Source organism: Caenimonas koreensis DSM 17982, from assembly GCF_009646335.1.
Taxonomy (GTDB): domain Bacteria; phylum Pseudomonadota; class Gammaproteobacteria; order Burkholderiales; family Burkholderiaceae_C; genus Ramlibacter; species Ramlibacter koreensis.
Window position 1 is genome coordinate 111,582 of record NZ_WJBU01000004.1, and the last position, 55,060, is coordinate 166,641.

Annotated in this window: 58 protein-coding genes (2 of these 58 only partly in view); 33 read left to right on the forward strand and 25 right to left on the reverse strand. The window is 62.8% G+C overall.

Annotated elements, in window-relative coordinates; translation table 11 throughout:
* The 7 genes from GHT07_RS04850 to GHT07_RS04880 form a co-directional block, all read left to right on the forward strand.
* Positions 1-1,258, forward strand: the 3' portion of a protein-coding gene (locus GHT07_RS04850; RefSeq protein WP_153583938.1) for a hypothetical protein. It extends 203 nt beyond the left edge of the window; only the last 1,258 of its 1,461 coding nucleotides appear in the window; the start codon falls outside the window, past its left edge; its stop codon occupies positions 1,256-1,258.
* A 155-nt stretch (positions 1,259-1,413) separates the two neighbouring features.
* Complete coding sequence (locus GHT07_RS04855) at positions 1,414-2,457, forward strand: hypothetical protein (protein WP_153583939.1); 1,044 nt, start codon at positions 1,414-1,416, stop codon at positions 2,455-2,457.
* 16 nt (positions 2,458-2,473) lie between these two features.
* Positions 2,474-3,622: a hypothetical protein gene (locus tag GHT07_RS04860; RefSeq protein ID WP_153583940.1), complete on the forward strand. Its 1,149-nt coding sequence runs from the start codon at positions 2,474-2,476 to the stop codon at positions 3,620-3,622.
* A gap of 12 nt (positions 3,623-3,634) precedes the next feature.
* Positions 3,635-4,657, forward strand: coding sequence for a hypothetical protein (locus GHT07_RS04865; RefSeq protein ID WP_153583941.1), 1,023 nt, complete (start codon positions 3,635-3,637; stop codon positions 4,655-4,657).
* Between the two features lie 55 nt (positions 4,658-4,712).
* Positions 4,713-6,044, forward strand: coding sequence for an SPFH domain-containing protein (locus GHT07_RS04870; RefSeq protein WP_228488188.1), 1,332 nt, complete (start codon positions 4,713-4,715; stop codon positions 6,042-6,044).
* 14 nt (positions 6,045-6,058) lie between these two features.
* Positions 6,059-6,421, forward strand: coding sequence for a DUF4339 domain-containing protein (locus GHT07_RS04875; RefSeq protein WP_194792824.1), 363 nt, complete (start codon positions 6,059-6,061; stop codon positions 6,419-6,421).
* Positions 6,418-6,759: a hypothetical protein gene (locus GHT07_RS04880; protein WP_153583944.1), complete on the forward strand. Its 342-nt coding sequence runs from the start codon at positions 6,418-6,420 to the stop codon at positions 6,757-6,759. The genes GHT07_RS04875 and GHT07_RS04880 overlap by 4 nt, the downstream gene beginning before the upstream one ends.
* Positions 6,760-6,838: 79 nt before the next feature.
* Here the strand turns inward: GHT07_RS04880 and GHT07_RS04885 are convergent, their stop codons facing one another.
* Genes GHT07_RS04885 through GHT07_RS04895 form a run of 3 tightly spaced genes read right to left on the reverse strand, consistent with a single transcriptional unit; the run spans position 6,839 to position 9,430 of the window.
* On the reverse strand, positions 6,839-7,768 hold the full coding sequence (locus tag GHT07_RS04885) for a hydroxyacid dehydrogenase (protein ID WP_153583945.1): 930 nt from the start codon (positions 7,766-7,768) through the stop codon (positions 6,839-6,841).
* On the reverse strand, positions 7,765-8,448 hold the full coding sequence (locus GHT07_RS04890) for an RraA family protein (protein WP_153583946.1): 684 nt from the start codon (positions 8,446-8,448) through the stop codon (positions 7,765-7,767). The genes GHT07_RS04885 and GHT07_RS04890 overlap by 4 nt, the downstream gene beginning before the upstream one ends.
* Before the next feature lie 10 nt (positions 8,449-8,458).
* The gene (locus GHT07_RS04895) at positions 8,459-9,430 is read right to left on the reverse strand and encodes a Bug family tripartite tricarboxylate transporter substrate binding protein (RefSeq protein WP_323740801.1); all 972 of its coding nucleotides are present in this window, start codon (positions 9,428-9,430) and stop codon (positions 8,459-8,461) included.
* 102 nt (positions 9,431-9,532) lie between these two features.
* Between GHT07_RS04895 and GHT07_RS04900 the strand changes: the two genes are divergently transcribed.
* Complete coding sequence (locus tag GHT07_RS04900) at positions 9,533-10,300, forward strand: IclR family transcriptional regulator (protein ID WP_153583947.1); 768 nt, start codon at positions 9,533-9,535, stop codon at positions 10,298-10,300.
* A gap of 3 nt (positions 10,301-10,303) precedes the next feature.
* Here GHT07_RS04900 and GHT07_RS04905 read toward each other — a convergent pair whose 3' ends face one another.
* The 3 genes from GHT07_RS04905 to GHT07_RS04915 are packed head-to-tail and all read right to left on the reverse strand — an operon-like array spanning position 10,304 to position 11,637.
* Positions 10,304-10,531, reverse strand: coding sequence for a DUF2798 domain-containing protein (locus GHT07_RS04905; RefSeq protein WP_153583948.1), 228 nt, complete (start codon positions 10,529-10,531; stop codon positions 10,304-10,306).
* A complete protein-coding gene (locus GHT07_RS04910; protein ID WP_153583949.1) occupies positions 10,528-11,109 on the reverse strand; it encodes a flavodoxin family protein in 582 nt (193 codons plus the stop codon). Before GHT07_RS04910 ends, GHT07_RS04905 begins: the two co-directional genes overlap by 4 nt.
* 15 nt (positions 11,110-11,124) lie before the next feature.
* Positions 11,125-11,637, reverse strand: a complete 513-nt coding sequence (locus tag GHT07_RS04915; RefSeq protein WP_153583950.1) for a DUF2938 domain-containing protein — start codon at positions 11,635-11,637, stop codon at positions 11,125-11,127.
* A 79-nt stretch (positions 11,638-11,716) separates the two neighbouring features.
* On the opposite strand from GHT07_RS04915, the gene GHT07_RS04920 reads away from it, so the two are divergent.
* The 5 genes from GHT07_RS04920 (at position 11,717) to GHT07_RS04940 (ending at position 15,226) form a co-directional block, all read left to right on the forward strand.
* Positions 11,717-12,175: a helix-turn-helix domain-containing protein gene (locus GHT07_RS04920; protein WP_153583951.1), complete on the forward strand. Its 459-nt coding sequence runs from the start codon at positions 11,717-11,719 to the stop codon at positions 12,173-12,175.
* Between the two features lie 126 nt (positions 12,176-12,301).
* A complete protein-coding gene (locus GHT07_RS04925) occupies positions 12,302-12,934 on the forward strand; it encodes a CHASE3 domain-containing protein (RefSeq protein ID WP_194792825.1) in 633 nt (210 codons plus the stop codon).
* A gap of 24 nt (positions 12,935-12,958) precedes the next feature.
* Positions 12,959-13,642: a sensor histidine kinase gene (locus GHT07_RS04930; RefSeq protein WP_153583953.1), complete on the forward strand. Its 684-nt coding sequence runs from the start codon at positions 12,959-12,961 to the stop codon at positions 13,640-13,642.
* Between the two features lie 11 nt (positions 13,643-13,653).
* On the forward strand, positions 13,654-14,802 hold the full coding sequence (locus GHT07_RS04935; protein WP_228488189.1) for a sugar ABC transporter substrate-binding protein: 1,149 nt from the start codon (positions 13,654-13,656) through the stop codon (positions 14,800-14,802).
* Positions 14,803-14,863: 61 nt separating this feature from the next.
* Positions 14,864-15,226: a response regulator gene (locus GHT07_RS04940; RefSeq protein ID WP_153583954.1), complete on the forward strand. Its 363-nt coding sequence runs from the start codon at positions 14,864-14,866 to the stop codon at positions 15,224-15,226.
* A gap of 30 nt (positions 15,227-15,256) precedes the next feature.
* Here GHT07_RS04940 and GHT07_RS04945 read toward each other — a convergent pair whose 3' ends face one another.
* Complete coding sequence (locus GHT07_RS04945) at positions 15,257-16,330, reverse strand: hypothetical protein (RefSeq protein WP_153583955.1); 1,074 nt, start codon at positions 16,328-16,330, stop codon at positions 15,257-15,259.
* A gap of 222 nt (positions 16,331-16,552) precedes the next feature.
* A complete protein-coding gene (locus GHT07_RS04950) occupies positions 16,553-17,311 on the reverse strand; it encodes a hypothetical protein (protein WP_153583956.1) in 759 nt (252 codons plus the stop codon).
* A gap of 75 nt (positions 17,312-17,386) precedes the next feature.
* Here GHT07_RS04950 and GHT07_RS04955 point away from each other — a divergent pair, with 75 nt between their 5' ends.
* Positions 17,387-17,791 (forward strand): phage holin family protein, encoded by a 405-nt coding sequence (locus tag GHT07_RS04955; RefSeq protein WP_153583957.1) that lies wholly within the window; start codon positions 17,387-17,389, stop codon positions 17,789-17,791.
* 88 nt (positions 17,792-17,879) lie between these two features.
* On the forward strand, positions 17,880-18,593 hold the full coding sequence (locus GHT07_RS04960; RefSeq protein ID WP_153583958.1) for an NYN domain-containing protein: 714 nt from the start codon (positions 17,880-17,882) through the stop codon (positions 18,591-18,593).
* Between the two features lie 64 nt (positions 18,594-18,657).
* Here the strand turns inward: GHT07_RS04960 and GHT07_RS04965 are convergent, their stop codons facing one another.
* On the reverse strand, positions 18,658-19,305 hold the full coding sequence (locus GHT07_RS04965; RefSeq protein ID WP_153583959.1) for a hypothetical protein: 648 nt from the start codon (positions 19,303-19,305) through the stop codon (positions 18,658-18,660).
* 119 nt (positions 19,306-19,424) lie between these two features.
* Here GHT07_RS04965 and GHT07_RS04970 point away from each other — a divergent pair, with 119 nt between their 5' ends.
* Both GHT07_RS04970 and GHT07_RS04975 read left to right on the forward strand, forming a co-directional pair.
* Positions 19,425-20,141 carry a haloacid dehalogenase type II gene (locus GHT07_RS04970; protein WP_153583960.1) on the forward strand — a complete coding sequence of 239 codons (717 nt, stop codon included), beginning with the start codon at positions 19,425-19,427 and terminating at the stop codon, positions 20,139-20,141.
* 160 nt (positions 20,142-20,301) lie between these two features.
* On the forward strand, positions 20,302-21,207 hold the full coding sequence (locus GHT07_RS04975) for a gluzincin family metallopeptidase (RefSeq protein WP_153583961.1): 906 nt from the start codon (positions 20,302-20,304) through the stop codon (positions 21,205-21,207).
* Between the two features lie 14 nt (positions 21,208-21,221).
* Here the strand turns inward: GHT07_RS04975 and GHT07_RS04980 are convergent, their stop codons facing one another.
* From GHT07_RS04980 to GHT07_RS05005, 6 genes are all read right to left on the reverse strand, one after another.
* The gene (locus GHT07_RS04980) at positions 21,222-22,271 is read right to left on the reverse strand and encodes a serine hydrolase domain-containing protein (RefSeq protein ID WP_153583962.1); all 1,050 of its coding nucleotides are present in this window, start codon (positions 22,269-22,271) and stop codon (positions 21,222-21,224) included.
* A gap of 64 nt (positions 22,272-22,335) precedes the next feature.
* Positions 22,336-22,647 (reverse strand): hypothetical protein, encoded by a 312-nt coding sequence (locus GHT07_RS04985; RefSeq protein WP_153583963.1) that lies wholly within the window; start codon positions 22,645-22,647, stop codon positions 22,336-22,338.
* A 184-nt stretch (positions 22,648-22,831) separates the two neighbouring features.
* Positions 22,832-23,101 (reverse strand): hypothetical protein, encoded by a 270-nt coding sequence (locus GHT07_RS04990; protein ID WP_153583964.1) that lies wholly within the window; start codon positions 23,099-23,101, stop codon positions 22,832-22,834.
* Between the two features lie 569 nt (positions 23,102-23,670).
* Positions 23,671-24,951, reverse strand: a complete 1,281-nt coding sequence (locus GHT07_RS04995; protein ID WP_153583965.1) for an RHS repeat-associated core domain-containing protein — start codon at positions 24,949-24,951, stop codon at positions 23,671-23,673.
* A gap of 151 nt (positions 24,952-25,102) precedes the next feature.
* On the reverse strand, positions 25,103-25,414 hold the full coding sequence (locus GHT07_RS05000; protein WP_153583966.1) for a hypothetical protein: 312 nt from the start codon (positions 25,412-25,414) through the stop codon (positions 25,103-25,105).
* 1 nt (position 25,415) lies between these two features.
* Complete coding sequence (locus GHT07_RS05005) at positions 25,416-30,305, reverse strand: RHS repeat-associated core domain-containing protein (protein WP_153583967.1); 4,890 nt, start codon at positions 30,303-30,305, stop codon at positions 25,416-25,418.
* Positions 30,306-30,457: 152 nt separating this feature from the next.
* Between GHT07_RS05005 and GHT07_RS05010 the strand changes: the two genes are divergently transcribed.
* The 3 genes from GHT07_RS05010 to nthB are packed head-to-tail and all read left to right on the forward strand — an operon-like array spanning position 30,458 to position 32,720.
* Positions 30,458-31,426 (forward strand): alpha/beta fold hydrolase, encoded by a 969-nt coding sequence (locus GHT07_RS05010; protein WP_153583968.1) that lies wholly within the window; start codon positions 30,458-30,460, stop codon positions 31,424-31,426.
* Positions 31,427-31,469: 43 nt separating this feature from the next.
* Positions 31,470-32,078 carry a nitrile hydratase subunit alpha gene (locus GHT07_RS05015; RefSeq protein ID WP_153583969.1) on the forward strand — a complete coding sequence of 203 codons (609 nt, stop codon included), beginning with the start codon at positions 31,470-31,472 and terminating at the stop codon, positions 32,076-32,078.
* A 27-nt stretch (positions 32,079-32,105) separates the two neighbouring features.
* Positions 32,106-32,720, forward strand: coding sequence for a nitrile hydratase subunit beta (nthB, locus tag GHT07_RS05020; protein ID WP_153583970.1), 615 nt, complete (start codon positions 32,106-32,108; stop codon positions 32,718-32,720).
* Between the two features lie 10 nt (positions 32,721-32,730).
* Here nthB and GHT07_RS05025 read toward each other — a convergent pair whose 3' ends face one another.
* From GHT07_RS05025 to GHT07_RS05040, 4 genes are all read right to left on the reverse strand, one after another.
* The gene (locus GHT07_RS05025) at positions 32,731-34,731 is read right to left on the reverse strand and encodes a WD40 repeat domain-containing protein (protein ID WP_153583971.1); all 2,001 of its coding nucleotides are present in this window, start codon (positions 34,729-34,731) and stop codon (positions 32,731-32,733) included.
* Between the two features lie 77 nt (positions 34,732-34,808).
* A complete protein-coding gene (locus GHT07_RS05030) occupies positions 34,809-35,186 on the reverse strand; it encodes a hypothetical protein (RefSeq protein ID WP_153583972.1) in 378 nt (125 codons plus the stop codon).
* Between the two features lie 81 nt (positions 35,187-35,267).
* A complete protein-coding gene (locus tag GHT07_RS05035; protein WP_153583973.1) occupies positions 35,268-36,560 on the reverse strand; it encodes a flavin-containing monooxygenase in 1,293 nt (430 codons plus the stop codon).
* Positions 36,557-37,420: an intradiol ring-cleavage dioxygenase gene (locus tag GHT07_RS05040; RefSeq protein WP_153583974.1), complete on the reverse strand. Its 864-nt coding sequence runs from the start codon at positions 37,418-37,420 to the stop codon at positions 36,557-36,559. Before GHT07_RS05040 ends, GHT07_RS05035 begins: the two co-directional genes overlap by 4 nt.
* Positions 37,421-37,452: 32 nt before the next feature.
* Between GHT07_RS05040 and GHT07_RS05045 the strand changes: the two genes are divergently transcribed.
* The 9 genes from GHT07_RS05045 (at position 37,453) to xrtE (ending at position 45,758) form a co-directional block, all read left to right on the forward strand.
* Positions 37,453-38,412, forward strand: a complete 960-nt coding sequence (locus tag GHT07_RS05045; protein ID WP_153583975.1) for a M14 family metallopeptidase — start codon at positions 37,453-37,455, stop codon at positions 38,410-38,412.
* 89 nt (positions 38,413-38,501) lie between these two features.
* A complete protein-coding gene (locus GHT07_RS05050; RefSeq protein WP_153583976.1) occupies positions 38,502-39,701 on the forward strand; it encodes an MFS transporter in 1,200 nt (399 codons plus the stop codon).
* A 79-nt stretch (positions 39,702-39,780) separates the two neighbouring features.
* Positions 39,781-40,329 carry a hemerythrin domain-containing protein gene (locus GHT07_RS05055; protein ID WP_153583977.1) on the forward strand — a complete coding sequence of 183 codons (549 nt, stop codon included), beginning with the start codon at positions 39,781-39,783 and terminating at the stop codon, positions 40,327-40,329.
* Between the two features lie 153 nt (positions 40,330-40,482).
* Entirely contained in the window at positions 40,483-41,424 is a 942-nt protein-coding gene (locus GHT07_RS05060; RefSeq protein ID WP_153584030.1) for a Bug family tripartite tricarboxylate transporter substrate binding protein, read from the forward strand.
* A gap of 12 nt (positions 41,425-41,436) precedes the next feature.
* Positions 41,437-41,961 (forward strand): carboxymuconolactone decarboxylase family protein, encoded by a 525-nt coding sequence (locus GHT07_RS05065; RefSeq protein WP_153583978.1) that lies wholly within the window; start codon positions 41,437-41,439, stop codon positions 41,959-41,961.
* A gap of 72 nt (positions 41,962-42,033) precedes the next feature.
* Positions 42,034-42,702: a DUF1345 domain-containing protein gene (locus tag GHT07_RS05070; RefSeq protein ID WP_153583979.1), complete on the forward strand. Its 669-nt coding sequence runs from the start codon at positions 42,034-42,036 to the stop codon at positions 42,700-42,702.
* Positions 42,703-43,821 carry a UDP-galactopyranose mutase gene (gene glf / locus GHT07_RS05075; RefSeq protein ID WP_153583980.1) on the forward strand — a complete coding sequence of 373 codons (1,119 nt, stop codon included), beginning with the start codon at positions 42,703-42,705 and terminating at the stop codon, positions 43,819-43,821.
* Positions 43,822-43,919: 98 nt separating this feature from the next.
* Entirely contained in the window at positions 43,920-44,084 is a 165-nt protein-coding gene (locus tag GHT07_RS05080) for a hypothetical protein (RefSeq protein ID WP_153583981.1), read from the forward strand.
* Positions 44,085-44,087: 3 nt separating this feature from the next.
* Positions 44,088-45,758, forward strand: coding sequence for an exosortase E/protease, VPEID-CTERM system (xrtE, locus tag GHT07_RS05085; protein ID WP_153583982.1), 1,671 nt, complete (start codon positions 44,088-44,090; stop codon positions 45,756-45,758).
* On the opposite strand, the gene GHT07_RS05090 is transcribed toward xrtE, so the two are convergent.
* The gene (locus tag GHT07_RS05090) at positions 45,747-46,658 is read right to left on the reverse strand and encodes a LysR family transcriptional regulator (RefSeq protein WP_153583983.1); all 912 of its coding nucleotides are present in this window, start codon (positions 46,656-46,658) and stop codon (positions 45,747-45,749) included. The genes xrtE and GHT07_RS05090 overlap by 12 nt on opposite strands.
* A gap of 119 nt (positions 46,659-46,777) precedes the next feature.
* Between GHT07_RS05090 and GHT07_RS05095 the strand changes: the two genes are divergently transcribed.
* The 4 genes from GHT07_RS05095 to GHT07_RS05110 all read left to right on the forward strand — a co-directional run bounded on the left by GHT07_RS05095 (position 46,778) and on the right by GHT07_RS05110 (position 50,162).
* Entirely contained in the window at positions 46,778-47,407 is a 630-nt protein-coding gene (locus tag GHT07_RS05095; RefSeq protein ID WP_153583984.1) for an NADPH-dependent F420 reductase, read from the forward strand.
* A 36-nt stretch (positions 47,408-47,443) separates the two neighbouring features.
* Complete coding sequence (locus GHT07_RS05100) at positions 47,444-48,256, forward strand: DODA-type extradiol aromatic ring-opening family dioxygenase (RefSeq protein ID WP_153583985.1); 813 nt, start codon at positions 47,444-47,446, stop codon at positions 48,254-48,256.
* A complete protein-coding gene (gene ypfH / locus GHT07_RS05105) occupies positions 48,253-48,873 on the forward strand; it encodes an esterase (RefSeq protein ID WP_153583986.1) in 621 nt (206 codons plus the stop codon). The genes GHT07_RS05100 and ypfH overlap by 4 nt, the downstream gene beginning before the upstream one ends.
* 215 nt (positions 48,874-49,088) lie before the next feature.
* Complete coding sequence (locus tag GHT07_RS05110) at positions 49,089-50,162, forward strand: SMP-30/gluconolactonase/LRE family protein (RefSeq protein ID WP_153583987.1); 1,074 nt, start codon at positions 49,089-49,091, stop codon at positions 50,160-50,162.
* A 9-nt stretch (positions 50,163-50,171) separates the two neighbouring features.
* Here GHT07_RS05110 and GHT07_RS05115 read toward each other — a convergent pair whose 3' ends face one another.
* The 5 genes from GHT07_RS05115 to GHT07_RS05135 form a co-directional block, all read right to left on the reverse strand.
* The gene (locus GHT07_RS05115) at positions 50,172-50,762 is read right to left on the reverse strand and encodes a carboxymuconolactone decarboxylase family protein (RefSeq protein WP_153583988.1); all 591 of its coding nucleotides are present in this window, start codon (positions 50,760-50,762) and stop codon (positions 50,172-50,174) included.
* 172 nt (positions 50,763-50,934) lie between these two features.
* Positions 50,935-52,050 carry an FAD-dependent oxidoreductase gene (locus GHT07_RS05120; protein ID WP_194792826.1) on the reverse strand — a complete coding sequence of 372 codons (1,116 nt, stop codon included), beginning with the start codon at positions 52,048-52,050 and terminating at the stop codon, positions 50,935-50,937.
* A gap of 13 nt (positions 52,051-52,063) precedes the next feature.
* The gene (locus GHT07_RS05125; protein WP_153583990.1) at positions 52,064-54,211 is read right to left on the reverse strand and encodes an FAD-dependent oxidoreductase; all 2,148 of its coding nucleotides are present in this window, start codon (positions 54,209-54,211) and stop codon (positions 52,064-52,066) included.
* Positions 54,208-54,840: a CDP-alcohol phosphatidyltransferase family protein gene (locus tag GHT07_RS05130; RefSeq protein WP_153583991.1), complete on the reverse strand. Its 633-nt coding sequence runs from the start codon at positions 54,838-54,840 to the stop codon at positions 54,208-54,210. The genes GHT07_RS05125 and GHT07_RS05130 overlap by 4 nt, the downstream gene beginning before the upstream one ends.
* 47 nt (positions 54,841-54,887) lie before the next feature.
* On the reverse strand, positions 54,888-55,060 hold the 3' portion of the coding sequence (locus GHT07_RS05135) for an NrsF family protein (RefSeq protein ID WP_194792827.1). 469 nt of this gene lie beyond the right edge of the window; only the last 173 of its 642 coding nucleotides appear in the window; the start codon falls outside the window, past its right edge; it ends in the stop codon at positions 54,888-54,890.

Below are 55,060 nucleotides of genomic sequence, written 5' to 3' on the forward strand. Positions count from 1 at the left end.
CTTGACCGAGCGCTATTGCCGTCAGCTGTATTCGGTTGCGGGCTTGCAAGGCAAAGCGCCGGTCGATGAAGCGTTGATAAGCGACGAATTTAACCTCGGGGCGCGCGACTTTGCGGATGCTGCACTGGAGGCGTTCGGTCCCTCGGGGCGCTTCCGCAGCAAGCCGATTCCAAGCCCGCAGTTCTTCGCGAACGAGTTCGAGACGGACAAGGTCAACGTCCTGTACAACCTTATTCGTCAATATCCGGCGCCGCAATACGTGGCGGCACTGATCGCGGCCAGCCGCGTTCCTGCTGGTGCCCCGCGTTCCGATCCGCAGGCCGCGCGTGACGCAACTGTCGCACTGGCGTTGCTGCACTTTTTCATGCAGGACAAGTCGCAGAAGCCGGGCCGCTGGCGCGAGCTGATCGCATCCATGCAAGGCGAAGAACACTACCTTTCGCAGGTGATCCTCGCCCGCCTGATCGAAAGCGGCGAGTGGGGTCCCAAGGACGCAAGCAAGGCTCTCTTCATGGCGCGAAGCGCGGCGGGCCTGCCGCAGAAATACCGCATGGACGATATGCACCAGAAGACCATCAGCCCGCGGCACTACGTCGTGACCGCGTCAGTGACACAGTACGAAATCCTCTCCGAGTTTCCAAATCTGCCGCAGCGGCGTGAGTTTGAGCAGTTCCTGCAGCAATACCGCAATGCGCAGATGCTCCAGCAAAGGCCCGACGCCTTTCCCGAGCTGAAGAACCAGCTTGGCCCTGGTCTTGCGGCAATCGAACGCGCGGCGGTGTCAGCAGACGAACGTGCGGCGCAGGCGCTCAGTGTTGCTGTGGCTGCGAGCACGTACACAGCCCAAAAAATCAGCCTTGATAGCGCTACGCGCACACGCACCGGCGACGTGCAAAGCAACCTCAATGTTGATGGGAATGCGATGGCTGCCTTGGTCCGCGAACTCGAAAAGGGCAGGGCACTCGATGCACGGCAAGAACAACTTTTCGTCGGGGCACTTCGCGATGCCCGGGAAAGTGGCGATCGCGCCGTAGCGATGATGCCCACCATGATGAGCACCATGCTGAACTTCAGCATGCAGCGCGGCATGGGCGCGATGCCAGCCATCATTCCGTACTCCAGAAAGTTGCAGGACTATTCGGATCGTGCCTGCGCGGTGGTGGCGCGCGCGGACCAGGCTGCAATGGTCAAAAAACTCACCGTGGGGCCCGACGATTCGAGCCGCAACAACCTGGCCGCGATGGTCGCGGACAAATAGAGGTGAAACGTCGCGCGTTCTCGATGCTTGTTGGCGGTGCTGCGTTCTGCGCGGCTAGCCGCGCTCAGCCCGCTGCGCGCGTTCATCCAATTTGGCTGGGATTTGGCCTCAACGCCGGCGCGGACGCGGAGAGGCGATTCCCCCTCGCGCAGGCAATGCTTCGTCAGCGCTCTGGCGGTGCGATGCCGCAGCAGATCGTCTCCGATGCCATTCGCAGGCAGGTCGACAGGGCGGGCGTAGCCGAGACGGGCAGGGAGGCGCAAATCAGTGAAGGCTTGATGCTTGGCGCCGCGCTTGACTATGAGAACGTGCTGCAAGCGCGCCTGGGCAGCGCGACGTTCACCGTCTTGCACCTCGTCGGGCACGGCATGCTCGTCACTTTCGATCGCGCGAGGGGCTGGAAGCTCGAATCGAGCTTTCCGTTTCCGGTGATCCTGCTTCGCGAGAGCACCAGTGCGTCGCCTGATGCAAGCCAGCACTTGCTCGAAGCATTCGCATCCGCGGATCGCGCATCATTTGCGTCGAGCTTCGCGCGCTCTGCGATACAGCAGGCGCCTCACTGGAAGGAATCGTCACAGCGCGGGTTCAACATTCGCGTGACGAGCAGCACAATCCATCCCGCCGCGGCCGAAAAGCTCGCGGCCTGGGGCATCGCGCAGAACATTTCGAGCGCCTGGCTCGGGCACCTGACTGGCGCGGCTGCCTGCGAATCCCTCGGTGTACCCGTGGTGCCCTACGGTGAGACTCGGGCACTGGGCAATTTCACTTACGCGTTTTCCGAGCGGCTCGTTGCGCAGAACGTGAGACTTCCTACGGACGAGGACATCGATTTGCGCGTCCAGGTCACTTTGCGCAATGTGGCGCGGGATATCAAGTACCGCAGCCAGCTGCAGCGGTGGGAAGCCATGCGGCAGGTCGTTCTCGACATGCGGGTGCTGGACGACCGGGACGATGAAGTTGTCGCGTTCCGAACGGGCTACCAGGACGACCTGCCCGATGCGCTGGCCCAGCAAGGCGACAACACGCCCGCGCGCGACGCGCATTTCTTCGATATGGCCATCTACCGGTGCCTCCAGACCTTGTTCTCAGGCATCGCAAAAAGCGACGACGCGCTGCTCGCCAAAGTATTCGTCAAGCCGGACGCACGCATGCGCCAGCAGATCGATCTATTCCGCAAAAAATATTCGAGGGCTGCCTAAGCGGCGGAGGGAACCAATGAAACTGAAACTTGCAGCATGGCTTGCCATTGGGGTCATGGCGATCTCGGGTGCGGCACTGGCGCAGTCGAAAATCGTGCGCGGGGAGGGCAGTATCACCGTACCGACGGGGGCCTTCTCTAGTGGCCTTAAGCCCGCCGATCGTGCGGCTGCGTTGCAGGCCGCCAAGATGAGCGCATGGCGCAGCTATCTCGCCTTGCCAGGGCAGAACGAAACCGTCGACCAGGTCCGTGCAAACGAGGGACAGTTCCTCGGCAAGCTCGATGACTTGCTGGTCGATATCGTGACGACAGACGAGTCGTTCGACCGGGACTCGGGCCGCTACACGCTGCGCATCAAGGCAACTGTGGCCGAGAGCGTCCTCAACTCGATGCTGAGAGGAATAGCGCGCAGCGGCGCACCGAACCAGACAGTCGCCAACGCAGGCGCCCAGGGCGGGTCCGCGGTAAGTGGGGCACCCATCATCGTTCTCGCGCTTGCGCGCGAGGCTGACGCGATCAGGAGCTTTCGCGACAAGGTCACCGACGTCACCGAACGGTCTCGCGACGCCGAGTTCGCGGGCGTGCGCTCTTCTGCAGGCGGCGCCAACAACAAGGTGGTCAAGGAGACCACGATATCCACAGAGCGCACCAAGGATGTCTCCGGCGGCAATACCGAGCGCAAGCGTGACGCTGTCACTTACAAGATGGGCAACGCAAGCGTGCTCAATGGCAAACTTCCGCGAATTCTGCTGCAGAACGGGATCAAGGCGTCGCCCTACGCATTCATGATGCGCCCGTGCAACTTGCCCAATCCGGACAGCTTTTCCAGGCAATACGCCGATTCGGGCTCCGGTGAGCTGCCATCCAGCGTGATGGCGGACATCCAGGAAAAGCTTCTTGCGTGCGGCCGTGCAAAGTACTGGGTGTTCGCTTCGATGGACGTTGGCGGTTATGGCCGAGACCCCAATACGGGCTTGACCCTGGCGACGGTCTCCGTGAACGTGCAGGTCTATGAAGTGGAGACAGGGGCGCCAGTCGCGTCCGCTTCAAAGGACGTGTCAGGCCGTTCGGCTGACCAGTCCGATGCAATCCGTATCGCCACCGATAACGCTGTGCAGGCCGTGGGCGACATCATCACGGCGCAGATCGCGGGTGTACCGCGCTGATGAGGTAATTTCATGCAGGAGATCGATGTGGCAGCAGAACTGGGCAACGCCGTCAACCAGAAGCAGGGGACCGTCATGAAGTGCCCCAACTGTGGCGGCAACCTCAAGGCCTTCGCTTCGTCATGCGAGCTGTGCGGGCATGAGCTCGCCGGCGTGTCCGCAAACCGCACGATTGCAGAAATCGTCGCGCGGTTCGAGGCTATCGAAAGCGAGCTCGACCGCGCGGGCGTGAGCGGCGCCAGTCGAGAGCGCGAGCTCGTCACCCGGCGCGCACGAATCATCCGCGACTTCCCCATCCCGAATTCGCGGGGAGACCTGCAAAGCCTCATTTACTTCATTCACCCGAAGCTCCAGAGCAACCTGAAGCCGGACGCGAACGCGGAAGACTGGCGCGTGAAATTCAACGAAGTGATGACGCTCGCCAAGAACGCTTACAAGGGTGATGCAAAGACTAGGGGCGAGTTCGAAGAAATTGAAAAGAGCCTGCGCACCTCGATTGCGGGGGAACTCAAGACGAAGGCGCGAAGGTCTCCCGTTTTGGCCCTGGCGGTGGGGCTGATCGTTCTCGGCGTGGTCGTCGGACTGGGCATGACGCAATACGACAGATGGAAAGGCGAGCAGTGCGATGCACGCTACGCGTCCGGTGCGCAAGCAGAGCGCCTGCGGCTCGATGGCATTTTGGATTCAGCAAACGTCAAAGTGCGTGAAAAGAAATACGACGACGCGCGGGCCATACTCGCCGGGCTGCGCTGGCAATTCAAGGAGCCGTGCAAGGTGCAGGAAACGACGGCCGAGCAGTCGGTGTGGGACGGCAAGCGCCAGGCCGCACTTGCGGATATCGACAAGACGCGTGAGCAGGATGCTGCGGCAGTACGCGACGCCGCTGGCCGCGATCAGGCCGAGCGGCAGGCCGCGCTCGACCGCGAACAGGCGATCAAGCGCGAAGAGGCCGAGAGAATACGCACGCGCCAGTTGACTGAAAAAGTGAACGCTACTGCCGCGGAGCGCAAGGCGACGACCAACAAGGAATGGTGACTTCGGAGGGACGTGCGACATGGGACTCTTTGGCAAGAAAAATGAAGGTGGGTGGATGGACGTCATCCGCTGCGACGAACCCGACTACCTCGTGTGGAAGTGGCGCCCGGGTGATGGCGCGCCCACGAACAAGGAAAACTCGATTCGCTGGGGTAGCAGCTTGCGCGTCAAGGACGGCGAGGCTGCGGTCTTTATTTACAAGCAGGAGTCGGGGCCAGCGCAGGATTTCATAGAAGGCCCATACGACGAAACCCTGAAGACGGCGAACTTCCCGGTGCTCGCGAGCATCATGGGCCTTGCGTTCGACGGCAAGTCGCCGTTTCAGGCCGAGGTTTATTTCATCAACCTCGCGGGCATCATCAGGCGGCCCTTTCGCTCGCCATGGTTCAGTGCTTTCGATCCGCGCTTCAACGATTTCATGGTGCCCGTCGCAGCGGAGGGCTCCTATGCTTTTCGCATCAAAGACTACAAGTCCTTTATCAAGCTGCACCGGCTGATCGAATTTGACCTGGAACGGTTTTCCCTTCAGGTGCGCGACGCGGTTGTCAAGTACGTGAAGGCAGTAATCGCCAACGCGCCAGCTGACGCCGGCATTCCTGTGCTCCAACTGGAGCGCCGCATTCTCGAGGTTGGTGATCTCGTCGAGCAGCGCGTGCGCAGGGCATTCGAACAGGATTTCGGCGTGGAACTTGTCCGCTTCGACCTTTCGACCATCGCGTTCGACACCGATGCCCCGGGCTACAAGGAACTGCGCGCGGTGACCGCAGACCTTCACAAGGTAACGCTGGAGCAGCAAACGGTCAGTAATGTGCAGAACATCCAGGACATGCAGGCCATCAACGCGCAGAACATGGCTGAGTCGATGCGTATCCAGCGCGATCGGGCCGAGCGATTCGCCGCCCTTCAGACGGAGCAACAATTCATTGGCGCTCACCAGATCAACCAGCAGACCAAGGTGTTGGAGGCCGCGGCCAACAACCTGGGCGAGATGGGCCAGATGAATACATCGGGCGGTGGCCCGGGTGGGTTCAACCCCATCGGGGTCATGACGGGCCTGGCCGTCGGCGGCATGATGGGTAGCCAAATGGCGTCAATGATGGGAGCAGCCGGACAGGGTATGCAAAACGGCATGAACATGCCTCCCCCCATTCCTCAGCTCGCCTTCTTTGTGGCCGTGAACGGTCAGAACACGGGGCCGTTCAACATGCAACAGCTTCAGGGGCTGGCCTTGCAGGGCCAGCTCTTGCCCACGTCTTACGTGTGGCGCCAGGGGATGCCGAACTGGGAGCTTGCAGGCAGCGTGGCGGACTTGTTGGGCCTATTCGCCCAGCAGACGCAACCGCCTCCCGTGCCGCCCATGCCGCCGACACCAGGCGGGGCTTTATGACAAAGGAGCCAATCATGCATAGCGACAACTTCTATTCCGTCGATCGCCTCGTTGAATTCGGGATGGGCGTCGGCATCGCGCAGCAAATGGTCAAGTCGATGAACCACGTGATCGCGAATACCATTGTGCCTGGTGCTATGAACCCAATGGGATCGCCTTCTGCGCGCGCTGCCTTTCACGTCATCCTGGACGGGAAACCCGCCGGCCCATTTCCTGAATTGGAGGTAATGAGGCTGATCACTCAGGGGAAAGTATCCGCGGCCACCTACGTCTGGACGCCGGGCATGGCGAATTGGGCAAGGGGCGATGCTGTGCCCGAGCTCCTGCGTCTCGTAGCCTTGTGCCCCCCGCCTTTCAAACCGGGTGAGCCAACATGAGCCTCCACCCTTTGAATGCAGTCATCGCGCTGGCGGTGAGCGCGCTCATCGCTTTTGGGTTCTGCAGCTTTGCCGGATCCCTGAAGTACTACGTGCTCGTCGGAGCATTCCTTTCCTGCGCCACAACGCTCGTTGCGATGATCGGCGTTGTTCATGAACACGAGCGGCGCGGTGTGAACGTTCGCGTTCTGGGCGGTCTGTTCCTCGTCTTCTTTTTGTTGCTCAATGCGATCTTCGCTTTCGTCGATCTTTCGCCTACGGCCTACATCGTTCTCTCCGGGCTTGGCCTTCTTGTATTCGTCTTTGTCGCGAATTTGATCGGATCCGTGCAGCAGTAGGGGCTTACCAATAGCTGCGACTGCATCGACGCCGTCTAGGTAGGAGCGGATGCTCCTAGTGGCGTCACCCGATGCGGCGTCAGGCCGCTGCAGGCACCCTGGCCAGAGCCGACAAAATATTCTTTGCCGCAGCGACGCCCATGTTCACATACGCATCGCTGGTCACCCCGCCAATATGCGGGCTGAGTACCAGGCGCGGGTTGCCAAAGAAGGCGTGGTCCTTCGGCGGCGGCTCCTGCGCAAACGCATCCAGCCCTGCCATGGCAACCTGGCCGCTTGCAATGGCCGCAAGCAGTGCCTGCTCGTCAATCAGGCCGCCCCGGCCCGTGTTCACCAGCATCACACCTGGCTTGCAAAGCGCGAGCGTGGCCTCGTTCACCATGTGGCGGTTGTCCGGCGTGAGCGGGCAGTGCAGCGAGATGGCATCAGACTGGCGCCAGATGTCATTGAGCGCCACAGGCTCCACATACGCAGGCAGCGCCTTCGCGAAGGGGTCGAACCCGATCACGCGCATGTCCATCGCATCGGCCATGCGCGCGAAGCGCAGCCCGATCGCGCCCAAACCGACAACGCCCACCGTGCGCCCTGAAAGCTCGACGCTCTTGTGCGTGGCCTTGTCCCAATGGCCGGCATGCATGCGCTCATTGAGCTGCACCACTGATTTGGCGCATGCCAGCAGCAGTGCCATGGCCTGCTCGGCAACGGCCGCCGCGTTGGCGCCTGCCGCTGCCACCACCGCAATACTCCTGGCTTGCGCGGCCTCGCGCGCGATCGTGTCCGTGCCACTGCCGTGCTTTGAAATCACGCGCAACGACGGCGCGGCTTCGATGATGCGCGGCGTGATGTGCCCGTAGCGCACGATGATCGCGACCGGATCATGCTGCTGGCACAGCGCCACCAGGTCGTCTTCCTGCGGCGTCTTGCCGGCATAGACGACCTCAAAGCCGGTGAGCAGCGCGAGCGCCTGCGGCGCCAGGTCGGCGCCGGTCACAAGAATCTTGCTGCTCAAAGCGCTTCGCCCGGTTGGAGCACGCCTGCATTCACCAGCGCCGCGGCCAGCCACGTCGCGCCGGTCTTGCCTTCGGCGATCGCAGCGATGCGCGCGTTCTCGTCAGCCACCTTCTTCGCGGCCAGGGGCAGCAGCGATTCGAGCCGCTCGCGTTCGACCACCATCACGCCGTCTGCATCGGCGATCACGAAGTCACCGGAGTGAACGACGACACCGCCCACAGTCACCGGGTGCCCGATGCGCCCTGCGACCTGCTTGGTCGGCCCGTTGGGGTTCGTGCCAACAGAGAACACCGGAAAGTCCATCTCGTCGAGCTCAAGGCTGTCGCGCACGGCGCCGTCAATCACCACGCCTGCAATGCCGAGCTTGCGGCATGCCGTCATCATGATCGTGCCCATCAACGCAGCAGTCTGGTCGGCCTTGCCGTCGATCACCAGGATGTCGCCGGGTTGTGCAAGCGCCATCGCGGCGTGGATCATCAGGTTGTCGCCGGGGCGCACGTCAATGGTGAGTGCGGGGCCTGCCAGCTTCATGCGCGGGCGCAGCGCCTGGATGCGGCCGTGCATCGCACCGCGGCGGCCATTGACGTCCGCGAGGATCGCGGCCTGGTACTTCGACGCCTGCTCAACGAGTGAAGGCGAGACGCGCGCAAAGTCGCGAACGATATCGGTGTTGCTCATGGTGAAAGCTTCAGTCGATCTTGGCGCCGGAATCGCGAACGACCTGGCCCCAGCGGGCGATGTCTTTCTTCAGCAATGCCGAGAACTGCTCAGGCGTGCCGCCCATCACGTCACCGCCTTCGCTCTCGAGCTTGGCTGCAACGTCCTTGTTGGCAAGCGCCTTGTTGATCTCGGTATTCAGCGTCTTGATGATGGCGGCCGGTGTACCTGCCGGGGCCACAAAACCAAACCACGTGACTGCTTCAAAACCCTTGAAGCCTGACTCTGCAATCGTGGGCGTCTGCGGAATTTCCTGCGTGCGCTTGGGCGACGTCACTGCGATGGCGCGCAGCTTGCCATTCTTCACGTGGCCGATCAGCGTCGGCACCGAGCCCACATAGATGTTGACCTGGCCGCTCATCACGTCGGTCAGTGCCTGTGCAGCGCCTTTGTAGGGAATGTGCTGGAACTGCACGCCGGCGGCCTTCTGGAGCATCTCGCCTGCGAGGTGCGAAGCCGTGCCGTTGCCGGGCGAGCCGAAGGTGACGCTGCCGGGCTTGGCCTTCGATGCCGCCAGGATGTCGGCCAGGGTTTTGTAGGGCGAGTCGGCGGCCACGACGACCAGCAGCGGCGCGGAGGCGACGAGCGCCACAGGAGCGAGGTCCTTCACCGGGTCGTAAGGCAGCTTCGAGTAGAGCGTCGGGTTGATGGCGAGGTTGCTCGTCTGGCCGAGCACCAGCGTGTAGCCATCTGCCGGCGCCTTGGCAACGAAGTCAACGCCGAGGTTGCCACCCGCGCCCGGCTTGTTGTCGATGACGACTGTCCACTTGTTGGTGTCGGAGAGTTTTTGCCCGATGGTTCGCGCAAACAGGTCCGTGCCGCCGCCCGCAGGGAACGGCACGATGATCTTGATGGGCCGGGCGGGCCAGGCCTGCGCGAGGGCAGCGGTGGCGAAGGTCGAGGCGAGCAGGACGCCGATGACGGCGCGTCGATGGAATTGCACGTGGTGTCTCCTGGCTTTTGAAACTCCACTTTAGGCGAGTGTTTCATCCAGTACTATCGTGTTTCACCAGCCAATGCATGTTTCACGGTACGCAACTCATCGATGGCAACCAGAAAAACACCTGCAACCGAGCCTGAGCCGCGCGACGCAAGCGGCGGCGTGACCGCCGTCACGCGCGCACTCGCCTTGATGGAAGCATTCGACCTGCATGAAAGCAGCCTTACGCTGGCCGAACTCAGCCGGCGCGCGGGCATGCACAAGACCACAGCGCTCAGGCTGGCACGCACGCTGTCCCTGAGCGGCTACATGGTCCAGCGCGAAGACGGCGAGTGGCGCCTGGGGCCAGCCACGGGCTGGCTCGGCGCGCGCTACCAGGCGGGGTTCGACGTGAACAACGTGGTCGAGCCCACGTTGCGCGAACTGGTGCGGCTCACAGGCGAGAGCGCTTCGTTCTATGCGCGTGAAGGCGACAGCCGTGCGTGCATCGCGCGAGTAGAAGGGCCGCAATCGGTGCGGCACCACGTGCGTATCGGCGAGCGGCTGCCGCTCAACAAGGGCGCGCCGGGCAAGGTGATCCTCGCGTTCTCCGGCGAGAAGGGCAAAGACTACGAAGCGATCCGCCAGCGCGGCTTTCATATCTCGATGGGCGAGCGCGAGCCTGAAGTGTCCAGCGTTGCTGCGCCCATCTTCAGCACAGGCTGGCGCCTGCTCGGCTCTGTGGCCATCTCGGGCCCGAGCGCACGCCTGTCAGCGAAGAAGCTCGAAGCGCACGCGAAGATCGTGATCAACGCGGCGAACCAGTTGTCGTATGGCCTGGCGGGTTCACGATCGAGCAACACGCCGGGTGTGCTGTCGAAGTGGCACCCTTGAGCATCATTGAGGCTTCAACACCCATTGAACCAGCCTGCGCGACAGCGGCGCCGCGACCAGCACGACTGGAAACGCGATCAACCACGCTGTGAACCACGACGACATCCACAGCGCAACGAAGTCAGGCGCATGGCCCGCCGCCTTCCACGTCGCGACGCCTGAAACGACCCACGACATCAGCGCCGAGAGAACCGCACCCATCAACACGGGCTCAAACTTTCTCGGGATCATTGCGTTACCTCCACCTGCTCATTGCAAGTCATGCACACCAGCGCCTTGGCGATGTTCTTGCCAAACATTCGCGCCGTCTTGACGTCGCCCGCCGTGAAGGAATGGGCTGGCCCTGTATGACCGGCCTGCGCCATCAGCCCCGACCATGAGCCCAGCCGGTTGACCGCTTCCTCCTGCGGCACGCCTTGCTGCGGCAAGATTGCGTTGCCCACCCAGACCATGCCGTGCTGCATCGCGAACACAAACATCGACAGCAGTGTCGATTGCTTGTCGCCTGACGGCAGCGCCGACACCGTGAAGCCCGACGCGAGCTTGCCTTTGAGCGCATGGCTCTTCCACAGGCGGCCCGTTGCGTCCATGAACGACTTGAACGGCCCGGACACGCCGCCCAGATAAGTAGGCGAGCCGAAGATGAAGCCGTCGAACTCCAGCAGCCGCTCGGGTGAAGCGGTGAGGTCTTCAGCCTCTATCAAGTCAACCCGGACGCCGGGCACGCCCGCACTGCCTTCGGCGATGAGCTGTGCCATGCGCTGGGTGTTGCCATGGGCGCTGTGATAGATGATGGCGAGTTTTTTCATGATGCGGTCCTTTGGTTAGTGGGTGTTGAAAAGAGTGATGGCGTGAGCGATGACGAAGGCGGCCAGGTAAAGACCGAGGCCGAAGATGGCGTGGTTCGCCAGGCTCCTCACGCGGTTTTGCGCAGGTGATTTCGTCCTGGCTGACGCGATGCCCGCGCCCATCGCCGGCTGCATGACCAGCCACGGCGCGAGCACGGTCACGAGCCCGATGCCCAGCGCAGGTGCCGCTGTGGGCGCTTCGGTCCAAGCCATGCCCACCACACTGATGAGCAGCGTGGCGAATGCAATGCCCGTGGCGTAGTGAACGAGCCAGCCGATGGCGAGTTCGCCGCGCACGGGGCGCGCTGCGGCGATGGCGTCGTGCGCAAAGACGCCGCTGCGCCAGTGGCCGACCCAGCGGCCGATCATGGCGAAGTTCAGGGTGGGCACACCGAGCCGCTGCAAAAGCAGCAGCCAGCAGTCCATGATGGCCGTTGCGCCGGCACCGATCGCCGCGACGCGAAGGGCGTTGTCGAGCAGTGAGTTCATGACGTTCCTTGGTTGACGAAAGTGGGTATGGCCTGCACTATGCAAGTTCAAGTCAACTTGAGGTCAAGAGGTTTTTTTCATGGACATCGGCGAAGTCGCCAAAAAATCCGGACTCTCCGCATCGGCGCTGCGGTACTACGAAGAAAAAGGCTTGATCGCTTCAGTGGGGCGCGTGGGCTTGCGCCGCACGTTTGCGCCGGTGGTGATGCACCAGCTCTCGCTCATTGCGCTGGGCCAGGCCGCAGGCTTCTCGCTCGACGAAGTTGCGGGCATGTTCTCAGCCGACGGGCGCGCCACCATCGACCGCAAGGCGCTGCAGGGCAAGGCCGATGAAATCGACGCCACCATTGCGCGGCTGCAGGCGCTCAGCAATGGGCTGCGTCATGCAGCTGTGTGCCCGGCCACCAACCACTCGGAGTGCCCGACCTTCCAGCGCCTTTTGCGTGCGGCGGGGGCCGGCAAGCTCAAGCCGCCACTGAAGAAGGCGCCGGTAGCGCGCAAGACGGGCGGCAAGCCAGCGGGCAAAGGAGCGCGATGAAGGCGCAGTGAAAGCGCAATGAGGGCTGCGGCCTGCGCTGTAGGATACGGCCTCAACTTCGCGGCCAGCTCAACAAAGTTGCGGGCACCGCGGCCAAAATACTTGTCTGTTCCTGAAAGATGGTTGATGTTCCCACGAAGCCGGTTGGCGATAGGCGTTGGCGCGGGCCTGACGATTGGCTTTCTTGCGCTCCTCGCGATCGTGGGCACAACGATCTGGCTGGTCGAGCGCGGCAACAGCCTGTCTGAGCAAGCGGCGCTGCAGCGCACCATTCGCATTGCCGCGGTGGAGCTGCGCGATCATTTGCGCACCGCGGAGTCGAGCCAGCGCGGATTTCTTCTGACCGGCAACCAGATCTACCTGGCCCCTTACGACACGTCCAAGACGCGGGCCATGCAGGAGCTGGACGATCTGAGCAGGATGATTTCACCGGACGCACCCAACCGCGCCATGCTGCCAAGACTGTCGGAAGCACTGGCGGAAAAGATCGCCGAGATGGACAACAGCATTGCGCTGAAAACGGCCGGCCGCGATGCCGACGCCATGGCCTTGCTGGCGAGAAATCGCGGCAAGACGCTGATGGATGAGATCAACGTGTTTCTCTATGGCGCGATATTGATCGCCGACGAGAACAGCACGCTCAGCAGCACAGAACAGCAACGCAATGCATCACTGCTGCGCTGGATATCGGCGGGCGGTGCCGTGGTCATCATCCTGGTGGTGTTCGCGGTGGTCTTGACTATCTACCGAAACGGGTAGGATCTGAAGCAGGCGCGCGACGAAGTGCAGGCCATCAATCTGACGCTGGAAGAACGTGTGAAGGCCCGCACGACCGACCTGGCCATGGCGCGCGAACGCGCTGAAGTCTTGCTGGCCGAGGTGAATCACCGCGTGGCCAACAGCCTGCAGCTGGTGGCGGTGCTGGTGGGGATGCAAATGCGTTCCGTCACCGACACGGCGGCCAAGGAGGCCCTGCGCGAAACGCAATCGCGCATCAACGCCATCTCCCTGATCCACAAGAGCCTCTACACGTCAGGCGACGTCACAAACGTGGCGCTGGACGACTATCTGGGCGCCATGCTGAGCAACCTTGAAACGGCGATGAACAAGGCCGGCCATACCGCCATCCTGAAGTGCTATCTGGAGCCGATTTCCCTCAGCACGGACGCCAGCGTCAGCCTGGGCGTGGCGGTACAGGAGCTGGTCACCAACGCATTCAAGTACGCCTACCCCGAAGACAACCCCGGCGAAGTGCGGGTGCGGCTCAAGCGGCTGGAAGGCGGCAAGGCCGAGCTGACGGTCGAGGATGATGGCGTGGGGATTGCGCCGAACGCCGCGCATGCGGGCACGGGGCTTGGCAGCAAGATCATCCGCACGATGGCGTCGGCGCTGCAGACGCACGTGGAATACATCAACCGCGCGCCGGGGACGGCGGCGCGGCTGGTGCTGACGACGGCGACTGCGTAACGGGATCTGCAATGAAATTTGGACTGCCTGCGCTTGTTTCACCTGCATGGTTTTCACTGGCCTGTTCTTCACTGGCCTGTTTGAGCAGCGCCGCGTTTGCCGCTGGCAGCGAGGGGCTGACCACACCGGTGAAGTTGCCTGCCTACGATGCGGCACGGCCCGCTTGCAAAGCGCCAGCTGGATTGAACAGAACGCTGGTCTTCGTGCAGGACAACAGGCGCGAATTCATGCAAGGCGCCGGGCGCGGGCTGGAAGCCGCCGCGCGGGCGCGGGGCCTGGCCTACAGCGTTGCCTTTGCCAACAATGATCCCGCGCTGATGATCAAACAGGTGGGCGGCATCGCGAGCGACAAAACGGGCGCGATGGTGGTCGCGCCGATTGATCCACCGTCGCTCGCGCCGGCCCTCAAGAAGGTCATAGCCGCGGGCGCCTATGTGGGTGCCATCGTGCCGCCACCGGCGACGACGGTGCTGAACGCGCCGCAATACCTGACCGGCAAAGTTCTGGCAGAAGCGGCCGCCAATTACATCCGGACGCGGCTTGGCGGGAAGGCCAAGGTTGTGTTGCTGACGCATGACAGCCTGCAGTTCCTGGCGCCGCGTTTTACTGCCATGCGCGATACGTTGCGGACAATGCCGGGCGTGACGATCGTGGCCGACATTTCGCCTTCCACAGTCGACAAGGAGGGCGGCTATCGCACGATGAAGACCATCATGCTTGCGCAACCGAATGTCGATGTGGTGCTGGGCGCCGACACGGTGGTGCTCGGGGCGCTGGCGGCATTGCGCGAGGCGGGCAAGGCGCGGGCCGACCAGTTCCTGGGCGGCATCGATGGCGAGCAGGAAGCAGTCGTCGAAATCAAGAGAGGCGGCAGCCCTTACAAGGCGAGCATCAGCCTGGCGTCGCCCATCTTCGGCTATGCGATGGGCCAGCACGCGGCTGACTGGCTGGACGGGAAGTCCATCCCCCAGGCCATGGACATCCTGCCCCGGGCGCTCACCAGCAGCAACATCGCGGACTATGAACGCGATACGGCCAACCCCGGCGCGGTGTATGCCGATCCGGCGCGGCGCGCGAGCTATCTGAAGATGTACGGCAACATCTGTTTCGATACCCGCGACAACTACATCAACTTCCCCTGGTCATCAGAAACGAAATAGCGTGCAGTGCCACGCCTGGCGCGGCCTGCAACTTTGCACAGAATCGAGCAGCCCGCCCGCCATGACCGCCCACCCTTTCGTCATCCTTTACGTCGAAGACAACGACTTGATCCGCGAGTCGTTCGCCGAGATGCTCGCAAGCCCCGAACGCCAGGTCGTTTGTGTGGCAGACGGCGCCGCCGCGCGCGAGGCGCTGCGCCAGCAGAACGTGAACCTGCTGATGACCGACATCAACCTGCCCGACGGCTCGGGCCTCGACGTGGCGCGCGAGGCGCTGCGGCAGAACCCGAAGATGCCCGTGATCGTGTGCTCCGGGCAGGACTTGAGGGACGTCACCCAGTTGCTCGGCCCCACCGCCCATCCGCTGAGAAAGCCCTTCGAGCTGCACGAACTCGAGGCGCTGTTGGAGCGCCTCGCGCAATGAGCGGGCCGGCCTGTTGCGCGAGCTGCAGTGCTAGTTGCCCTGCGGCAGTGCCGCTTCGCGATTGCGCTTGAGCGCTGTTTCCACGCGGCGCACGACAGCATCCACCTCCGCATGCGCCATGCCCTTTTGCGAGGCCAGAAGCTGCACCAGCAAATCCACGCGTTCGATCTCGACGGCGCCTGCTGCCACTGAGCGCGCGGCGGAAGAAGGCTTCTTCAACGACGTTGCCGCGGCTGCGTATTTGTCAAACGGCACCAGGTCGGCTGTCTGCGCGCCCAGCGCCACACACATGGCTTCGACCCACTCGTAAACACTGCGCGAAAGATCGAGGTTGTCGTACACCGCATTGGCAATCGGGCGGATGCCGTCGTCGCCGATGCAGCGGTAGTTGCCGCAAAGAAGCATGGGCCATTTGGCGAGCGGCACAAACAGGGACGGGTGATTTTTCAGCTTCACGGGCAGCGACAGCGACTCGCCATTCCATTCGTAGCGCGCGGCATCAACATCGGCCTCGAGCTGGCGCAACAAAGCAGTGTGTGCGTCGTCTTCGAAGGGCGCGCACTTGAAGTTGGTGGGCAGGCCCACCTGCAGCACGTTCTTCGGCTCGCCGGCGGGGCGAAAGGCCTGCGGGTCCGGGCTGGCCAAGGTGACGAGGCCCGGCTCGAACTGATCCCACAAAGCCATGTCCGAGAAGCAGGCCGCGAGGGGCTCGACCTGCAGGCCCGCGATGCGGCGCAGGTACGGCGGCGGTGGCATGTTCATGAGCGCCAGGCACGGAACGCGTGCGGCGGCCACCCGCTGCATCAGCGCACGCACACTCTCTTCACCGTACTGCGACTCCTGCATGGCCAGCACGACCAGGTCGAACTCGGCCGGCGCAACGTCATGGGGCGCTGCCGCCGTCACGGCAGCGGGCAGCCTGCGGCTGTCCACTTCAATCAATGCATCACTGCCCGTGACCGGGAACTTCACGCGCGTGCCTTGCGCGTTGATCAGCGCGGCGGTGGAGGGCGTGCACACCAGGCACGCCTGGTGGCCCGCCATGGCCAGCTTCGTGGCGAGCAAAGAGCCGTAGGAGGCCCCGAGGATCAGGATTGAAGACATCGACTACTCCAAGTTGAAAAATCGGGCGCAGGCGCGATCGGCGGCACGTGCAGCGCAGCAGTGCGGTCCATTGAAATCGTCCGGCTATTGAGATGCAGGATAGAGGAGGGCTGGGTGTTAGGCAACGCTTCGGCTGCGAGAACTCGTGGTGCGGGCTGGCATGTTGTGAATGAAGCAACGCAGGCGGGGTGGTGGGACGCTATGTCGCAAGGGCGTTGGCGCCTACCGGTACACCCCACACTGCGCCTTCTCGCAATAGGTTTGCCCCGACACTGGCGTCGGCGCCGCGCAGGGCACCGGAAGCGGATGCGTCTCTGCGGCATACGCAACGCGCGCATTGAAATTGCGCGTTGCCGCGTCTCTCGTTGCATCAAAAAACACCGAGAGCCTGGAGAGTGCGACCCAACTCGCGCCGCATTGCCGATAGACAACCTGGATGTCGGCGGCAGTGCAGTCGGCAGCGCTTGTGCACTGCAAGTTTGCAGCGGCCAGTTCCACGCCCTGCGTGCCTGTCAGCTTGACCTGGTCTGCCAGTCGCTCGGAAGCGCTTTGCAAAGGCGGGGGCGCGGGCGGGACCGTGTCGATGCACGGCACGCTGACCGCAGAGAAATCGGCGCGTGTCACGCTGACGGCAAACCCCAGCGATGCAGCTTTGCTCGCATCCGCCTCTTTGACCTCATAGGCGAACATCGTTGCAGGCTGCCCCGCGAACTTCTGGATGCTGCGAAAGCACTGCGTCGAAACCGGCGCGATGCCGAGTGATGAAAGTTCCTGCGTGTGTTTGACAACGGCTGCTGCAACCATGTCCGTCACCAGCACCTTGGATACGTCGAGCGTCAGCAACGGGGGCGGCGCAGGTGCCGGGGCTGGAGCGGGCGCCAAGGCCGGCGCGCTGCCCCCACCCCCACAACTGCCCAGCAGCATGGCCGCGCCGAGAAGGATCAATCGAGGCGGGTCAAGGAACCGGTCGTGCGCAGTCATGTTTGCCTTGCGTGAGGACGTTGTGTCCTTGGCAAAAGATACCACTGGGCCCCAGATGGCATACGATCCGGGCCGATGAACCACATCGTTCCATTTATCGCGCATCTTGCGATCACGGCCTTCTCGCTTTGGCTGGCCAGCCGGATATTCAAGGGCCTGAAGTTCGACAACAACCGCTCGCTTGTGATCGCGGCACTGCTCCTGGGCATCGCGAATGCGGTCGTCAAGCCGATCCTGATCCTGTTCACGCTGCCACTCACGCTCCTGACGTTCGGGCTTTTCATCCTGATCATCAATGCGCTCATGTTGCTGCTGGTCGCTGCATTGGTGCGGGGGTTCCGCATCTCAGGCTTCTGGACCGCGTTCTTCGCGAGCATTTTTGTCTCGGTGCTGTCCCTCGTCTTCGGGGCGATCATCAGCACGGGGGATCCGGGGGGTGAGATACCGTTGCCGACGGATAGGGGGGCGGTGTGGCTTTGAACTGTTAGCTCCCAAGGCTGCTTGCGGCAAGAAGCAGCCTCATGCGCGCGCGCAAAATGCCTGCACGATGACCAACTGAGGCCCAATCTTGGCAAATTCAGATACACCGCGACTGGCGGTCCTTATTGATGCAGACAACGCGTCTGCCTCTGTTGTCAAAGAGTTGCTGGAAGAGGTGGCGAAGTACGGCGTCGCCACGGTCAAACGCGCCTTTGGCGACTGGACGACACAGAACCTGGTGGGGTGGAAGGCACACCTTCACCTCCATGCCATTCAGCCGATCCAGCAATTTGCCTACACCCAGGGAAAGAATTCAACAGATTCGGCGTTCATCATCGACGCGATGGACTTGCTGTACGGCGGCAAAGTAGATGGGTTCTGCCTCGTGTCGAGTGACAGCGACTTCACTCGCCTTGCGACCCGCCTGCGAGAGGCCGGCAAGACTGTCTATGGTCTTGGCGAACGAAAGACGCCTGAGCCCTTTATCGCCGCGTGCGACAAGTTCATCTTTTTCGAAGTCCTGAAAAAGCCTGCAGGAGCCGCATCGACTGTCCAGCAACTGCCCGACGTTCCAGACCTGAAAGAATTGCTCTCGCACGCAATCCGCGAAACGGCTCGAGAAAGCGGGTGGTCGCGCTTGGCCACTGTAGGCGGTCTGCTTAATAAGACCCACAGCTCTTTCGACCCGCGGAACTACGGGTTCAAAAAACTCAATGAGCTCGTTCGGTCACAGGCCTACGTTGAGGTAGCCGAAAAGGCAGATCAGACCGGATTCATTCACGTCGAGGTTCGCTTGAAGTGACGGGTTGACAGGATGTTTGGTTTGGGTCGGAAGCGGGCATGCATTTGAATGGCTTAGTTCATGACTACCGGTCGCCACAGACCAGCCGATGCAGCACCTGTCCGAGCTTGGTCGGCGAATGGACGATGTTTCCGTCACTTTCCCAAGTCACGCCGACACTTAGTTGCGTGAGCCCTGCCGCAACAAGCCGAGACAGATACTCGGCTTCTGGTTGCGTGGGAAAGTGTGTCGTCCAGAGAGGGTGAGTCAGGAAGTCCCTCAGGTCGTCGGCGAAAGCCAAGTCCACAGCTGAAGCCAACCGTCGAAGCGTCGCAGCATCAATGTCTGAGGCGGCGAATCGTGCGAGAAGAAAACCGAGTAGCGCGGGCTTGTCCAAGTCTGTGAGCCGCTCGAGTACGAGCAGCAAAGTAGTTCCTGCCGCCTTTGCTGTTTCATCGGTTTCGAACCTGCGCTTCATCTCGTCTCTTTGATGCAGCGGCACCTCCTCTAGAGCTTGAATGAAGGCTATTAGCTTCGCGGCGAATAGCGCGTCTCTGAACGAGTCGCGTGCACGCAGCGCCTTGATGGCCGTCCCTACAACGGGAATAGACGCGATCAAATCTCCGCTCATTGCGACATCGGCGAGCACTTCCGCCGTCGACGCGGTTGCGTCAAGGACAGGCCGATCCTTGCTAGGACGAAGAAACGCGCGAACCGACGGTGAGGTAGTCATAGCGAATCGTAGAGCAGTACGCGACGGTTGCCTTCGGCCAAGAGCTGCCAGCGTGAGGGGAATGAGCAGACCGCCAGACACCATGCCGGGGGACCAAGCCGGAGCGTAGACTGCTTCTCATGAGCGTTCCCACAGATCTGGCCAGTAGCGTTCGCGTGCTGGCGTTCGACATCTTTGGCACCGTCGTCGACTGGCACGGCAGTATCGTGCAAGAGATGGCGCAATTGCATCCCGAGGTCGACGGGGGCGCATTCGCGCGAGCATGGCGCGAGGGCTACAAGCCAGCAATGGCGCGCGTCATGAGTGGCGAGCTTGGCTGGACACGCATCGACGACTTGCACCGGATGATCCTGGACGACATCCTTCCCCGGTTCGGCCTCGCCGGGTTGGCCGAGGCCGAGCGCGCGCACATCAACCACGTGTGGCATCGTCTTCACCCGTGGATGGACAGTGTCGAGGGGCTCACGCGACTCAAGCGCCGTTACACGATATGCACGCTGTCCAACGGCAACATCGGGCTGCTCACCAATATGGCCAAGAGCGCAGGCCTGCCGTGGGATTGCATTCTTTCAGCGGAGGTGTTTCGCGCCTACAAGCCCGATCCGGCGACTTATCTCGGCGTTGCGCGAGTTTTTGACTTGGCACCCGGTCAGGTGATGCTCGTGGCAGCGCATCATGAAGATCTCGCCGGTGCGCGTGCATGTGGCCTGCGCACCGCGTATGTTGAGCGGCAGTTCGAATTCGGCACGAGCGATCCGAAAGACGTATCGCCGCAGCCCGGAAACGACCTCCATTGCGAAAGCTTGGTAGCGCTGGCGGACGTGCTCGGGGCCTGAATCACAACCTGTGGGTGGATGTCTGCTCCGGGTCGGAAGCGGCCTTGCTACCAGAATTCACCATGAAAGATTGACGATGCTGCAGTGGCTACGAGGGAAGAGAACCAGTCGGGCTTCGACTGATGCCGTCGCGTTGAGCAAGGCTATATCTGCTCAACACGTGCTGTGGCGCGCCGATGCCAGCTTGCCTATTCCGGACTGGAGTAAGCAGCCGTGGCCCGAGGCCGGGGCGGATGAGCAGTTGCATGCGCACGCCAATGGGCTGGCGGCAGCGTGGCTGGATGCGACGATTGCAGCGCTTCCTGTAGGCCACATCCGGGCGGAGTCTGCCAACTTCATGCTCCTGTCCGCCCTGCAGCCACGCCCCACGGGTGTTCTGCTGGACTACCTCGAGCGCTCCAGGCGCCGTGTGCTGGCCACCCTGCCGGGCATTGCGGCGGACCAAGGGCACGGCAAGACGGTGGTGATGGTGTTTGGGGACGAGGAGCACTATTACCAATACATCGCCAACTACGGCGGCGAATCGTCAGAGCCTGAGGCATACAGCGGCGGGATGTTTATCGATGCGGGCTATGGGCATTTCGTTTTTTCCCAAGCCCCTTTCGAGTCCATGGAGCCGGTGGTCGTCCACGAGTTGACGCATTGCCTGGTGCGCCACCTGCCAATTCCTGCCTGGCTCAACGAAGGCCTGGCCGTGAACACCGAGCATCGCTTTGTTGCTGCGCGACCCCGCTATCGCGCCAACGAACTGCAGTACCTCTTTGACAGGTTCTGGAATGCGTCCACCATCCAGGAGTTCTGGAGCGGCAAGTCGTTCCTGCGTCCCGACGATGGGCAACCGCTCAGCTATGAGCTGGCGAAGTTGCTCGTCCAACTGCTGGACAAAGACTTTGAGCTGCTTGCGCAGTTTTGCGCGAAGGCGTCGTTGCACGATGGGGGAGAGGATGCGGCGATCGCGATCCTGGGTGAAAGCCTCGAGGAGCTCGTCAAGGTCGTACTGGGGCCGGGCGACTGGAAACCGCAACCGGCCTTGTGGGCCGCAGGCGCGGAGAAGGGGCAGTTCTAGCGCGTACCGCCCCATCAACGCCCCCGCCGCGCCCCCAACACCAACCGCACCAACTCCCCAAACTGCCGCGCATTCACATCATTCCCCCGAATATCCGTATTCACCCGATGCACAAACACCAGGTCCATCGCCGGGATCACAAGCACGTAGTGCCCGCCTGCGCCTTGCGCTGAGAACGAGCCTTCGGGCAGGTTCACAAAGGGCAGGTGCCTGCCATTCACGGCAATCCACCACAGGTATCCGTAGCCACCCGCAAAGCCCACGTCCGAATAGCTGGTGAGGCTTTGCTTGACCCACTCTGCCGGCACGATTTGCCTGTCGCCCCACTTGCCTTTGTGCAGGTACAGCAGGCCGAACCGCGCCAGGTCGCGCGCGCTCATGCGCAAGGGGTACGCGGCATGGATCGACGCGCGGCCACGGAAGTAGTCGCCGTCTTGCCGGCGCCAGTCTTCCATCTGCAACGGCCCCGCAATCTTCGACTGGAACGCCTCAAAAATGCCGGTGGCCGTCGCTCGCTCGTAGATCGTGCCGAGCGCGTTGAAGTCCCAGTTGTTGTAGTACCAGAAGGTGCCCGGCGCATGGCTTGCGCGCAGCGGCCGCATCGCTGCCATGCCGGGTGTTTCATACAGCGCAGGGTGGTACACGCCCGAGCGCGCGGTGAGCAGGTGGCGCACGGTCGCGAGCTTTTCTGCTTCGGTCAGCGAAGGCTCGTTGTCGTCGATCTGCAATTGCGCGAGTGTCGAGTCGAGCGACACCGATCCCTGTTCCACCGCAATGCCGTAGAGCGCGCTGATGATGCTCTTGCGGATCGAATGCACGTTAAAGCGCTCTTCATTGCGCCCCCACTGCGTGACGACGCGGCCCTTGACCACCAGCATGGCCGCAACCGTGTCGATGCGCGCGGCGTACTCGCGTGCAGCACGCAAGCCATCGCTTGAAAAGCCGGCCTCTTCCGGTGTCGCGAATGTCTCCCAATGCTCCTTGGGAAATGTCTCGCCCGCCGCCTGGGCGAGCGACGAGAAGAAGCACAGGCTGGCGACGACGATCCAGATGCGGTGGTTCATCCGGCGATCCTTTCTACTTGGCTACAGGCAAATCGGACTCTGACACCAATTCACCCTGAATGTGCTAAAGGCCCATAGATCCCAGCAGCTTCAAATACGTAGCCCAGTCCGCGATAAGCAGCGCGAGGAATCCAGCTAGCACGACTGCAACCTGGTTCCGATGGACGTGATTTCGGCCAAGAAACAGCAGAATGGCAAGCAGAAACCCCGTAGCTATCCAGATTGGCGCGATGCCGTATCCCAGTATGTCTGCTGGAGCCGAGCCCTTCGTCATCGAGTCCTGCAGATCGAACAACTCTAAGAGGTTTGACGTCACGTTTGCCGTCGCGAGGATCAGCAAACCCCAAACCGCAACCCACATTGCGCGCATTTTCATCAGAAGCCCACCTTGTCTGCCGTGCCCCATCCAGTCGCTGGCGGAGCGCCAGTGAAATCGGACTCTGACCCCAATTCTTCCCAATTCTTCTATTGGAACTCCAAGGCCCGTCAAATGCGATTTGTAGGATGCTTGGATTGCGAACCCCAATCTTTCTCTTGGTCGGGTCGGAGAATTTGGCCGGTCACTTCCCACCCTCGGAAGTTGCAATCGCCTCCAGCAATTTCGGCATTTCTCGCTTCAGCGACTTCAAGTGATGCATAAGGTGCTGATTCAGTTTGATGTCAATATCAAGAAGAAACTGCTCCATATCCTCTTGGCTCATTGGTCGATCAAGGGCTGAAACCGCATTGCAGAACCAAGCGCACATGTCATTGATGTCAGAAAGATCAGCGAAGAGGCGTCCACGTGCACCAGGATCAGCCAGGAAGGGTGAGAGCTGATCGAGGAACACGTGAAGTAGGGCATTGTTAGATGGGCGCAACTTCACAATAGGCCCCGCTTACTCCTCAAATTGAGCAACTTGGCTCAACGAATCTCTGAGTCCTGCTCTCAATACCATGAGCTCATGGCGATCAAGCACCGGAGCAAATCTTTTGCCTGCTGGCGTCACTGAAGGAAGGTTGTTTGCATAGAACAACTTGTTGTAGATGCGCTGAACAGTCGCCTTTGAAGCGCCGCCCCACTGAATTTTTTTTCCAGTCGACCGGCAAAGGTCCTCCAAAGCGTTCCAAGTCTCTAGGAGCACTTGAGCCGCCCTTTTGCCAAGCGACCTGCTTGGCCTTAACTGACTCAGCACGGACTTTGTTTGAGAAATATCTACTAGGTGTGTCTTCTCGCTGCTTACATTGATTCTCAGCTCCGCTGCGCGCCGTTCGAGTTGGGCTCTTGTGCGACATGCGAGTAACGATCGAGAATTTGCTGAGATCGCATATTTGTCTCCACGGCCTCTGCCATCCAACCAGAGTAAGTAGAGTTCTCGTCTGGCTGTGCGGATACAGACCACGTAGTGCAGTTCATTGCTCACTTTCCACCCCGTTCGCAGTGTTTCTTGATCTTGCTGAACTCTGACCCTGGACCTCTTGCCTTCGCCCGTGGATCGTCGCAGCCGTAGTGCTCTTCAAGAATTCGCTTTGCATATTGATCGCAGGTCTCGCCTGATTTTCGTGCGTATTGGCGGGACCAGCTTGGTACATCAGTTGCACGGTCTTTTTCAGAAGAACGCGACTCCATCCAATCCGGCCAAGTTATCCCATTCCAGTTCCAGGTCGGTAGATAGGGGCTTGGCACTGCCCAATCCGCCGGCAGGCGACTTTGATCTTTGCCAGCTCCACTCATTCCGCCTAACGCACCCGTTGCTCCAGCTGCCGCGGCGGCGGCACTCGCTGCTTGCAGACCGTTTGTATCGACATTGCTCAACGGCCGTCCAGAGACATAGGCGAACCGGTTTGTTCCATCATCCAGCCCGATCAGGTCACTCTGAATGTACCTTCCGCAACGGGCACAGTAGTGACGGTGCCAGTTGTAGAACAGCCCCGTCTCCGCGTCGTAGTACTGCCCTGGGAACCGCAGGTTCATCTCGATGGGCTTGCTTGCCTTGAGCAAGACCGGCTGGTTCGTAATCGCCTGCTTCGGGTTCGGCGTCGCTTGCAGCACGCCCGTCGGCGTGTTGTTGCCGAAGGCTGAATAGGGCCATTGCCACACTGGCTTGTTCGCCTCATCCGTGATCAAGCGCGGCGTGTCGAGGTGATCCGCGTGCACTGCGTAGAACTTGCCATTGCGGTACATGCCCACTGGCATCGCCTGGCCGTCTTGCGTCGGCAGCCAGATGTATTCCGTGCGCCCCTTGCCCACTGCGCTTCCGTTGTCGTACTCGCCCAGCATTGCCCATGCGGGGATGGCGCCGTCGCCGTAAACGTATGCCGTGCCTAGGCCTGCACCGGTTGGTGTCGGTGTCGTGAACAGCCAGCCGAACGACTTCTTGAGCCAGGCGATGAAGCCCGCGTCCAGCGTCGTTTCATTCGGCAGCGTTTGTTCGGCTTGCGTGACGCTCTTGAACACGCGCTGGCCCATTGCGTTGGTCAGATAGACCACTCGTGCGGCTTCGCCGTCTTTGCTGACTGTCACTTTGGCGAGTCGGTTGGCCGCGTCGTAGTCGAACTCGCGCAGGCCATCGCTCGTCATTGATCCGTTCGCGTTGACGATGTAGTTCACCGGCGCGGTCACCACGCTCTTGACCTTGCCGTTGCTCATGGTCGTGAGTGTTTGCGTGAAGCCGAGCAGGCGGTTGCTGTCGCCGTCCATCAACGACACCTGGCTTGTGGTGCTGGCCGCGTCCTGCTCGTCGAACTGGCCGTCTATGTCCGTGTCGCTGGTGGTCTTGTCGATGGACGTGAGGCGGTTGGAGTTGGCGTCGTAGGTGTAGTGGGCGCAAATCTACACTGGGTAGTCGCCGTCAATCTACGTATGGATCAAAGTCAACCGACGCTCCAGCCAACGACAAGAGGGCCAGTGTCTTATCACCCAGATGCAAAGCGGGGCGTACGAGCTCCTCCTCAACAATGAGAGATATTGCGACTTCCGGCTTCCATGCACGTAGAGCAGCATGAGTCTCGGTCTTGGCTGCTTTAAGAGCCGCCTCCAAGGCACTGCCGACCTGGCGCTCCGCGTGATCAGGATCGTACTTCCGAGATTCCATCTTGGCCAAGACCACTTCTGCTCCCGTAGTCGGCTCGACACCGATAACACTCACGGTGAGTCTGATCATGCTATTTCCACTTGTAGTCAGTTACAGAAATGATAGGTCCTTTGCACCCGTGAGCCTTCAGGACAACCCGCCCATCTTTACATCCGCAAAGATCAAACTTGGAAAGACCTCGATTTGTTCCAAGCTCGTCTGCTTTGACTTCATGCTCGCGCCCGCGAATACCGGCCGCCTTCAGCTGCCCCTTGTCGAGAATGATTTCACATTCATCACCATCGTCTTTGGATTTGCACAGCTCGTTGATTGCATTGCCCAGATCTTTGATCGCTTTCTGGCCGACTGGTCCAGACATGTAGATCAAACCACCGATGGCCAGTACGCTCGCACCGACAATGGCCACACCAGCACTTTCGCCCTTTGGATCTATGAATCGATTCGGCTGGTTCAGTGCGTAGGAATACGTGTTCATCCCACCATCCAGCCCGATCCGGTCACTCTGAATGTACCGCCCACCCTTGTCGTTGTAGTAGCGCTGCCAGTTGTAGAACAGCCCCGTCTCCGCATCGAAGTACTGCCCCGGGAACCGCAGGTTCATCTCGATGGGCTTGCTCGCCTTGAGCAACACTGGTTGATTCGTGATCGCCTGCTTCGGGTTTGGTGTCGCTTGCAGCACGCCCGTCGGCATGTTGTTGCCGAAGGCTGAATACGGCCATTGCCACACTGGCTTGTTGGCTTCATCCGTGATCAGCCTTGGCGTGCCGAGGTGGTCCGCGTGCACTGCGTAGAACTTGCCGTTGCGGTACATACCCACTGGCAATGCCTGGCCGTCTTGCGTCGGCAGCCAGATGTATTCCGTGCGTCCTTTGCCCACTGCGCTTCCGTTGTCATACTCGCCCAGCATCGCCCATGCGGGGATGGCGCCATCGCCGTAAACGTATGCCGTGCCAAGGCCTGCACCTGTTGTCGTGGTGCTGGCGCTGAACAGCCAGCCGAACGACTTCTTGAGCCACGCGATGAAGCCTGCGTCCAGCGTCGTTTCATTCGGCAGCGTTTGTTCGGCTTGCGGGACGCTCTTGAACACGCGCTGGCCCATGGCGTTGGTCAGATAGACCACTCGCGCGGCTTCTCCGTCTTTGCTGACTGTCACTTTGGCGAGGCGGTTCGCTGCGTCGTAGTCGAACTCCCTCAGGCCGTCGCTGGTCATCGAGCCATTCGCGTTGACGATGTAGTTCACCGGCGCGGTCACTACGCTCTTGACCTTGCCGTTGCTCATGGTCGTGAGTGTTTGCGTGAAGCCCAGCAGGCGGTTGCTGTCGCCGTCCATCAACGACACCTGGCTTGTGGTGCGTGCTGCATCCTGCTCGTCGAACTGGCCGTCTATGTCCGTGTCGCTGGTGGTCTTGTCGATGGACGTGAGGCGGTTGGAGTTGGCGTCGTAGGTGTAGTGGGTGCTGGCGCCTGCTCGGGTGAATGAGGTCAGGCGGTCGCGGTTGTCGTAGCCGGCAGTCCAGGTCAAAGGCGTGCGGTACAGCTCCAGCGTTGTGGTGCGTTGTGCCCACAGCTCTTGCGTGATGCTGGTGATGCGGCCTGCCGCGTCGTAGCCATAGCTTGAGAACTCGGTGCCGGTCATGCGGCCGTCGGTGTCGAAGGTGCGCGCTGCGGTGTCGCCGGTGCTCCACGTCCAACTTTGCGGCTGGCCGAGCGCGTTGTGCGTGAGGCTGCTGATGAACGGGATCGTGGGCTTGGGTTTGCGGGCGGTGCCGGGCTCGCGCACGGTCACGCCTGTGATGCGGCCTGCCGTGCGCTGGTATGTCACAGCAAGGCCGCTCGGGTAGGTGATGCCAGCCAACTCGCCTGCTGCGTAGGAATAGCTCACCGTGTAGCTGCTGGGCGTGGTGGGGTTGTCCAGCACAGTCGATGTCTTGCTGGTGATGCGGCCCTGCGCATCGCGTACGAAGACGAGTGAGCCTGTTTTGTCGCTGATGCTGGCCAGATACCCCGTCTTGTTGCTGTCCCACTCGAACTGCTGGACGGGTTCATTGCCGTGGCGGATTTCTGTGGGGCGGCCCAAGGCGTCGCGAGTGATGACCGTTCTGACGCCCTTTGCGTCGGTACTTGCGATCACGTTGCCTGCGGCGTCGTGCTCGTAGGTGACGTTGCCGCCATCGGGGCTGGTCTGGCGCTTCACATCGCCCAAGGCGTTCTGCTCGTAGCCGGTCTGCACGCCCTTGGGGTCGGTGACTCGCGTGAGCTGGTCCAGTGCGTTCCAGTCTGTGGTCACGCTCGCGCTGTCGGGCATGGTGGTGCGAACGGGGCGGCTCAGGCCGTCGAGCGATTGGGCTGTTGTTTGCTGCAGGGGGTCCGTGACCGATACCGGCTTGCCGTTGGCGTTGTAGGCCAGCTGCGTGGTTTGGCCCTGCGCACCGGTCAGGGCCCGAACACGGTTGAAGCTGTCGATGAGCTTGCCGGTTTGCAGCGCGAGGTTGCCGTTGGCGTCCAGCACTCGTTCGCTAACGCGGTTGCCCGCTGCGTCCAACTCGTACTGGATCGTTGCGCCCAAGTTGTCGGCGATCGTGCGAAGGCGTTGCGCTGCGTCGTACTGGTAGCTCTGGCTATAGCCGTTGGGCAGCTGCACGCTGGTCAGCAGGCCAAGCGCGTTGTACTGGTAGCTTGTGGTTTCAGCGCCTTGCATGACGCTGATCAAGCGACCGCGTGCGTCGTACACGTAGGTCGTTACCAAGCCGCTGGGCTCGGTCTGGCTCAGGACGCGGCCTGCGCCGTCATGGGTGTACGTGGTCTCGTGGCCTGCAGGGTTCTTCACTGAGCGCTGGTTGCCCACGCTGTCATAGCCATAGCGCCAGACACCGCCGTTGGCGTCTGTCATCGTGGCAATTTGGCCGCTGCTCGTGTAGCTCCACGATGTTCTGCGCGATGCGCCACTGGCCGTGTCGGTCACCGTCTCGCTCAGGGTGTTGCCCTGCGCGTCGTACTCGTACGCTGTCGTGCGGCCTGCTTCTGTGATGAGCGTGGGCAGGCGGAACGTGGGGTGCCACTGCGTCGTTCGCGTCTGGGCTTCGGGGCGCCCTGCTGCGCGCGTTGTGGAGAGGTTCAGTACTCGCGCCGTGTCCCACGTGTAGGTGGTCTGCACGCCGGCGAAGTCGGTCTCTGACTGCGGCAATTGCAGTGGCCCGAATCCGGTGCTCGCCGTGCGGTTGCCGTCGAACGCGCCGTTTGTACCGGCCAGCCGGATCTGGCCATCGCCACCCAGCCAGGTGTAGGTGCGTGGCGTGCCCAGCGGGTCGCTCACCTGGGCGCTGGACTGGAACAGGTCCGGGTCCACCGCTGCCGTGGTCAAGGTGCCGACTGCTGTCGTGCCGCCCGAGTACGTGACGCTGAAGCTGCCCGCCGCGCCCGCATGCTGCGTGCTCACTGCGCGGCCTGCGTCGTCGTAGGTGAAGCTGGCGTAGGTCACACCCGATTCATCCACGATGCCTGTCAGCGCCCATGGCCAGCGCGTGTCGTTGTACTGATAGCCGCGCGTGACGTTGCCCGCGAAGGTCGCCGTGACCATGCGGCCCATGCCGTCGTAACCGTAGGTGATCTGCTGGCCGTCCGGGGCAGTGACACTCAGGAGCTTGCCCTGCGCGTTATAGGCGAACTGCAGCCGACGACCGAACGCGTTGGTGACCGACTGAAGACGATCACCCGCGTACGCCAGCGTCATCGCCCATCCATTGCGCTGCGTGATCGACAGGAGCTTGCCTGCCGTATCAAAGCGCCAGCGCGATTCATCTGATGCCCGCGTGTATGTCAGGCCCGCTGCATCTTCTGCAAGGGTGTCTTTGTAGTTGTCTGCCACCCAGCCACCAGTCGCTGCGCGTTTGAACAGCACCTTGCGCCCATCGCCAAAGCGGATGTGGCTGTCTGCATCGCCCTTGAATGCGGTGGCCGCGTAGTCGTGGCTCCACATCGGCCCCATGCCTGCATCGGTGTTGTACAGACTACGGTAGTGCCGGACGAACGACAGGGGATGTGCGCTGCTGTCGAGCCAATCCGATTCGTCTTGCAGCTTCTCGCCGGTGGCGGGTTGGATCGGGTTGCCCACACCGCCGCACAGGTCGCACGACTGCACGGTGATCTGCTTGGTGGCCGCGCTCGCGCAGCCGTCGCACGTGCCCGTCAATGTGTCGGTTGTCGCTTTGTACGGCGGGACGTACGTGAAGTTGAATTCGCCTGCGCCGTTGGTGGTGCCAGTGGCAGTCGCTCCGCCAGTGATGGTGACCGTGACACTGCGCCCGCTCACCGGTGCGCCGTTGCTCGTCACCTTCGCGATCTGCGCAAGCACCGGCCCCGCAATCAACGCCTTGGTGCTGCTCGCACCAATCAGCTCAATGCGGTACGGCGCCACTTCGCAGCGCTGCGTCTGCTCGTTCCACGACTGGCCCACCGGGCATGCGCATGTTGCGTCGGCCTTGATGAGGGAGCCGCCCGCGCACTCGCAGCCCGGGCCGTAGATCGTCGTGCCCCATGGCTGGCGTATAAGCGGGTTGCCGCTGGGCTCTACGTCCAGCCCGACGAAGTCCAACAGGACCTCTGCACCCAACCCGCCCACGAAGTCGGGCCGAATGGTGGGATTGGAGAATTCGCACGACGTCACTTCCGATCCGGCCACGCACGACCACGTGTGGGCACCCCCCAGATGCAGCGAGTGACTGCGCGCGAAACGTTTGCAGGATTCCTGGATCGCGGCGTAAGCGCCCTGAACGACCAGCGGCGGTGAACATTGCGGCCCGCCCCAGATCTGGTCGGCAGGCACATAGCAGCTAGGTGCCGGCGCAGGCCCGCCAAACTGCATGGGCTGCTGCGCGTGTGCAATGCCCGACACAACAAACAACACAAGCGCGATGACGCAGCGCAACGCGGTGGCCACAGCCACGCTCACGGTTTTCTTCACCGTCCACTCCCTGAACACTATTTTTGATGCGCGGACTATAACGGCTCTTGCAGAGCTGCTTCAAGCCCGAAGCGGCGCACGCTAACTCACCACCTGATTCATCTCTCAGCGCAGCCAGTGGACTCGTTTTTGTTTTCGCTAGAGTCGAGCCCATGACCAAGCTCGTGCGCCGCTTCCTCTTTGTTCTGCTGTTACTCGTCGCTCTGGTGCTCGCCGGCATCGCCGCAAGCTGGGCGCCCGACAAGCCCGCCGCCGAACTCGCCGCAAAGTGGGCCACACCCCCTTCGCAGTTCATCGAGTTGCAGGGCATGCAGGTGCACCTGCGTGATGAAGGCCCGCGTGACGATCCGCTGCCCATCGTGCTGCTGCACGGCACGTCGGCCAGCCTGCACACATGGGAAGGGTGGGCAAGTGCCTTGCGCGGCAACCGCCGGGTGATCCGTGTCGATCTGCCCGGCTTTGCGCTCACCGGCCCGCACCCGAAAGACGATTACTCCACCGCGGCCTATGTCTCCTTCGTGCGCGCACTGGCCGACAAGCTCAACGTGCAGCGCTTCGTGCTCGCGGGCAATTCGCTCGGCGGGCAGATTGCGTGGTCCACTGCTGCGGCCATGCCCGATCGCGTCGCGCGGCTCATCCTGGTGGACGCGAGCGGCTACCCGATGGAGCTGCTGGTCGGCCAGGTCATTCCGCTGGGCTTCAAGCTCGCGGCCATTCCGTGGCTGCAGCCCGTGGTGCGCAACAGCCTGCCGCGCAGCGTGGTCGAGACGAGTGTGCGCAATGTGTATGGCGACCCATCCAAAGTCACGCCGCAACTCGTCGATGTGTATTACGACATGGCGCTGCGCGAGGGCAATCGCCGTGCGTTGTCATTGCGGCTCGCACAGGGTTACACGGCGGACACGCGGCGGCTCGCGCAGCTTCGCATGCCAACGCTGATCCTCTGGGGCGGCAAAGACAAGCTCATTCCGCGTGAGGCCGCGCAATGGTTCGCGCGCGACATCGCAGGCAGCAAGCTCGTGATGTTCGACGAACTCGGCCATGTGCCGCATGAAGAAGACGCACAGCGCACAGTGCAAGAGGTCGTGAAGTTTCTCTCTGCTCCCGCTGCCGGCAGCTGAGCAAGCCAGTACGATCGACAACGCAGCAGCGCCAGGAGTGTTCATGTCCGAGCTTGAGTCCCAGATTGATACGACCGTTCGCCACATCGCCACCGTTGAACAGCGTGTGGACGCGATACAGGGTGCGCTCGATGCGCGTGGCTTCGAAGCGTCGCAGGCCGTCGATGAGCTCGGCCACATGGCGCAGGAAGAATGGCTGCCGCGCAATGGCGCGCGCGTGGTGGCCAAGGCGTGGACTGATGCGGCTTTCCGAGCGCGGCTGCTTGCCAATGGCCGCGACGCGGTGATGGAGCTGGGCCTGTCCATGCCCAAGCACCACCGCCACCTCGTCGTGCTGGAGAACACCGCCAAGGTGCAGAACGTGATCTGCTGCACCCTGTGCTCGTGCACGGCCTTCACCATCATTGGCCTGCCGCCTGACTGGTACAAAGACCTGGAATACCGCGCCCGCGTCGTGCGCGAGTCGCGAACGGTGCTCAAGGAGATGGGGCTCGACTTGCCCGCTGACGTTGAGATCCGTGTGTGGGACACGACTGCCGACACGCGCTACATGGTCTTGCCCGAGCAGCCTGCGCACACCATCGGCTGGCCTGAAGACAAGCTGGCTTCCATCGTCACACGCGACGCCATGATTGGCGTCTCCCGTTTGTAATCACCCGTTTGTAGAAAGACCAGCACCATGGACGGAGTTCACGATCTCGGCGGGCGGCAGGGCTTTGGCCGCGTGCGCTACACCATCAACGCGCCGGTGTTCCACGCCACGTGGGAAGTGCGTGCGAATGCGCTCTATGCGCACGCCGTGCGGCGCGGTGTGTTCAACATGGACGAATACCGCCACGCCATCGAGCGGATGGAGCCGCGCCATTACCTGGGCGCGAGCTACTACGAGCGCACGCTCACCAGCCTGGCCACGCTATGCGTTGAAAAGGGCGTTGTCCCGCGTGAAGAGCTGGAGCAGCGCGCGGGCGGCGCGTTCCCGCTTGCATCGCCCAGCGCGCCTGGCCGTGGCAATGCGCCGCAGCGCGAGCGGTTCAACGTGGGCGACCGCGTGCGTGTGCGCCTTGATTTTGTGCCGGGCCATATCCGCCTGCCGGGGTACATACGCGGCAAGACAGGTGTGGTCGTGGGTGAGTCGCCCGCCTATCCGTTCCCGGATGCGCACGCGCATGGCATCGAGGCACAAGACGAGCCGACGTACGACGTGCGTTTTCGCTCCGAAGATTTGTGGCCCAACGGCGCAGACTCGGCGCTGGTGCATGTGGGCGTGTTCCAGAGCTATCTGGAACGCGCATAGCACGCACCGTTCACCTCACCGTGAATTCCTGCCCCCGGTAGCCACCCTGGAACGACGAGACCGGTTTGCCTACATAGCGCGTCACGTCGCGCTGCACTTTTGCGTAATCTTCAGAGTCGAGCTTGTACGCGTGGTTGCTGCCAATGCGCATCACCTGCGCTGGCTCTGCGCCAACCACCGTTGCTGGGTTGTAGCTCGACAGCAGCACGGCGGCAATCTTTCGCCCGCCGGTGTTGATCGTCCATGTCACCGGCTCGTAGTTGCTCAGCACCAGCACCAGCGGTTCGCTGCCGGGTGCGATGTTCACGCGCACGTTGCCGGCCCGGCCACCGCCCGGTGTATTGACTGCTTCATACACGCCCACGAACGCCACCTTTGCATTCGCAGGCACTCCGGCAAGGATAGGCCCAGCCGCCGCGCCGCCGGGCGCAAGGCCTGCCGCCTGCACGACGCGCGCTCGTTCGGCGGCCTGCTGCGCAAACGCAGCCGCCTGCTCGGCCGCGCCTCGCGCTTGCGACATGGACAGATGCCGTGCCCTTGCCGCCTCGGCGGGTGTCATGTCGGCCGTTGCTGCCGCCGATGCGCCGGGGCGAGTCATCTCTATGCGGGCGCGCGCCAATGCAAATTCTTCCTCGCGCTTGGCGTCTTCGAGCTTTCGCAGCTGTTTGGTGAGGTCAGCCTGCGCGATGAGTCCTTCCAGCGACTGCGGGTTGTCGCCTTCGACGGTGGTGCCGAGCAGGATGCCGCCGTTGCCGCGCTTGATAAAGGCTGTGCGCTGCGACGAAGCCATGAGCAGTCCATCGGCCTGCTTCACGTCACGCGCAGTTGATAGCTCCTGCTTGTCGATGTCGAGCAGGGCGCTGTGATCCTGCGATTCGCCGCTTGCACCATACGAGTTGCCGTCGAACATCAGCGTGCTCTCAGAGGTCTTGGCGATGCTTCGCACATTCAGCATCGCGGTCTGCAAACTGGTGACCTGGCCCGAGTCGGTGTCCAGCCACGACACGTTCTGGCCCGACACATAAACCAGCTTCTTGCCGCCACCCATGACGAGCGGTGTGCCTGACTGCACAGACACATTGCCCAGCGACCATTGCTTGATGGGGGTTACCGCGATGCCACCCACAGCGTTGCGCGCGTGGCCGATGAGTGCTGCCGTCTGGTAGGCGCCGACGACGCGCTGTCCCTGCGGCATGGTCACGGCCCAAGTGGGGCGCGTGGTCATCGAGGCATAGGGCTCCACCTTGCCTTGCCTGATATCGAGCAGGAAGGGCGCACCGGTGTTCGACTGCATCAACACAACGCCATCGACTTCGGGCAGCCATGTCAACACCGATGCGTATTTGCTTGCCGTCCACAGCGGCTCGCCTGTGGCGACATCGTGAAAGCGCAACCCGTTCGCAAAGGCAATCGCCACGATGCGTCCGTTAGGCGACAGTGACAGTGGCCGTGGCTGGCTTCCTGCCACCTTGATCTCACCGATGCGTTTGCCGTCTGGCACTTGCACGGCAGTGAACTTCTCACCGCCACCGAACACGAGCACGTTGGCATCGTCAGCCAGCACCAGTTGCGATGCGCCTTCGGGCGTCGCAATCAGGGCGCGAGGCGGCAATGCGGCGAGCGGCGCGAGCGGCGGCGCTTGAATGAGCAAGGCCAGGCGGCGCGCGCCAATCCATTCCTGGATCACGCCTTCCTGCGCGGCGAAACATTCTTTGTCGGTGAGCTTGGCCTTGACCTGCTTGGGCGTATCGAAGCGGCCGATCTGCACTAGTGCGCTGCACGAGAAAGCACGCGCTTTCAGGAGCTGGTCGAATTGCGTCTCGACAGATTTCTTCGCTGCACTGTCACCCTCGAGCGTGGCGAGAAGGCGGTTGAACGCCGTCTCGGTCTCTGCCGACACCGGAGCGGCGTTGTTGACTTTTTGCGGGGTGGACGTGAAGGCGGCGCTGACAACATCGCAGCCGGACAGGGGCACGAGCAGCAGGGCGCATGCCGCGAGACGATAAAACATATTGGCTCCTCCCAGAGCAACGCGCCGATGAAGGCTGGCGCGCTGGGAAGATTATCCGATGAGCTGGGTCGCGAGGCTCAGTCCACGACGTTGAGAATTTCAGTTCCTATCGCGCCGTCAGGATTGAGCACGAGTACTTTGCCGTTGCGATTGACGACTTTGAAGCAGCGCTCTTCACCAGCGCGGATCTTCTTCCATGTGGCGCAGTAGCCTGCCTCGATGGCGCGCCACGTGCCGCTGTCCACGAGGTTGCCTGTTGCCACGGTGGCTGTGCCGTCGGCCCTCATGTGGAAATCAATCAAGCCACCGGTCGCGCTGCGGCCGAACACTTTTTTGCCGACCCAGGCAGCTTTGATCTGCTCGCCGGTCCATGCCTGTTCTTGCGCTACGGCTGACGTGGCCACGCTCAGGATCGCGCAGGCAGCAAGCATCGTCAGGCGGGTCTTTGCAATCATGTTAGCTCCATTGAAGTTGTGAACATAACGACGCGGGCAGCAGCTGCCATCAGGGTCGATACGCATAGGCAGCATGCCGCATCACTGCGGTATCGGATACGGCTGGTCATCAGGCGTTGTCAACTGCATGTCGCGATAAACCTTCTGCCAGCCCGCCGGAAAGCTCGCAGGGTCTCGCGGCGCCAGATACGTCGCCAGGTCGAAGTGATTGATGTTGTGCTTGACCGGTTCGAGCCCCAGGTCCGCCGTGCCGCGGATGTGCGACATGATCGAGCGGCACGACAGCGCAAACGCGAACGAGGTTGAGCCCAGGCCATCCAGCCCCACCGCAAGAAAGTACAGCCGCGGTACATCAAGGCTGCGAAAGCCGCCGCCGCAGTGCTCGCGCAGTTGCGTCGCGCTGCGCACCGTTGCCAGCGCCGGCACATCGAGCCACGACAGGTCGGCGGTATAGCCAGTGCCCCACAGCACAACGTCGGGCCGCAACGCCGTGCCGTCAGTGAGCGTCACCGTGTCTGCCTGCATGTGCTCGACCTCTGCGGCGATGCGGCGGATCGCCGCGAAGTGCTCGATCATGCGGTGCCGCCCCGGTATCAACTGCTGGTGCAGCACGTCGAAGGGGAATGCGGGCACGATGGCTTGCAGCCCGAACTTGGCGTAGCGCCCGCGCAGGTCAGCCTCGATAAACGCGCTTTGCTGTGCGTGCGTCATGCCCGATGCCTGCAACCGCGAGAAGTCGCGCACGCTGCCGGCCACCGCCTTGGGCTTGCGTGTGGGCGTGAACCAGCGCAGCCCGCGATGCGCCCACGCAATCTCCCGGGCGCCGTGTTGCACCGCGAGGTCCAGCAGGTCGAGCGCCGAAGCGCCAGCGCCGACGACCAGCACCGACTTGCCGGCGAGCGCCTGTGGGTCTTGCAGCGCGGATGAATGAAGCTCTGCCACCGCGCTGGCATTGCGCTGCACCGGCGGAATGAACGGCCGGTTGTGCGCGCCCGTTGCAGCCACAAGGTGGCTCGCTGTGACCTCACCACCCGCCGTTGCGATCGTCCACCCGCCCTCACGCGGCGACGCGCGCACTGGCGTGTTCAGCGAGATGTCTCGCGCCAGGTCAAAGCGGTCGACCCAGGCCTCGATGTTGGCGCGGATGTGGGGCGCGAACGTTCCGGCCAGAGGAATGTCACCCAGCGTCCAGTCTGCTGCCGCAATCTGGATGTCCTGCCATGCGGGCAGCTGCCGCCACAGTCCGCCCACACCCGGCTGTGCCTCGAACACGCGGGCGCGCAGGCCGGCTCGCTGCGCGTAGTAAAGCGAAATCACGCCGCCGATGCCTGCGCCGACGATGGCTACATCGAGACTCTCACTTGCTTGCGTCATGCCGTCTCCTTGTTGGTTCGCGCCAGCGGGTTCAGCACGAAGTCGTATTCCATGATGAATGTACCGTCGGCCTGCTCGATCCAGTCGCACACCAGCGACTCGCGCACGCCAAACACGGCGTCGCTGCCCAGGTAATCGCTCTGGCTGCGAAACACATGCGTGATGAGTGTTTCGTAACCCGGCGCCTTCACCCTGAAGTGCAGGTGCGCCGGCCGCCACGCGTGCCGCCCGGTGGCTGCAAGCATCTGGCCGACTGGCCCGTCCTGCGGGATGGAATACGGCACGGCAACGATGGATCGGAAGTGATAGCGCCCCTCGCTGTCGGCCGTGATCACGCCGCGTGCCTGCGCATGTTCAAGCTGGTCGCGCTGCACGTCATACAAGCCGTCGTCGTCTGACTGCCACACGTCCAGCACGGCACCGGTCACAGGCTGGCCATCGATACTCCTTACGGTGCCGCGCACGAGGCACGGCGTGCCCTTTGCGCCATTGGCAATGTCTGCGCCCAGCGGGTAGTGCGGCGCGCCTTCCACATGGAAGGGGCCGAACACGGTGGCCTCTGTGCATCCGGGCGGCTTGTCGTTGTTCATGGCCACGGTGAGCATCGACAGGCCCAGCACATCCGACAGCAGGATGAATTCCTGGCGCTTGTCGTCGGTGATGTGCCCGCACCGCGTGAGAAAGGCAATGCCCTCGAACCATTCCTTCTCGGTGAGCTTCACGTCCTGCGCAAACGCGTGCAGGTGCTGCACAAGACTCGTCATCACCTGCCTGAGCCGCGCGTCGGGCGTGGCGCTGAAGCTGGCGAGCGCGGCCTGGGTGATGCTGTCCTGGCTGGAGTCCTGGCTGAGATTGCGCATGATGGGTCGCCTTTTCCTGCTAGCCTTTGCCGATGGCGACATCATCCACGATCACACTCGCAAGCGGTGCCGCGCGCACGCTGCCACCGGCCGACGGCATTGCCGGCTCCAACTGCGGCACGCCGGGCGTGTGGCGATTCACCGCTGCTGCGCCCGGCCCGCATGTGGTGTTGACGGCATTGATCCACGGCAATGAAGTGTGTGGCGCGCATGCGCTGTGGCGCGTGGTGCAGTCACCGCCCACATTGGCGCGTGGCACGCTGACCATCGTGTGCTGCAACCTCGAGGCGTACGCGCGTCTTGACGACGCCACCAAGGGCGACAGGCGATTCGTCGATGAAGACATGAACCGTGTATGGGGCCGGCTCGATGGCGCTCCCGGCGCAGAGGCGACCTACGAAGTGCGCCGCGCCCGCACCATCTGGCCCTGGGTGCAAGACGCTGACGTGCTGCTCGACCTGCATTCCATGACGAGCCCCGCGCCCGCGCTCGGGCTGGTCGGCCTTGCAGACAAGAACGTGGCCTTTGCACGCGTGGTGGGTTTTCCTGCGCTGCTGGTGCGTGATGCAGGCCACGCCGCCGGCCTGCGGCTGATCGATCGCCAGCCGTTCGGCGATGCGGCTGCTGCGCCTGCCGCGATGCTGGTCGAATGCGGCCAGCATTTCAGCGAAGAAGCGTTCGAAGCCGCTGAAGTCGCCGTGACGCGCACCATTGCCGCTGTGCTCGATACCAACGCGCTGCCACCCGCGCAGCCGCAGAGCGTGATTGAAGTCACCGAAGCCGTCACCATCCGCACGCCCGCTTTCAAGTTCGAACGCGAGTGGCCAAACATGGCCGTGGTGCCGCAAGCCGGAACGCTGCTCGCGCACGATGGCGACCAGCAAGTGCGCACGCCGTATGACAACACCTATCTGGTCATGCCCGCCTCGTCGCACCACATCAAGCCCGGCCTCACGGCAGTGCGGCTGGGCCGGCTGGTCAGCAGTGCCTGACAGGCCTGCGTCCCTCGCAGGCGCTGGCACTGCTGGTAGTGACCCGTACCTCAAGCCGCTATGCTTGGCTGAATGAAAAGGCTGCCAGCGTGACAAGGTCCATTGCCATGCGCCGCGCGAGCACGGCAGCGCTGTATGTCGTTATCTTCAGCAGCAGCGCGATGATGCGCATCTGCGACCCGATGCTCACGGTGCTGGCCCACGAGTTCGGTGTGACGACGGGGCAGGCGGCGCAGACGGTTTCTGCCTTCGCGATTGCCTATGGCTTCCTGCAGTTCTTCTTCGGCCCGGCGGGCGACCGCTGGGGCAAGCGGCGCGTGATTGCTTGCGGTGCGCTCGCGACGGTGGTCGGCAACACACTTGCGGCCAGTGCACCCAACCTGTTTGTGCTCATCGTCGCGCGCATGCTGTCGGGCGCGGCAGGCGCGGGCATCATCGCGCTCACGCTGGCGTGGGTGGGCGATACGGTCGCTTACGAGAACCGCCAGGCCGTGCTCGCGCGGTTCCTTTCAGCATCGTTGGCGGGCCTGATCGCAGGGCAGCTGATCTCGGGTTTGCTCACCGAGCAGTTTGGCTGGCGCGCGGTGTTTGTGTTGCTGATCGTGCTGTTTGGCGTGTCGGGTTTGCTGGTGCTGCTCGACCCGGCGCTCAAAGGCGACTTGCGTGCGACAGGCCCTTCGCGCCGGCACCTGCAACCCATCGTTGATGTCCTGCGCATTGCATGGGCGCGGCGCATCCTGATGATTGTTTCGGTCGAAGGCGCGTTTGCACTCGGCGCCATTGCCTTTCTGCCCGCTTACCTGGTGAGCGAGTTCAAGCTGGGTATCTCGGGGGCTGCCGGCATTGTGGGGTTGTACGGCGTGGGTGGGCTGGCGTATGCCGCTAGCGCTCGATGGCTGGTACGCCGCTTCGGCGAGGCGCGGCTGGCTGTGCTCGGTGGTGGTGCACTGGCAGTTGCATGGATGGCGCTGGCGCTCGCGCATCACTGGTGGCTTGTGATACCCGCCTGCACGCTGGCCGGTATGGGCTTCTACAGCCTGCACGGCGTCTTGCAGACCAACGCCACGCAGATGGCGCCCGCGATGCGCGGCACGGCGGTGTGCCTGTTTGCGTCGGCGTTGTTCCTGGGTGTGTTCGCGGGCGTGGCGGTGGATTCGCTGGTGGTGGACCGCTTTGGCTTCCGGCCGGTGTTTGCTGCGAGCGCTATCGGCCTGGGCCTGCTCGGCTGCGTGTTTGCTGCGGCAATTGGCCACCACCGCCGCAGCGGTGGATTTGCACCGCTTGATTGACGCAAGTCAACCGCCGGCGCAGCGCTGGTGACCATGATGGTTACTTCAAGAGGGACAGTTAACACTTCAAGGAGCCGTCATGTTCGATCCCGTCAAGGCCTGGCATGAAGAGCACATGTACTTTGGCCGGCTGCTGGCGCTGCTGCAGCATGAGATGGATGTTTTCGCGACTGGCGACACACCGAACTATTCGCTGATGCTCGACATCATCGAATACCTGCGCGACTACGCCGACCAGTACCACCACCCGCGTGAAGATGCGGTGTTTGCCAAGGTGCTGCTCAAGCACCCTGACAGGCGGCTGCCGCTCGCGAGGCTGCAGCAGGAACACCGCGTGATTGCACATGCAGGCATCGCGCTGCAACGCATGCTGGAAGAGCTGCAGTCGGATGCGGTGCTCTCGCGCAGTGAAGTGGAAGTGGCCGCGGCAACCTACCTTGTGTACTACGGCAATCACATCATGCGAGAAGAAGAAGACATTCTTCCGCTCGCGGCCAAGGCGCTCACACCGCAAGACTGGACTGCTGCAGCCGCAGCTGCGCCGGGCGGTGAAGACCCGGTGTTTGGCAAGAACCCGAAAGCGCGGTTCCACGAGCTGCGCCGGCGCATTGCGCTGGAGGCGGCCTGAGGGGCAGTGATGCAAGGGTGAGGGCAGGGCGTGAGCAGGGCGGCTGCAAGCCCGCCCGGGCCGGGGTAGCATGCGAACATTCTGACCCCGGAGACTGCCTTGATTCGACGCACATTCCAGGCCGCCGCGCTCGCGCTGGCCGCGCCTTTCGCCATGCTCCTGGCCAGCGGCACCGCGCACGCTGCCGACGCCTTTCCGCAACCGGGCAAAGCGATCCGCTTTGTGGTGCCGTATCCGCCCGGCGGGCCGACCGACCTGATGGCCCGCATCCTCGCGCCTGAAATGCGAAAGCGGCTGGGCGTGCCGGTGGTGGTGGACAACCGCGCGGGCGCGGGTGGCAACCTGGGCACCGACCAAGTCGCGAAGTCAGCGCCTGACGGCCACACCATCTTGCTGGCGGCAAGCGGGCCGATGGCCGTGAACGGCAGCCTGTATTCATCGCTGCCCTACAGCCCGATCAAGGACCTGGCGCCTGTGATTCAGATCTCGGCGTTTGCGCTGGTGCTGGAAGTCAATCCGTCGGTCGACGCGAAGAACCTCAAGGAATTTATCGCCGCGCTGAAAGCGAAGCCCGATGCGTACAACTTTGCATCTGCCGGCAACGGCACGCCGCAACACCTGGCGGGCGAGCTGTTCAAGCGGCGCGCCGACGTGAAGATGCAGCACGTTGCGTACAAGGGCGCAGGCCCCGCGCTCAACGATGTGCTGGGCGGGCAGGTGCCGATCATGTTCGACATCCTCGCGAGCTCGCTGCCGCATATTGCCGCAGGCAAGCTGCGGCCCATCGCCGTGACCACGGCCAAGCGCAGCAGTGCTTTGCCTGATGTGCCAACACTGGCAGAGCTGGGCATGACGGGCTTTGACTTCTCGGCGTGGCATGGCATTGCCGTGGCTGGCACAACGCCCGCGCCCATCATCAAGAAGCTGAACGAAACGTTCAACGCGATCTTTGCCGATCCGGCCATCAAGAAGCGCTGGGAAGCGATTGGCTCGCCCGTCGTCGGCGGCACGCCCGAGCAGTTTGGCGCTCTCGTGCGAACTGAGACGGTGCGGTTGGGTCGCATCGTCAAGGAAACCGGCGCGGTGGCCGACTGAAGGAGGCAAAACATGGCACGACTTGAATTTGTAGATGCGTCCACGCCGGGTGTGGACGCTGCGCTCGTCAACATGGTGAAAGAGCGGCGCGGCGGCGAGCTGCTCAACCTCGACAAACTGCTGCTGCACAGTGCGCCGCTGGCTCGCGGATGGAATGCGATGTTCGGCGCGATTCGCACGGGCTGCATCCTCGATGGTGGTGTGCGCGAGCTGGTGATTTTGCTCGTGGCCATCCTCAACCGCGCGCCCTATGAGTTCGCGCAGCACGCGCCCGTCGCGCTGGAAGAGGGCGTGCCGCAGTCGAAGATCGACGCGTTGGCGAATTGGGCGGAGTCGGGTGAATTCAACCCGCGCGAGCGTGATGCCCTGGCCTATGCCACGGCCATGACGCTGCAAGTGCAAGTGCCTGACGACGTCTTCGCAAATGTGCGCCGGCATTTCGGCGATCGCGAAATGGTGGAGCTGACAGCAACCATCGCGGGCTACAACATGGTGTCGCGGTTTCTGGAGGCGATGCAGATCGAGGTGGAGCGTTAGCGCAGCGGTGCGGGCAGCTGACGCCGGCTGAAGACAACGCTTGCCGCAATCTCCGGTGGTACGCTCGATCGAATGAGTTCGCTTGCCAGTCGTTTTCGTCACGTGGGGCTGCACCGCCCGCGGCTGCTTGCCGCCGCTGCTGCGGGCACAGCTGCCTTCTTTTTCCTGCCCGAGGCATGGACCTTCACGGCCCGTGTGCTGGTGGCGTGGAATCTTGGCGTGTGGCCCTATCTGGTCGCGCTGGGCTGGCTCATGCTGCGCAGCAATGCAGAAGGCGTGCGGACCATCGCGAAGCAGGAGGACGCGAGCAGCGCGGGCTTGCTGATACTGATGTGCACGGCGGCTGTGTTGAGCGTGGCCGCCATCATGGTTGAGATGGCGCATGCGCGCGACAGCGGCCAGACGCAACTCTTCGTGTATGTGATCACGGTGTTGACCGTGATGGGCTCGTGGCTGCTGCTGGCCGCGCTCTATACCTTTCACTACGCGCATCTGTTTTACACAGCGCCGGCGCACCGGCAGCCGCTCGTCTTTCCGGATGGCATCAAGTCGCCTTCGTATGTGGACTTCATGTACTTCGCATTCACGATTGCCGTTGCCGTGCAGACCTCTGATGTGGTGGTGCACACCACGGCCATGCGTGCCGTGGTGCTGGCCCAGTCAGTGCTGAGCTTCTTTTTCAACCTGGCGATCCTGGGCCTGCTGATCAACATCGCTGCGAGTGTTGCCGGGGTGCATTGATTGGGCTCGTTCGACACGTTGGTCGTGGGGGCAGGCTTTGCGGGCAGCGTGCTCGCAGAGAGGCTTGCGAATGTGCTCGGCCAGCGCGTGCTGGTGGTTGACAAGCGGGCGCATATCGGTGGCAACGCTTACGACTGTTGTGACGCGGCAGGTGTGCTCATCCACCCCTACGGGCCGCACTTGTTTCACACCAATTCCGACAATATCTTCGAGTACCTGTCGAAGTTCACGCAGTGGCGTGCGTACGAGCACCGCGTGCTCGCGAGTGTGGACGGGCAGCTGCTGCCAATGCCAATCAACCTCGACACGATCAACAAGCTGTATGGGTGGAGCCTCACGTCATCAGAGGCGGAGAAGTTCTTTGCATCTGTTGCTGAACACAAAGCCGAGATCAAGACATCGGAAGACGTGGTGGTGAGCAAGATGGGCCGCGAGCTGTACAACAAGTTCTATCGCGGCTACACGCGCAAGCAGTGGGGGCTCGAGCCGTCGCAGCTTGATGCGAGCGTGGCCGCACGAGTGCCAGCGCGCACCAATCGCGACTCACGCTATTTCACCGACAAGCACCAGGCCATGCCGCTGCACGGCTACACGCGCATGTTCGAGAAGATGCTCGCGCACCCCAACATTGAGGTGATGCTCAACACCGATTACCGCAGCGTGATGCATGCGGTCGCGCACAAGCACATGGTGTACACCGGGCCGGTCGACGCGTTCTTTGACCACAGGCACGGCAAGCTGCCGTATCGCAGCCTGCAGTTCCGGCACGAGACGCTGCAGCAGGCGCAATACCTGCCGGCGGCCACCGTGAACTACCCGAATGACCACGCCTACACGCGCGTGACCGAGTTCAAGCACATCACCGGGCAGGAGCATGCATGCACGTCGATCGTGTATGAGTACCCCAGTGCCAGCGGTGAGCCCTACTACCCGGTGCCCCAACCCGAGAGCGCCGCGCTCTACCGCAAGTACGAAGCCGAGGTCGAACAGCTGCAGGGCGTGACGTTTGTGGGCCGGCTCGCGTCGTACCGCTACTACAACATGGACCAGGTGGTCGCCCAGGCGCTGACGGCGTTCAAGACGATTGCGGCGGCGCAATCATTCAGCTTTCACCCTTGACACCTGTTTCACTTCGATACAGACTGGCCCGGGCGTGAGAAAAATCACGTTGTTCCGCTGACTGCGGTTGTGTTACCGACAAACTCCGGAAGACCAAGATGTCCAAGAAAACCTTGACCACTGTGGCGCTGCTTTGCGTTGCCGCACTTTTGCCAGCTCACGCATTCGCAGTCTCCAGCGTTCCCGAGATTGATGGCGCGCTGTCGCTGCAGGCCATCGCGCTGATGGGCGGCCTCGTGTATCTGCTCAAGCGCAAGAAGTAAACGGTGCGGCCGGCAGCGACCGGCATCGCAGGCAACGCGAGCGCGGCGCAGGAGCCGCGATGGGACGCTTCGAGCATTGACCTGCGGCGGCTGTGGGTAGCTTTGTTCGCGCTTTTGATCGTCGGGTGCGAACTCGCGGCGTTTGACTACGCCTTTGGCGAGCGGCTGATGTTTCTTCGCACGATCGGTACGCACTGGCGCTACTGGGGCTTCATCGGCGTCCTTCCAAAAAATCTTGCGCTGCTGGGCATTGGCGCAGCCGTCGTGCTCGCGCCCAGCCTGCTGCGGTTGGCTGCGCAGCGCACACAAATCCCAACACTGGCTCTGGTTGCTGGTACGCATCTGGCGGCCGGCGCCTTGATCGCGTCGGTGGCGGCCCTGTTGCTGGCACCGCCGAAAGACGCAGCAGCGTGGCCGCCGCTGCTGCCATGGATCGTGATGCCGGCACTGCTCATGTGGGCGGCGTCCGCCGCGCTGCTTGTCGCGCCGCGCCAGGTGTGGGCTCAAGCGCTGCGCAGCAAGCGCTGGGAACTCGGCTTTGTCCTGTTCGCAGCCGTTGGCTACAAGCTCGCGTCGCACTTTCTGCCTGACATCGAGCGCGTGATTGCCGATCTGCTGTTTGCGCCGACGACTGGCGTGGCGCGCACGATCGATCACTGGTGGGGATTCGATACGTCCATGGATGCCGCAACCCGCACGTTGTCCATCGGCTCGTTCGCGGTTGAGATGGCGCCGTCGTGCCTGGGCTACGCCGGTATCGGGCTGGTCTTCGTTTTTATCAGCGCCTATCTCTACGCAGGTCGCAAGCATCTGCGTTACCCGCAGGTGCTGGTGATGGTGCCAGCCGCGATGGGGCTGATCTGGCTGCTCAATGGTGTGCGCATCGCCGTGCTGATGGCCATTGGTGCCATGGGTCAGCCCGAGGTGGCAGTGCAGGGCTTTCATTCGGCGGCGGGCTGGGTGCTGCTGATGGGTGTGACCGTCGGTTGCATTGCCTTCGTGGATCGCTCGGCGCTGTTTTCCACCAGGGCAAAAGCAACCAGCAGGCCGCTGTCGGATGAAGACATCCAGCTGGTGCCGCAGCTGGTGCTGTTGGCCATGGGGCTGTTCACGTTGCTGTTCACCGCCACGTTCGACTGGCTCTACCCGGTGCGCGCAGCGGCTGCTGCTGCGGCACTCGCGTGGTACGCACGCAGGCTGCCGCTGGCGCGCCTGGACTTGAACCATTGGCCGCCATTGATCGGCATCGTGGTCTTCATTCTGTGGATAGTGATGATCCCCGCAGAGCCAGCGAAGTCGCAGGCGTTTGCAGCGGCGCTGTTCGCTGCGCCCGCGTGGCTGGTGGGCCTGTGGCTTATTGCGCGTGTGGTTGGCAGCGTCGTGATCGTTCCGCTTGCGGAGGAGCTTGCCTTCCGGGGCTTCCTGTTGTCCCGGCTGCTGCTCGCGTTTGGCGATGCGCCTGAGTGGCTGCGCTACACCTCAGCCATCGCCATATCGTCTTGCGCGTTCGGGTTGCTGCACGGCGCGTGGATCGCGGCGGCGCTCGCGGGGGTTGCCTATGCGGGCGCGCTCTATGTGCGCGGCCGGATCACTGATGCAGTGGTTGCCCACGCAACGACGAATTTGCTGATCGCGGTGTATGTCATGGTGGGCGAGCAATGGTCATATTGGTGAGAGGGCACCCCAGGCCTTCTTCGCCAACGATCCCGCCAGGTAGTCAATGAGCGCCCGCACTTTGGGCGACAGGTGCTTGCGTGTGGGATACACGGCGTAGATGCCCAGTTCGAGCGACTTGTACTGCGGCAGCACCTCAACCAGTGCGCCACTTTCCAGGTCGCTTTCGACCATGAATGAGGGCTGCAGGATGATGCCCTCGTGCCCGAGTGCTACAGCGCGGCAGGTATCGCCGCTGTTCGTGCGCAGGCGCGGCCTCACGCGCACGGACACCACGCCATCGGGGCCGGTGAATTCCCATGTGTCTCCCGTGGCGAGCAGGCTGTAGGCAAGCACCTGATGCTGCGCGAGGTCATTCGGATGGCGCGGCGTGCCGTGCTTGCGCAGGTAGCGCTTCGAGGCGCAGAGCACCAGCCGTGTGGATGACAGCTGGCGGCTGACGAGCGTCGAGTTGCGCAGCCGCGCGATTCGCACCGCAACGTCGATGCCTTCTTCCACCACGTCCACCATGCGGTCAGAGAGGTTGACTTCGAGCTCCACCTCAGGGTGGCGCAGCATGAAGCCGGGCCACAGGGGCGCGAGGTGCAGCATGCCAAAGCTGACGGGCGCACTCACTTTGAGAAGCCCAACGGCGCGGCCCGTGCGCTCGGTGACCTCTGCCTCGGCTTCGTCGACGGAGGCGAGAAGCTCTTTCGATCGCGCATGGAACACTTCGCCTTCTGCCGTGAGCGACTGGCGACGCGTGGTGCGATGCAGCAGCCGCACGCCCAGCCGCGCCTCCAGGTCAGCCACGATGCGCGACGCGGCAGCCTTGGACAGGTCGAGCGATTGCGCCGCCTTCACAAAGCTGCCTGCATCGACGACAGCGGTGAAAACGCGCATTTCAAGAAAGCGATCCATGAGGGCTGCCTTTGCAATTGACTCAAAAAACGGAACAGTCAATCAATTTTGGCGTAGTTTATCTTCAGTGCCTAGATAGTTAGAGTCAAACCATTCACTCAACACGCAAAGGAATCGGCATGAAAGTCACCGTCATCGGCTCGGGCAACATGGGCTCTGCATTCGTCAAGCAACTGCATGCGGCGGGGCATGTCGTCAGCGTCACGGGGCGCGATGCGGCCAAGGCTGCGCAGCTTGCTGCGCAATACACAGGCGTGTCGGCAGTGGACGTGAAGTCCGCCGCGCAGGGCAGCGATGCGATCGTGCTTGCCACGCCCTATGAGCAGGCAGTTGCAGCGCTGCAGTCGCTCGGCGATGTGAGCGGCAAGGTGGTCATCGACATCACCAATCCGCTGACGCCCGACTACATGGGCTTGACGATGGGGCACAGCACGTCGGCAGCCGAGCAGATCGCGCTCGCCGTGCCGGGCGCGCAAGTGGTCAAAGGCTTCAACACGCTCTTCGCGCAAGTGCTGTCTGCTGGCGCGCAGCTTGGTGGCGAGAAGGTCACCGTGTTTGTTGCCAGCGATAGCGAGCGCGCGAAGCAGACGGCAGTTTCATTGGCCGAGAGCATGGGCTTCAAGACGATGGATGTGGGCGGGCTGAAGAACGCGCGCTACCTGGAGCCGCTGGCCGGGCTGAACATCTATTTCGGCTATGGCGCTGGCCTTGGAACGAGCGTTGCGCCGACCTGGATATCGGCCAAGTAAACCAACCGGTTAAGTTCTGGAAGAAAGAAGGATGTGATGCAAGTGTTTCCATCGGTCTTCGTGTCGCATGGCGCGCCTACCTTCGCGATCGAGCCGGGCATCGCAGGCCCCAAGCTCGCCGCACTGGGCCGTGCGCTGGGCAAGCCGCGCGCTGTGGTGGTTGTGTCGCCGCACTGGATGACGGCTGGCGTCAGCGTCACATCCGTGCAGCAGCCGGAAACGGTGCACGACTTCGGTGGCTTTCCTGCGGCGCTCTATGACATCGAGTACCCCGCAAAGGGCGCGCCGGAACTTGCGAGCCTGATCGTGGACAGGTTCAAGCGCGCTGGATGGAACGCATCGCTCGATGCCACGCGCGGGCTGGACCACGGCGCGTGGGTGCCGCTGCTGCACATGTTTCCTCACGCGGATATTCCGGTGCTGCAGGTGTCGATGCCGCGCTCGCTGGATTCGCAGTCAGCGCTGCGGCTCGGGCAAGCGCTCGCCTGGCTCGGTGAAGAAGGCGTGCTCGTGATTGGCTCGGGCAGCTTGACGCACAACCTCTACGAATTTCGGCAGGGCACAACGCGTGAAGAGCCCTATGCGCGCGAATTCGCGCAATGGATTCGCACTGCGGTGCAGGGCGGTGACGCTGCGCGGCTTGTGGGCGCACTTCGCGATGCGCCGCATGCCGCACGTGCGCACCCTACGGCGGAACATTTCCTGCCGCTGCTCGTGGCTGCAGGTGCTGCACCGCAGGCGTTGCCTGTGACGGTGCTGGAGGGCGGCATTGAGCATGGTGTCTTGTCGATGGACTCGTTTGTGTTTGGCCGTGCGGTGATACTGGAAGCCGAAAGGCAGCCCGCATGAGTGAAGACAAGTCCATCGTTGTTGCGCGCCCTGCTGTGGTGGCCGGGCTGGTGCTGCTGTTCCACGGAGTGGGCGCCACTGCCAGCGACCTGGCGCCGCTTGGCGGGTTGATCGCGAAGGCGATGCCGCATGCCATGGTCGTAAGCGTGGAGGCACCATTCGCATCCGACATCGGCGCGGGGCGTCAATGGTTTTCCGTGCGGGGCGTTACCGAGGAGAACAGGCCAGGGCGTATCGCGCAGGTGATGCCTGCATTTCAGCAGGCGGTGCTTCACTGGCAGGGCGAAGCGGGCGTTTCAGCTGAGGCAACGACGCTGGTCGGCTTCTCGCAAGGCGCGATCATGTCGCTGGAATCAACACAGTGCGAGCCGGTGCTTGCGCGGCGCGTGGTGTCGCTTGCCGGCCGGTTTGCCGCTGAGGTGATGAGGCCGCGCGATGCAACCGTATTCCACATGATTCACGGTGACAGCGATGCGGTTGTTCCCGCGGAGAACAGCAAGCGTGGGGCAGCTCAGTTGAAGCAACTGGGTGCGCAGGTGACGCTCGATATCGTCCCCTCGCTCGGACATGGCATTGACATGCGTGTGGTCGAGCTGGTGACGGGCTATCTGAAGTAGTGATTGCGCCTATACATGACCACGATCAGTCGGCGAGCCTGGTGATGTTGCGCGAGTTCATGCATCACGTGGGGTTCGGCCGTATTGAGCGGCGCAGGGTGCCAACAGCCAGCGAGCATGGTGGCCGAGACCGTTGAGGTGCTGGTTGCGTGAGCGCAGCGCTACGATGCGCAGTGCATGGCGTGAGTGCATGCCTGGCAACAAGAGGAGACACCATGAAAAGGATACTCGCGGCACTCGGGTTCGTCGTCGTCACGCTCGTCGCGTACTTCGCACTCTGGCCCGTACCCATCGAGCCCATCGCGTGGCCCGCACCGGCGATGCCTGGCTACACAGGCGCATTCGCCACCAACCAGCGGCTCGCATCACTCAAGCAGATTGACCTCAAAGGCGAGAGCGGCCCCGAGCATCTCGCGCTGGGGCGCGACGGCAAGCTCTACACGGCCGTGTCGAGCGGCAACATCCTGCGCATGAACGCCGATGGCACTGGCCTGGAAGTCTTCGCGCGGCCTGGGGGCCGCATCCTGGGTTTTGACTTTGATGCGGCCGGCAACCTGATCGGCGCTGACGCAGAGCGCGGCCTGGTGTCGGTAGCGCCCGACGGCAAGGTGACGGTTCTGGCAGACGCGGTGGATGGTGATGCGATCCGCTATGCAGACGCAGTGGCCGTGGCACGCAACGGCAAGATCTATTTCAGCGATGCATCGACACGGTTCGGCCCGCGCACGCACGGCGGCGTGTTCGAAGCGAGCGTGCTGGAAATCCTGGAAGGCGGTGCCACAGGCCGCGTGCTGGAGTACGACCCCGCGACGAAGAAGACGCGCACCATCGCCAAGGGCTTTGCGTTTTCAAACGGCGTTGCGCTCAGCCAGGACGAGCGATCGCTGTTTGTGAGTGACACAGGCCGCTATCGCATCTGGAAAGTGGACATTGCTGGAAGCGAGGGCGCCAAAGTGTTCATGGAGAACCTGCCCGGCTATCCGGACAACCTGATGCGCGGCAGCGATGGAAAGATCTGGGTCGGCCTGGTGAAGCCGCGCACGGCCGATAACGACAACCTGTCCGGCAAGCCCTTCCTGCGCAAGCTGGTGTTGCGCCTGCCGCGCGCCCTGTGGCCGCTGCCCAAGGAATACGGCCATGTGTTCGCTTTCACTGAAGACGGCAAGGTGGTGGCCAGCCTGCAGGACCCTGCGGCTGCGTACCCGGAAGCGACGGGTGTGACAGAGGTGGGTGACCGGCTGTATATCCAGAATTTGCACAGCCGCACGCTGGGGTGGATGGCGCGGTAAGCGGGCTGCTCAGCCGTGTTTGCCAGGTGCCCAGCCGCGCTCGCCGGCAGCCTGCTGCGCGACCTGGAGAGGCACTTGTTCCAGCGGCGTTGCCATCGTGTCGTTCCAGCGGTTGAGGAATCCGAACATCGCCACGACGCCAAGGATTTCAACGATCTCGCTGTCGCTCCAATGCGCTTGCAATTGCGAGAAGAGTTCGTCAGTGACGGCGTTCGGTTGTGCTGCCGCCGCCAGCGCAAAGTCGAGCGCGGCGCGTTCGCGCTCGCTGTAGAGGGGGCTGTTGGCATAGTTCCACACGTCAGCAAGCTTCTCGTCGCTGACACCGAAGTTGTGGGCGCCTAAAAGCGTATGCGCCTGGCAATACAGGCAACCCGCCGCCTTGCTCGCCACGTGCCCCACGAGCCGCCGAAAGCCAAGCTCCACCTCGCCATCTGGATCCATCACCGCTGCATTGAGCTGGGCAAAAGCCTGCACCAGCTTCGGCTTGCGTTGCATCGTCAGCACACTGTTCGGCGTGAAGCCTAGCGTGCCGAGGAAGAAGTCGAAATGGCCCTTCAGCTCGGGCGTGGTCTCGGGCGGTAGCGGTTGCAGGCGAGGCATGTGGGGCTTCTTTCGCGGGAGAGCAATCTGGTCCATCATCATAGGAGGGTGCTCCTCACCATGACGTTGCATCTGCTTTGTCTGGTTCGAGGGGAGTCCGTCGTCAATGCCATGCCCGGTGCGGCGCTTGCCGCCTCGCCCTGACACTGTCGGGCCACCGGCATGCGCGATTTCAGCCGGTGGCGCGGAATCGCCGGACAAATTGCCGGTCGATCCGGTCCTTCCAGCTCCAGACCCATGGGCCATGCCAGGCCCAGCGCCCCCACGAGGCGAAGGCGTGGCGGTTACCTGTGCTGATGAGGTAGAGCGCGCGCTGCTGCGGCTGCCACGCCTGGAGCGCGCGAGCTTCGCACGCGGCACGCAGGTTGTGGGCAAGGACCGGCCCCGCCCGGACAGCGAACACGCCGGACTTCGGGCGCGGATGCGAATAGGCGGCGATGTCCCCCGCAGCAAAAATGTGCTGATGCGACACGCTTTGGAGCGTTGGGCCGACTCGGATGAAACCGCGTTCGTCCGTGTCCAGTCCGGCCGTGCGTGGCCACGTCGGCGCTGCAGCACCTGTCACGACGAGGCAGGCGTCGAAGTCGATGGCAGCGCCATCCTCCATGCAGATGTGGTTCGGCTCGATCCGCTGGGCTTTTCGCCCGCCGAGCCAGCCGATTCCGCGCTGGGCCAGCAATGCTGCAGCTTGCCGCCGCAGCTTGTGCGGCGAGCCTTCGAGCGGCAGCACGTCCGATCCGACGAGGGTCACTCGCACATGCGACCACCCCTGCGTCATGGCGCTGTGGTGGATGCCGAACGCCAGTTCAACACCGGCGGCGCCCGCTCCGAGAATGACCAGGTCAAAGCGCCGGCAGACGCCGAGCATGCGATCGACCAGCAAGGGCCATGCGGCGACAAAGCCTTCAATCGGCCGGATCGCGAGCGCGTTCTGCGCAGCGCCGGGCAGGTCGGTGATTGCCGCCACCGGCCCCGTATCGATTGAGAGCAGGTCGAACGGCAGGTCGGCGCCGTCATCGCAGCGAAGTGAATTTCGGGTTGGATCGATTGCGACGGCAGCGGCTTGGTGGAACACGACGCCAGCACGCGCCGCCAGCTCATCGAGCGGTATCGCGCATGCCTCAATCGGGTAGTGACCGGCGATCCATCCGGGCAACATGCCGGAGTAGATCTGTCGTCTGAACGGCGTCACGAGGCGCACGTCGCAACCGGCCATGGGCCGCTCGGCAAGGCTTGCCAGCACGCCGAGCTGGGCATGGCCGCCGCCCAGAAGAATGAGACGTTTCATGCGGCGTCGCGCTTCACCGCCGGCGCCATGCATGAAAGCGCTCGACCCACGCCAGCAAGCGCTGCGGCGCATGGGCACGCTTCCAGTTGCCGGCCACGTACTTGCTGGCCTCGGCCATGGTGGGGTACGTGTGGATCGTGCCGAGAATCTTGTTCAGGCCGATGCCGTGCTTCATCGCCAGAACGAACTCGGCCAGCAGGTCGCCCGCGTGTTCGCCGACGATGGTGGCGCCAAGGATGCGGTCCTTGCCGGGCACCGTCAGCACTTTGACGAATCCCTGTGTTTCGCCATCGGCGATGGCACGGTCCAGATCGTTGAGGTGATAGACCGTGACCTCGCACGCGATGTTTTGTTCTTTCGCTTCCAGCTCGTTCAGGCCCACACGCGCGACCTCAGGATCGACAAATGTTGTCCAGGGAATCACGCGGTAATCAGCGCGGAACTTCTTGAATGGATCGAACAGCGCGTTGACTGCGGCATACCAGGCCTGGTGCGCTGCTGTGTGCGTGAACTGGTATGGCCCGGCCACATCGCCAGCCGCGTAGATATTCGGAAAGTTCGTTTGAAGATACGCATTCACTTCGACCGTGCGGCCGGTGGCGACACCCAGCTCCTCCAGCCCGAATCCCTTCAGATTGGCAGTGCGGCCGACGGCGACCAGCAACGCATCGAACGCAATGCGTACCTCGCGCTGCCCGTGTTCGGCGACCAGCACTTTTTCGCCGTCGACGACCTCGATACGCTTGGCCGTGTGATTCACGCGCACGTCGATGCCTTCGCTGCGAAACCGTGCCGTGACCAACTCCGAAGCGTCCACGTCCTCGCGCATCAGCAGGCGCGGCGCCATTTCCACCTGCGTCACCTGCGAGCCGAGGCGCGCAAAGGTTTGCGCGAGTTCGCTGCCGATCGGGCCGCCGCCCAGCACGACGAGCCGCCCGGGCCGCTGCCTCAGGTTCCAGACGTTCTCGCAGGTGAGCACTTCGACCTGCTCGATGCCGGGAATCGGCGGTATGAACGGGCGCGCGCCGGTGGCAATCACGATGCTGCGCGTGGTCAAGCGCCGAACGTCGCCGTTGGCCTGGGTCACCTCGACCTCCCACGGCGAGACGATGAGAGCGTTGCCCATGACCACGTCGACACCGAGCGAGGTGTAGCGCTCGGCCGAGTCGTGCGGAGCGATCGCCTGAATGACGCGTTGCACGCGCTCCATCGCGTCGGCGAAGTCGAAGTCGGCATGGGCCGCGCGCACGCCAAATTCAGGGGCCCGCTTCACGAGCGAAAGCAGTCTCGCGGTGCGGATCAACGCCTTCGACGGAACGCATCCGGTATTCAGGCAGTCGCCACCGAGCTGGTGTCTTTCGACCAGAGTGACTTTGGCTTTGACGGCGGCGGCGATGTAGGCAGTGACGAGGCCGGCCGACCCGCCGCCAATGACTACCAGATTGGTGTCGAAGCGGGCCGGCTTCTTCCAGTGGCGAGTCGCTTTGCGCGCCCTGAAGGCATCCATGCCTTTCTTTGCGATCAACGGAAACAGTCCCAGCATCGCCAGCGAGACAAGCACCGCTGGCGATGCCACATCGGCGAGCTTGTCGATTCGTGCGAGCTGCGTGCCAGCGTTCACATAGACAAGCGTGCCGAGCAACATCCCGATCTGGCTGACCCAGTAAAACGTCAGCACACGAATGTGCGTGACGCCCATCGCGAGGTTGATCAGGAAAAACGGGAACAGCGGAACGACGCGCAGCGTGAAGAGGTAGAACGCGCCGTCTTTGCGCACGCCCTCGTTGATCGCAGCGAGCCGTTCGCCGAAGCGGGCCTGCACCCAGTCGCGCAAGACCAGGCGCGACACCAGGAACGCGAGCGTCGCGCCGATCGATGCAGCAAACGAAGCAATGAGGCTGCCCCAGCCGAGACCGAAGATCGCACCGGCGGCGAGCGTCAGGATGGTGGCGCCGGGCAGCGAGAGCGCCGTCACGCCGATGTAGATGCCAAAGAAGGTCAGCGCCGCCACCAACGGGTTGGCGGCTCGCCATGCTTCGAGCTGGCCTTGCTGGCTCTTGATGAACTCCAGGCTCAGGTAGCGCCCGAGCCCGAGCGCGAAGAACGTGCCAACGCCCAGCGCCAGCACGGCCAGCACGCCCCAACGCTTGCCAGTGCTCATGGCTCAATTCCAGGTTGCGTTTGCGGACGGAAAGCTTTCCAGCCCCAGAAAATGCGCGTGACGATCGTCACTGCACACATCGCGGCAAAGGCAAGTGCGAGCCACGCAAAGTGCTGAGCCCACACGCACATCGCGATGAAGAACGCGAGCGTTTCGGTGGCTTCGGTCAGGCCGCCGAGAAAGTAGAACGACTTGTCCGGGTAATCGACGCTGGCCAGCCCGCGTTTGGCGGCGATCGTGGCGAACGCGAGAAAGCACGTGCCCGTGCCGACAAACGCAGCGAGCAACACGGCGGCTGCAAGCGCATTGCTGGCGGGGTTGGCAATCGCGAACGCGAGCGGTATGGACGGATAGAACAGGAAGTCGAGGCTGATGTCGAGAAAGCCGCCGCGGTCTGTCGGCGTTGTGGCACGTGCGACTGCGCCGTCGAGTCCGTCCGCAAGTCGCGAGACGACGATCAGTGCTGCCCCCAGCCAGAACGACTGCATCGCAATCGCTCCCGCAGCGGCCCAGCCGATGGCCAGGCCGGTGAAGGTCAATGCGTCGGCGCTGACACCACGGCGCACGAGATGGCGCGCGGCGATTTCGAGGGCGGGGCGGATGAGTGCGGTCGTCTGGCGATCGATCATGGTCGGTGCGGGTCCATCATGACGGTCTGTTTCGAGTCATGCGAGCATCACCACCTGAGCAGCCGCGGACCCAACGCGGCCCCTATGCCCGCTGCGGCTGCGATGCCCGCGACATACCAGATGGCCATGAACGGCAGCGCCGACTCCGGGCAATGAAAAGCGTAGATCGACGCTGCTGCCGCGCCGCTCAGCAAGCCGGCGCAGGCACCGGCGTGCGTGA

What these genes read in the sequence shown, in the direction of transcription:
- GHT07_RS04855 (WP_153583939.1), top strand. Translation starts at nt 1,414, where the DNA reads ATGCTTCGTCAGCGCTCTGGCGGTGCGATGCCGCAGCAGATCGTCTCC.
- GHT07_RS04860 (WP_153583940.1), top strand. Translation starts at nt 2,474, where the DNA reads ATGAAACTGAAACTTGCAGCATGGCTTGCCATTGGGGTCATGGCGATC.
- GHT07_RS04865 (WP_153583941.1), top strand. Translation starts at nt 3,635, where the DNA reads ATGCAGGAGATCGATGTGGCAGCAGAACTGGGCAACGCCGTCAACCAG.
- GHT07_RS04870 (WP_228488188.1), top strand. Translation starts at nt 4,713, where the DNA reads ATGGACGTCATCCGCTGCGACGAACCCGACTACCTCGTGTGGAAGTGG.
- GHT07_RS04875 (WP_194792824.1), top strand. Translation starts at nt 6,059, where the DNA reads ATGCATAGCGACAACTTCTATTCCGTCGATCGCCTCGTTGAATTCGGG.
- GHT07_RS04880 (WP_153583944.1), top strand. Translation starts at nt 6,418, where the DNA reads ATGAGCCTCCACCCTTTGAATGCAGTCATCGCGCTGGCGGTGAGCGCG.
- GHT07_RS04890 (WP_153583946.1), bottom strand. Translation starts at nt 8,448, where the DNA reads ATGAGCAACACCGATATCGTTCGCGACTTTGCGCGCGTCTCGCCTTCA.
- GHT07_RS04900 (WP_153583947.1), top strand. Translation starts at nt 9,533, where the DNA reads ATGGCAACCAGAAAAACACCTGCAACCGAGCCTGAGCCGCGCGACGCA.
- GHT07_RS04905 (WP_153583948.1), bottom strand. Translation starts at nt 10,531, where the DNA reads ATGATCCCGAGAAAGTTTGAGCCCGTGTTGATGGGTGCGGTTCTCTCG.
- GHT07_RS04910 (WP_153583949.1), bottom strand. Translation starts at nt 11,109, where the DNA reads ATGAAAAAACTCGCCATCATCTATCACAGCGCCCATGGCAACACCCAG.
- GHT07_RS04915 (WP_153583950.1), bottom strand. Translation starts at nt 11,637, where the DNA reads ATGAACTCACTGCTCGACAACGCCCTTCGCGTCGCGGCGATCGGTGCC.
- GHT07_RS04920 (WP_153583951.1), top strand. Translation starts at nt 11,717, where the DNA reads ATGGACATCGGCGAAGTCGCCAAAAAATCCGGACTCTCCGCATCGGCG.
- GHT07_RS04925 (WP_194792825.1), top strand. Translation starts at nt 12,302, where the DNA reads ATGTTCCCACGAAGCCGGTTGGCGATAGGCGTTGGCGCGGGCCTGACG.
- GHT07_RS04935 (WP_228488189.1), top strand. Translation starts at nt 13,654, where the DNA reads ATGAAATTTGGACTGCCTGCGCTTGTTTCACCTGCATGGTTTTCACTG.
- GHT07_RS04940 (WP_153583954.1), top strand. Translation starts at nt 14,864, where the DNA reads ATGACCGCCCACCCTTTCGTCATCCTTTACGTCGAAGACAACGACTTG.
- GHT07_RS04945 (WP_153583955.1), bottom strand. Translation starts at nt 16,330, where the DNA reads ATGTCTTCAATCCTGATCCTCGGGGCCTCCTACGGCTCTTTGCTCGCC.
- GHT07_RS04950 (WP_153583956.1), bottom strand. Translation starts at nt 17,311, where the DNA reads ATGACTGCGCACGACCGGTTCCTTGACCCGCCTCGATTGATCCTTCTC.
- GHT07_RS04955 (WP_153583957.1), top strand. Translation starts at nt 17,387, where the DNA reads ATGAACCACATCGTTCCATTTATCGCGCATCTTGCGATCACGGCCTTC.
- GHT07_RS04965 (WP_153583959.1), bottom strand. Translation starts at nt 19,305, where the DNA reads ATGACTACCTCACCGTCGGTTCGCGCGTTTCTTCGTCCTAGCAAGGAT.
- GHT07_RS04970 (WP_153583960.1), top strand. Translation starts at nt 19,425, where the DNA reads ATGAGCGTTCCCACAGATCTGGCCAGTAGCGTTCGCGTGCTGGCGTTC.
- GHT07_RS04980 (WP_153583962.1), bottom strand. Translation starts at nt 22,271, where the DNA reads ATGAACCACCGCATCTGGATCGTCGTCGCCAGCCTGTGCTTCTTCTCG.
- GHT07_RS04985 (WP_153583963.1), bottom strand. Translation starts at nt 22,647, where the DNA reads ATGAAAATGCGCGCAATGTGGGTTGCGGTTTGGGGTTTGCTGATCCTC.
- GHT07_RS04995 (WP_153583965.1), bottom strand. Translation starts at nt 24,951, where the DNA reads ATGGACGGCGACAGCAACCGCCTGCTCGGCTTCACGCAAACACTCACG.
- GHT07_RS05000 (WP_153583966.1), bottom strand. Translation starts at nt 25,414, where the DNA reads ATGATCAGACTCACCGTGAGTGTTATCGGTGTCGAGCCGACTACGGGA.
- GHT07_RS05010 (WP_153583968.1), top strand. Translation starts at nt 30,458, where the DNA reads ATGACCAAGCTCGTGCGCCGCTTCCTCTTTGTTCTGCTGTTACTCGTC.
- GHT07_RS05015 (WP_153583969.1), top strand. Translation starts at nt 31,470, where the DNA reads ATGTCCGAGCTTGAGTCCCAGATTGATACGACCGTTCGCCACATCGCC.
- nthB (WP_153583970.1), top strand. Translation starts at nt 32,106, where the DNA reads ATGGACGGAGTTCACGATCTCGGCGGGCGGCAGGGCTTTGGCCGCGTG.
- GHT07_RS05025 (WP_153583971.1), bottom strand. Translation starts at nt 34,731, where the DNA reads ATGTTTTATCGTCTCGCGGCATGCGCCCTGCTGCTCGTGCCCCTGTCC.
- GHT07_RS05030 (WP_153583972.1), bottom strand. Translation starts at nt 35,186, where the DNA reads ATGATTGCAAAGACCCGCCTGACGATGCTTGCTGCCTGCGCGATCCTG.
- GHT07_RS05035 (WP_153583973.1), bottom strand. Translation starts at nt 36,560, where the DNA reads ATGACGCAAGCAAGTGAGAGTCTCGATGTAGCCATCGTCGGCGCAGGC.
- GHT07_RS05040 (WP_153583974.1), bottom strand. Translation starts at nt 37,420, where the DNA reads ATGCGCAATCTCAGCCAGGACTCCAGCCAGGACAGCATCACCCAGGCC.
- GHT07_RS05045 (WP_153583975.1), top strand. Translation starts at nt 37,453, where the DNA reads ATGGCGACATCATCCACGATCACACTCGCAAGCGGTGCCGCGCGCACG.
- GHT07_RS05055 (WP_153583977.1), top strand. Translation starts at nt 39,781, where the DNA reads ATGTTCGATCCCGTCAAGGCCTGGCATGAAGAGCACATGTACTTTGGC.
- GHT07_RS05060 (WP_153584030.1), top strand. Translation starts at nt 40,483, where the DNA reads ATGCTCCTGGCCAGCGGCACCGCGCACGCTGCCGACGCCTTTCCGCAA.
- GHT07_RS05065 (WP_153583978.1), top strand. Translation starts at nt 41,437, where the DNA reads ATGGCACGACTTGAATTTGTAGATGCGTCCACGCCGGGTGTGGACGCT.
- GHT07_RS05070 (WP_153583979.1), top strand. Translation starts at nt 42,034, where the DNA reads ATGAGTTCGCTTGCCAGTCGTTTTCGTCACGTGGGGCTGCACCGCCCG.
- GHT07_RS05080 (WP_153583981.1), top strand. Translation starts at nt 43,920, where the DNA reads ATGTCCAAGAAAACCTTGACCACTGTGGCGCTGCTTTGCGTTGCCGCA.
- GHT07_RS05090 (WP_153583983.1), bottom strand. Translation starts at nt 46,658, where the DNA reads ATGGATCGCTTTCTTGAAATGCGCGTTTTCACCGCTGTCGTCGATGCA.
- GHT07_RS05095 (WP_153583984.1), top strand. Translation starts at nt 46,778, where the DNA reads ATGAAAGTCACCGTCATCGGCTCGGGCAACATGGGCTCTGCATTCGTC.
- GHT07_RS05100 (WP_153583985.1), top strand. Translation starts at nt 47,444, where the DNA reads ATGCAAGTGTTTCCATCGGTCTTCGTGTCGCATGGCGCGCCTACCTTC.
- ypfH (WP_153583986.1), top strand. Translation starts at nt 48,253, where the DNA reads ATGAGTGAAGACAAGTCCATCGTTGTTGCGCGCCCTGCTGTGGTGGCC.
- GHT07_RS05110 (WP_153583987.1), top strand. Translation starts at nt 49,089, where the DNA reads ATGAAAAGGATACTCGCGGCACTCGGGTTCGTCGTCGTCACGCTCGTC.
- GHT07_RS05115 (WP_153583988.1), bottom strand. Translation starts at nt 50,762, where the DNA reads ATGCCTCGCCTGCAACCGCTACCGCCCGAGACCACGCCCGAGCTGAAG.
- GHT07_RS05120 (WP_194792826.1), bottom strand. Translation starts at nt 52,050, where the DNA reads ATGAAACGTCTCATTCTTCTGGGCGGCGGCCATGCCCAGCTCGGCGTG.
- GHT07_RS05125 (WP_153583990.1), bottom strand. Translation starts at nt 54,211, where the DNA reads ATGAGCACTGGCAAGCGTTGGGGCGTGCTGGCCGTGCTGGCGCTGGGC.
- GHT07_RS05130 (WP_153583991.1), bottom strand. Translation starts at nt 54,840, where the DNA reads ATGATCGATCGCCAGACGACCGCACTCATCCGCCCCGCCCTCGAAATC.